Raw genomic sequence first — 56,884 nt, forward strand, 5'->3', positions numbered from 1 at the left:
GCTCGGTCACTTGCTTGACCGCTTCGATCTTGAATTCTTCGGGGTAACGCTGGTTGCTCATGGCACCTCCTAATGGGCCTCATTATGAGGCTTGGAGGTGTCTACGAAACTAGGGGCGATTCAATCTGTCCTTTTCAGCTACCCGCGAATCTCAACTCGAACGTGGTTGTCTTTGCCCGCGCTGCTAGGGACGAAAGGGTCAACAATAAAGTTTTCGATTCGGCGCTCAATAAAAATGAGCGCGAAGCGATGGCGAAAATTGAACGTTCTAAACCTAAGCCATCAGAGTCAAAACGGACACGGGCTTCTCGACCTCCTGTGGCTTCTGATCAGGATCTGGCCGGTGCATTTCACCAAGTGCTCCAGACATTGAAGCCTCCGACCAAGCCGCAGAAGCCTAAGTAGAAGCAAGTGTATGGATAGCTCTGAAGAGAAAATGCTCCACAGGCATATTTTGAGATACAGATGACCAACCGCGACCACTACCTGTACCTGCTAGACCGCTACGGGATCACGCAGGCCAAGAGCGCAACGCTCATTTCCGCGGTGACCCAGCGACCCTGTGCTGCTCGCACGGTTCGCTCCTGGTTGAATGACCCGGATAAGCCAAGCTCCAAGCCGGGAGGCCCTCCCGATTGGGCATTGCAGGGGCTGCTGAAGGCTATTGAGTACATCGAAGCTGCAATGGCCAGCCGGGCAACGGTGCAAGATCAAGCAAGGGTTGGCAAGGCCTGATGCTCAGCCAGAGAACACTCATGAAGCCATGAACTGTATGGGCCCCTGAGTATGCTGAAGCCAGCGCAAATCGGGGCTCGACAGTTTTTATTGGCAAATGATTAGGGCCCAGAGCGGCAATTTGAGGTTTGCGACAGTTTTGAAGCTTTGTCAGAACTGCCTGGAGACCCTGATTTTCGGGGAAGGTTTGCGACAGTTTTTATTGTCTAAAACCACGCTCGAGCGCGGCGCTGCCTTGATTCCTGTCGGCAAATTGCCTTGGCTGCTGGGGAGCGCCGCGTTCTCGCCGGCGTGTCAGGCAAGGAGAAGGCGCATGCTGGCCATTCACGAGGCCTGGAAGGCCGGGCTGTTGCGGCGCGAGCACTGGCTGCGCAACGTGGTTGCCGGGGTGATTGTCGGGGTGCTGGTGTACAGCATCGATGGCCCATTGTTCTTCGGTGCGGCGGAAACCTTCGAGCGGGTGCTCGCGCATATCCACACCGATCCGCGCGCGCTGGTCATCCGACTGCGGCGGGTGCCGTTCATGGATATCACTGGCTTGCAGATACTGGAGGAAGTCATCCAGCAGCTGCAGCGCCGGCAGATCCGCGTGGTGCTCTGCGAGGCCAACGCGCGGGTGCTGAGTAAGCTGGGCAAGGCCGGGATCTTGCAGCTGATTGGCAGCCAGCACTATCACGCCGACTTCTCCACGGCATTAAGCGCTTGCGTCGGCGAACAAGCGGGATAACGATAGAAATGGTCTGTTGAACCTATAGCGTGGACAGCCACTCAACTGGACTACGCTTCCTTTGTCTACTGGACGGGGGGTTCTCCTATGCTGGCGCAACTGCAGCCGGCCCTGAGCGGACTTAAGCTGCCTGTGCGGCTTCGCCTGTGGGACGGTAAGGAACTCGACCTCGGCCCCGAGCCGAGCGTCACTCTGGTACTGCACGACCCGAGTATCGTCGCGCAGCTGAGCAATCCCAGCCTGGATTCGCTCGGCCAGGCCTATGTCGAAGGCAAGCTCGGCCTGGAAGGGCCAATGAGCGAGGTGATCCGCATCGGCGATGCGCTCAGCCTGGCGCTGGGCGATGGTTCGACCTCGGCGCCGACCCGCGAAGGTCACGACAAGAGCACCGACGCCGAAGCGATCTCCTACCACTACGACCTGTCCAACGAGTTCTACGCGCTGTGGCTGGACCGCGAGATGGTCTATTCCTGCGCCTACTACGAGACCGGCAGCGAAGACCTCGAGCAGGCGCAACTGGCCAAGTTGCGCCACCTGTGCCGCAAGCTGCGCCTACAAGCCGGCGACTACCTGCTGGATGTCGGTTGCGGCTGGGGCGGCCTGGCGCGCTTCGCCGCACGTGAATGCGGCGCACGGGTGCTCGGCATCACGCTGAGCAAGGAGCAGCTGGCGCTCGGCCGGCAACGGGTCAAGGACGAGGGCCTGGAGGGCCAGGTCGAGCTGCAGCTGCTCGACTACCGCGACCTGCCGCAGGACGGCCGCTTCGACAAGGTGGTCAGCGTCGGCATGTTCGAGCACGTCGGCCACGTCAATCTGCCGCTGTACTGCCAACGCCTGTTCGGCGCGGTGCGCCCCGGCGGCCTGGTAATGAACCACGGCATCACCTCCAGATACCTCGACGGCCGGCCGGTGGGCCGCGGCGCCGGTGCGTTCATCGACCGCTACGTATTCCCCCACGGCGAACTGCCGCACCTGGCGCGGATGGTTGGTGACCTCAGCGAGGTGGGCCTCGAGGTGGTCGACGTGGAAAGCCTGCGCCTGCACTACGCACGTACCCTGAATTTCTGGAGCCAGCGCCTGGAAGGTCGGCTGGACGAGGCGGCGCGGCTGGTCAGCGAGCAGACCCTGCGCATCTGGCGGCTGTACCTGGCCGGCTGCGCCTACGCGTTCAGCCAGGGCTGGATCAACCTGCACCAGATCCTCGCGCTGAAGCCGCTGCCCGGCGGCGGTCACGAGCTGCCGTGGAGCCGCGCCGACCTGTACCGCTGAAGCCGCTCAGAGAATCGGCGAAATCAATCGGGCGACGCGCATGCCCAGCTGGCGCAGGCGGTTGATCTGTTGGTCGTCCTCTTCGCGCAGCTCGCGCGCCAGGGCGAAGTCGGCCTCCAGCATGTCCTGCACCCGCGCGGCGAAGCCGCTGTCGTGCACCAGCAGCATGATCTCGAAGTTCAGCCGGAACGAGCGGTTATCCAGATTGGCGCTGCCCACCGCGGCGCTGCAGTCGTCGATCAGCAGCACCTTCTGATGCAGGAAGCCCGGCAGGTAGCGGAAGATGCGCACCCCGACGCGCAGCGCCTCGAAGGCGAACAGGCTGGAGGCGGCATAGACCATGCGGTGATCGGGGCGCGCCGGCAGCAGGATGCGCACGTCGACGCCGCGCAGCACTGCCAGGTGCAGGGCGGCGAACACCGCCTCGTCGGGGATGAAGTACGGCGTGGTGATCCACAGGCGCTGGCGCGCGGCATTGATCGCCTCGACGAAGAACAGCGAACAGGTGTCCTGCGGATCGGCGGGGCCGCTGGCGAGCAGCTGGCAGAGCATCTCGCCGTTGCCGAAGTCCTCGGCGAGCAGCAGCGGCGGCAGGCGGCGCGCCGCCCAGTACCAGTCCTCGGCGAATGACTCCTGCAGACAGGTCAGCACCGGCCCACGCAGTTCGACATGGGTGTCGCGCCACGGCGACAGCGGCGGCTTGCCGCCGAGGTACTCGTCGCCGACGTTGTGGCCGCCGAGGAAGCCGATCGTACCGTCGACCACCACCACCTTGCGGTGATTGCGGAAATTCAGCTGGAAGCGATTGATCAGCCCACGTCGGGTGGCGAAGCTGCGCACCTGCACGCCCCCGGCGCGCAGGCGCTCGCCGTAGGCGCGCGGCAGGTCGTGGCTGCCGATGCCGTCGTAGAGCAGGAATACTTCGACCCCGGCGGCGGCGCGCGCCAGCAACAGGTCGGCGAGGCGCCGGCCGAGCGCATCGTCGTGGACGATGAAGAACTGCACCAGCACCACCTGTTTGGCCGCGGCGATGGCAGCGAAGATCGCCTCGAAGGTCGCCTCGCCATTGATCAGCAGGCGCACCTGGTTGTGCGCCAGCGGCGGCATGGAACCCAGGCGCGGCATCGCCAGCAGGTTGCCGGAATCCAGCGAGCGGCGCGCGGCGACCGCTTCGCTGACCCAGTCGCGCCAATCCAGGCCGGCCATCGCCACATGCATCTCACGGTTGGCCTGACGGCGCGCGCGGATGTAGGCGTCGAAGCTGCTGCGGCCGAACACCAGGTAGGGCAGCAGGGTCAGGTAGGGCATGAACAGCAGCGACAGCGCCCAGGCGATCGCGCCTTGCGCGGTGCGCACGGTGAATACCGCGTGCAGCGCGGCGATCACACCGAGGACGTGGGTGAGGGCGATCAGGTAGCCGAACAGGTGGGGGATGCCGAACTCCATGGCGCGATCTGCATGCGAAGACCCCTACAGCCTAACCGAGGCGCCGGCGAATTGCCGGCGGGTTCCACGTGAAACCCCGTTAGCGCGCCATCCACACACCCTTGCTCTGCCGTTCGCAGTAGGGCTTGAGGTAGTTGGCGTCGCTGGCCACGCCGTAGTAGTGGATGTCCTGGCGGTAGGGCAGGTTGGAGACCTGGGCGTTGCGGCATACGCCGAACGAGCCGCCCGGGCACTGGGCGACGAACTCCACCTCGACCTTCTGGCCCTTGAGCTGCGGCTGGCAGAAACCGTCGCGGAACAGTTGCGGCGGAATGCTCTGGTTCTGCTGGCAGACTTTCACGTCCAGGCGGTCGCCCTGGCTGTGCACCACGCAGGCTTCGGCGTGCGCCAGCAGCGGCAGGGCGGTGAAGAGCAGGGCGAGCAAGGGGCGCATGGACGGTCTCCGCAAATCGATGCGCCGCACTCTAGGGCTTTCCCAATCCCCTCGACAAGCGGCAGGATGCGCAGATGCTCACTCAGATTCCTACTCACCTGATCGGCGGCCCGCTCGGCGCCGGCAAGACCAGCCTGCTCCGCCAACTGCTCGCCCAGCGTCCGCCGCACGAGCGCTGGGCCGTGCTGATCAATGAATTCGGCCAGATCGGCCTGGATGCCGCGCTGCTCAGCGAGGCCGCCGCCGGCGTGCAGCTCGCCGAGGTGGCCGGCGGCTGCCTGTGCTGCGTCAACGGCGCGCCGTTCCAGGTCGGCCTGACCCGCCTGTTGCGCCAGGCGCGGCCGCAGCGGCTGTTCATCGAACCGTCCGGCCTCGGCCATCCCGCCGAACTGCTGCGCCAGTTGCGCGCCGCGCCGTGGCAGAGCGTGCTCGCCGTGCAACCGCCGGTGCTGGTGCTGGATGCCGCTGCGCTAGCCAGTGGCGCAGCGTTGCCGGACAGCCAGCAGGCCGCACTCGGCGAGGCGGCGTTGCTGGTGCTGAACAAGGCCGAGAGTCTCGATGCTGCGGCGCGCGCGCAACTGGGGGCGCAGCTACCGGCCATCCCACATTACTGGACCAGTCAGGGCCAGCTGCCGTTTGCCGCACTGCCCGGCCATGCGCTGCACGCCGGCACCCCGGCGCTGGAGCACTTGGCCCAAGGCGCGACGCCGCTGGCGGCGATGTGGCGCGATCCCGCCGAGCCGCTCTGCCAGGTGCAGGCGCTGGCCGACGGCTGGAGCATCGGCTGGCGCTGGCACCCTAGCCAGCAGTTCGAGCTGCCGCGCGTGCAGCAGTGGCTGGCCGCACTGCCCTGGCAGCGCGCCAAGCTGGTTCTGCACAGCGCTGCGGGCTGGTACTCGGCCAATGCGCTGGGCGGCGAAGCGCTGGCCTGGCGCAATAGCGAATGGCGCAAGGATTCGCGCCTAGAGCTGATCTTCAACACCGCCCAGGACGCCGCCGCACTGCAGGCCGGCATGGCCGCCTGCCGGGCCAGTGCCGCTTAGCGCGCGGCGCTGCTCAGCTCGGCGCTGGGGTCGTCGGCGAACACTAGGTTGAAGCAGGCATTGCCGCCCTTGAACTCGAGGCTGTCGCCGTTGCGGTGGCGCAGCAGGTTGCCGTCCCAGGTCAGGTCGGCAGGGGCGATGCCCGGGCCGAAGACGATGAAGTTGTTGAAGCGCCAGCGGTATTCAAGCTGCGCGGCGCCCGGTGTGCTGGCGGCGTCGAAGCGTGCGTTGTGACAGGTCTTGTCGAGGATGTCGTGGCCCCAGCCGCGCTCGAACAGCAGCACGTCGGCGCCCCAGCCAGCATCCAGGCTGTCGTCGCCGCTGCCGCCGTAGATCAGGTCGTTGCCCCAGGCATCGTCGAGCAGGTCCTTGCCGCCGCCGCCGTAGAACTGTGTATTGCCGAAGCCGCACTCGGCGATGTTTGGCCCGTCGTCGCCCTGCAAGGCGCTGTCGCCATGGCTGGGGCAGACCAGTTGGCCGCGTGCGTCGGCGACGATCGCCGGGCGCGAGGCGAGGTCGAGCGGCTGCAACTCGAGCAGCGTGCCGCCACTGGCCATGTCCATCGAGGCGAGTCGCGGCGGCAGCACGCCGCGCTCGATCAGCTGGCGCACGACGTTGCGTAGGTCGTCGACGCTGTGCACCTGCGCGGCGTTGGCTGGCGCCGGCGCGGCCTCGGCGACCGCGGTCACCGGCACGGCAGCCGGCGGTGCCGGCGTGGTCGGGCTGGGCGTGGCCAGCGGGGTGGCGAACGGCGGGCTGTTCAGCGCCGGCGCGTAGCTGCCCTGGAAGCTCTGCACCTGCAGCCCGGTGACCTGTTCGGTGGCGGCGATCAGGCTGCGGAACTGCGCCTTCTCGTCGTTCTGCCAGGCGTAGCCGTACAGGCTGCAGGTCTGCACGCGGCTGAGCTTGACCAGCTCGATGGTGGCCAGCGGCCGGGTCAGGCCGAGTGCGCGCTTGAGCCGGCCGCCCCAGCTCGGATCCGCGCGACGCTGCAGGCGCACTTCGGCGACCGCGTCGGCGACGAAGATGCGGCGGATGTCGGCGTCACTGGCCAGGCTGAGGTTCCAGATGCTGCGGTCATAGCTGGTCAGCAGCAGGTTGGCCGGCTGCGCGCCGGCGCCCAGTTCGATGCGCGGCATACCGCCGTACACGCCGAACAGCTGCAGCGCCTGTTGCGGCGCGCTGGCGCGGCGACTGACGAAGGCCGAGAGCTTGTCCTGCGAGCGGTCGTCCACGCTGTTCGGCAGGGTCGCAGTCTGCCACGCCTGCTGGCGCAGGGCCTGGCAGTCCAGCGCGGGTGCCGGCCAGGCGGCGAAATCGCGGCGGTTGAGGGGCGCTTCCTCGGCCGGCAACTGCGGGATCAGCCACAGGGCCAGCAACAGGGCGCCGGCCAGCGCACTGGCCAGGGCAAGCAGAAGGGTACGCATCGTTCACATCCGTGTGGTTGGCGAAGCGCGCAGCTTAGCAAGGCCGCGGTTTTTCCGCCGCGCGCCGGGCGGCTAAACTGCGCGCCTGACGTTCGAGAGCTCCGCGATGATTCTGCACCCTTGGTCCCACGCCAGTTCCGCCGGTTTCACCCTGCGCGGCTGGCACAGCGAACCCTCCGGCAAGCCGCTGCTGCACTTCCTGCATGGCAACGGCTTCTGTGGCCGCACCTACGAACCCCTGCTCAAGCGCCTGGTCGGCGAGTTCGACCTGTGGCTGTGCGACAGCCAGGGGCATGGCGACAGCGACCACGGCGGCCGTTTCCACGGCTGGAACCGCAGCGCCGAACTGGCCGTGGAGGCCTTCGAGGCCGGGCGCGGGCGCTTCGGCGCGGTGCCGCGTTTCGCCGTCGGGCACAGTTTCGGCGGGGTGCTGAGCAGCCTGATCCTCGGCAAGTGGCCGACGCTGTTCGAGCGGGCGGTGCTGCTCGATCCGGTGCTGTTCAGCCCGACCATGATCGGCGTGATGAGCTTCGCCGAGGTGCTTGGCGTGCACCGCAAGACCAGCATGGCGGCGCGTGCGGCGGCGCGGCGCAGCCGCTGGGCGGATCGTCCGGCAGCCTACGCCGCATTGCACGGGCGCGGCATCTACAAAGGCTGGACCGACGATGCGCTGTGGGCCTTCGTCGATCACGCGTTGGGCGAGGTGGATGGCGGCGTGCAGCTGAAGTGCCGGCCGAGTCGCGAGGCGGAAATCTTCTCCTCGACACCCAAGCGCCTGTGGTCGTCGCTGAACAAGATCGTCACGCCGAGCCTGCTGCTCTACGGCCGCCACACCTATCCGTTCGTGGTCAAGTCGGCGGCGCGCCTCAGCGCCGCCAACGGCCATGTGCGCGCCCACCAGGTCGAGGGCGGGCACTGCTTCATGCAGGAGTTCCCCGAGGACAGCGCGGCGCGGGTCGCCGACTTCCTGCTGCAGCGCAGCTAGGCCCCCAGAACGCAACAACCCGCTGGGCGGCGGGTGCCGCCCAGCGGGTTGTCGTGACCAGCAGCGCGCGCTTAGCGGTCGTGGTGCAGGTAGCTGGCCTGTTTGGGCAGGCGGAAGCTGACCAGGAAGGCGATCGCCAGCATGAACGACACGTACCAGTAGAAGTAATCCTCGTGGCCGATCGACTTCAGCGCCAGGGCGACGTACTCGGCGCTGCCGCCGAACATCGCGTTGGCGATCGCGTAGGACAGGCCGACGCCCAGCGCGCGCACTTCCGGCGGGAACATCTCGGCCTTCACCAGGCCGCTGATCGAGGTGTAGAAGCTGATGATCGCCATCGCCAGGATGATCAGGCAGAACGCCGCGACCGGGCTTTCGATGGTCTTCAGGGTCAGCAGGATCGGCACGGTGCACAGCGCGCCGAGCGCGCCGAACCACTGCATCGAGGCACGCCGGCCGATGCGGTCGGACAGCGCGCCGAACGCCGGCTGCATGACCATGTAGCAGAACAGCGCGAAGGTCATCACCCCGCTGGCGGTCTTGGCGTGCATACCGACGGTGTTGACCAGGTATTTCTGCATGTAGGTGGTGAAGGTGTAGAAGATCAGCGAGCCGCCCGCGGTGTAACCGAGTACGGTGAGGAACGCCGCCTTGTGGTGCTTGAACAGCCCGGCCAGGGTGCCGGCTTCCTTGTTACCGCGGGTCTCGGCGCTGCTGGTTTCCTCCAGCGAGCTGCGCAGGTACAGCGAGACCACCGCCGCCAGGGCGCCGACGACGAACGGGATGCGCCAGCCCCAGGCCTTCAGCTCGGCCTCATCGAGCAGTTGCTGGAGGATCACCACCACCAGCACGGCGAGCAGCTGGCCGCCGATCAGCGTGACGTACTGGAACGAGGAGAAGAAGCCGCGCTTGCCCTTGAGCGCCACTTCGCTCATGTAGGTCGCGGTGGTGCCGTACTCGCCACCCACCGAGAGGCCCTGGAACAGCCGTGCGGCGAGCAGCAGCGCGGGGGCCGCCACGCCGATGCTGGCGTAGGTCGGCAGGCAGGCGATCACCAGTGAGCCGGCGCACATCATCAGCACCGAAATCAGCATTGAGCGCTTGCGCCCGTAGCGGTCGGCGACGCGGCCGAACAGCCAGCCGCCCACCGGCCGCATCAGGAAGCCGGCGGCGAACACCCCGGCGGTATTGAGCAGGGCCACGGTGGGGTCATCGGAGGGGAAGAACGCCGGGGCGAAGTAGATGGCGCAGAAGGCGTAGACGTAGAAGTCGAACCATTCGACCAGGTTGCCGGACGAGGCGCCGACGATGGCGAAGATCCGCTTGCGCTTCTCCGCGGCGGTGTAGAGGGGTTCATGGGCAGTCATGGACGGGCCTCCGCAGGGAGACGGCGGGCAGCGAAGCCGGCGCAGGGCATGGCATACATGGGCGGGTACCTTCTTGTGGTTGTAAGGGTCGCACGGAGGCGGCCGTGGACAGGCTGATGGCAAGACCTGTGCCAGCAGCCGAAGGCCCGGACTAGAGCGGTTCACGCGGGGAATGTGGGTGGCGATGAGCGGAATCTTGCCGATCCGCGCAGGGCTATAGGCGGAAATCCGCCGATCAGAAGAGGGCTAGCCGAGGAACTCGTCGCGGCTCAGGCCGTGGCGCTGCATCTTCTCGTTGAGGGTGCGGCGTGGCAGCTGCAGGGCGTCCATCACTGCCTTGATCTCGCCTTTGTGGCGGCTCAGTGCGGCGCGCAGGCACTGCGCCTCGAAGGCTTCCAGCTGGGCGCTCAGCGACTGCCCGGCGGCCGGCGCTCCGGCGGCCGGCTCGTCGACGCTCTGGCCGAGGCCGAGCACGTGGCGTTCGGCGGCGTTGGCCAGCTCGCGCACGTTGCCCGGCCAGTCATGGCCGAGCAGGCGCGCCAGCGCGTAGGCCGACAACGGCGTGACCTCGCGGCCGAGGCGCTCCGCGGCGGCCTGGGCGAAGTGCTCGAACAGCAGTGGGATGTCCTCGCGGCGCTCGCGCAGCGGCGGCAGGCGCAGCTCGGCGACATTCAGGCGGTACGCCAGGTCCTCGCGAAAGCGCCCGGCGCGGGCTTCCTCGAGCAGGTCCGGCTTGGTCGCGGCGATCACCCGCAGGTCCACTGGGATGCTCTGGTTGGAGCCGAGGCGCTCCAGGCTCTGCTCCTGCAGCACGCGCAGCAGCTTGACCTGCTGGGCCAGCGGCAGGCTCTCGATCTCGTCGAGGAACAGGCTGCCGCCGTCGGCGTGCTCGATCTTGCCGATGCGTTTGCCCTGCGCACCGGTGAACGCGCCGCTCTCGTGGCCGAACAGCTCGTTCTCGAACAGCGCCTCGGGGATCGCCGCGCAGTTCAGCGCCACGAACGGCTTGGCGCCGCGCGGGCCGAAGTCGTGCAGGCAGCGGGCAACCAACTCCTTGCCGCTGCCGGTCTCGCCGCGGATCAGCACGTTGACCGGGGTCGGCGCCAGTTCCATCACCTGGCGGCGCAGCTGCTGCATGGCCGGCGAGAAGCCGAGCAGGCGCGAGTCGATGCGCTGGCGCAGGTCGGCTTCCTCGCGCAGGCGGCGGTTCTCGAGGACCAGGCGGCGCTTGTCGACCGCGCGGCGCAGGCGCTCCAGCAGGGTCTCCGGGCTGAAGGGTTTTTCCAGGAAGTCGTAGGCGCCCTGGCGCATGGCGTCCACCGCCATTGGCACGTCGCCGTGGCCGGTGAGGAGGATCAGCGGCAGGTCGCGGTCGAGCTGCTGCACGCGCTGCAGCAGGCCGAAGCCGTCGAGGCCGGGCATCCGCACGTCGCTCAGCACCACCCCGGGGAAGTCGCGGCCGAGGCGCGCCAGGCCGGCCTCGGCGCTGGCGAACGGCAGCACCTCGAAGCCGGAGAGCTCCAGCCACTGCTGCACGGCGTCGCGGATGCTCGCTTCGTCGTCGATGACCATTACCGCATTCATCTGCTGTCCTCGTCGGGGGCGGCCGGCAGGCTCAGGCTGAAGCAGGCGCCGGCGTCGCGGTTGTGCGCCTCCAGGCGGCCGTCCAGTTCCATCACGATGCCATAGGATACCGCCAGGCCAAGGCCCAGGCCTTCGCCGACTGGCTTGGTGGTGAAGAATGGGTCGAACACCCGCGGCAGGTCCTCGGCGGCGATGCCGCCACCGTTGTCCTGCACGTCCAGCTGCCAGCCGTCGGCGGTGGCGTGCAGGCTCACCTGCAGGCGCCGATCTGACAGGCCGGCCATGGCGTCGAGGGCGTTGCGCAGCAGATTGACCAGCACCTGCTCGAGACGGATCGCGTCGCCGCGCACCCAGGCCGGGCGGGTCAGCTGCAGCTGCAGCTCGACGGCTTCCTGGTGCAGGCGCGCCTCGAGCAGCTGCAGCGCGCGGTCGACCACCAGCGCCAGGTCGAGGCGCTCGCGCAGGCCGCCGGGGCTCTTGCGCGCGAAGGTCTTCAGGTGCCCGGTCAGCGCGCTCATGCGCGCCAGCTGTTCGTCGAGGCGCTGCAGCACGGCGGCGGCCTGCTCGCCGCGGTCCTGCTCGAGGAGCAGGCGCAGGCTGGCCAGCTGCATGCGCTGGGCGGTCAGCGGCTGGTTGATCTCATGGGCCAGGGCCGCCGACATCTGCCCCAGGGCGGCCAGCTTGGCGGCCTGCACCAGGCCGTCCTGGGCAGTGCGCAGCGCGGCGGTGCGCTGCTCGACCAGACGTTCGAGTTCCAGACGGCTGCGCTGGCGCAGGCGTGCCAGGCGCCAGCGCTGGTGCAGGAACAGGCCGAGGAACACCAGCGCCAGCCAGGCGCCGGCGGCGCCCAGCGCGGCGCTGCGCCCGGCCTGCGCGGCCTCGCGCGGTTCGCGCAGCAGGTGCAGGGTCCACTGCTCGCTGGGCAGCGGCAGCGCCTGCCACAGGTAGTCGCGGCGCCCTTCCGGGCCGCGCACCCGCGCCAGCCGGCGCTGCTCGCCGAGCGGCTGCAGGGTCCGGTGGGTGAGCGGCTGCAGCGGTTGCTTGTCGTACTGACGGGTGGCAGCCAGTTCGGCGCGCGCCGCGGCGTCCAGCGGCAACAGCTCGCGGTAGCGCCAGCCCGGGCGGTTGGCGATGAACACCACGCCCTTGGCGTCGCTGACCAGCAGGATGTCCGGGCTGGCGCTCCACTCGCGTTCCAGCTCGGGGAATTCCAGCTTGACCACGATGGCGCCGAGGAAGCCGCCTTGCGCGTCGCGCACCGCGCTGGACAGGAAGTATCCGGGAATCCCGCTGGTCACGCCGACCGCGTAGAAGCGCCCGGTGCCCTGGCTGCGGGTCTCCAGGAAGTACGGGCGGAAGCCGTAGTTGTGCCCGACGTAGCTGTGCGGGCCGCGCCAGTTGCTGGCGGCGATCGCCAGGCCGTTGCGGTCGAGCAGCTCGAGGGTCGAGGAGTGCGCCGCGCCGTTGATGGCTTCCAGCTTGTGATTGATGCGCGCCTGGCTGGCGGCATCAACCGGCGCGGCCAGCGCCTCGCGCAGTTCCGGGTCGAGGGCCAGCACCGCCGGCAGGGTGCGGTAGCGGTCGATCAGGGTGCGCAGGTTGTTGAGGTACAGGCCGAGCTGTTCCTCGGCCTGGTTGGTGCCGCTGTGCAGTGCGCGCTGGCGCGCCTGGTGCTGGGCGAGGCCGGCGCACAGGGCCATGCCGACCAGGATCAGCAGCACGGCGAGGGTCAGGCGCAGCGGGCGCGACGGCAGGCGGCTCATGGCGGATTTCGCTGCAGGGTCGGGCGGCTCACTGGTCGTGATGGCGGCGCCAGTCGGTCAACGACACGACATTGCTGTTCAGCGGCGGATGCTCAAGCACCGGCGCTTGCTCGACGGCGGCCTCGGCGCGCGCGTCGAACGGGTAGGGGGCCAGTTCGATGCCGCCGAGGTGGCGACCGAACAGCACGATGCTGCCGGCATGGCGCTGTTCGCCGGTGACGGTGAACTCGAAACCGTAGACCCGCGCCAGGCGACGGCGGCCGCGCGCATCGGGGAGCAGGGCGACGCGGCGCAGGGCCACCGCGCCGTCGAGCAGCAACACGTCGGCGCGCGTGCAGTGCTGCTTGACCAGCTCCAGGGCGCGCTCGCGCAGGCCGTGGGCGTGCCACAACCAGGCAGCGGCGGCGGCGAGCAGCATCAGGACGGTCATGTCACCCAGGGTCAGCATGGCGGTACCGGTCAAACATCCAAGAGAGCCTCAGCTTACCATCGCCGCGCCGGGTCGATAGCGCGATACTGCCGCTTTGGTCAGCCGGATATCGCCTTATGTCGCCCCCCCCGCACCTGCTCAGCATCCAGTCCCACGTGGTGTTCGGCCACGCCGGCAACAGCGCCGCGGTGTTCCCGCTGCAGCGCATCGGCGTCAACGTCTGGCCGCTGAACACCGTGCAGTTCTCCAACCACACCCAGTACGGTCAGTGGGCCGGCGAGGTGCTCGCCCCGGAACAGATCCCGGCGCTGGTCGAGGGCATTGCGGCGATCGGCGAACTGGGCCGCTGCGACGGCGTGGTGTCCGGCTACCTCGGCAGCGCGGCGCAGGGCCGGGCGATTCTTGCCGGGGTGGCGCGGATCAAGGCGGCCAACCCGCGCGCGCTGTACCTGTGCGACCCGGTGATGGGCCATCCGGAGAAGGGTTGCATCGTCGCCCCGGAAGTCAGCAGCTTCCTGCTCGAGGAGGCCGCGGCGGTAGCGGATTTCCTCTGCCCCAACCAGCTCGAGCTGGACAGCTTCGCCGGCCGCACGCCGCGCTCGCTGGATGACTGCGTGGCGATGGCCGAAGCGCTGCTGGCACGCGGCCCGCGCGCGGTGCTGGTCAAGCACCTGAGCTACCCGGGCAAGGCGCCCGAGGCCTTCGAGATGCTGCTGGTCAGCGCTGGCGAGCGCTGGCTGCTGCGTCGTCCGCTGCTGGCCTTTCCGCGCCAGCCGGTGGGCGTCGGTGACCTGACCTCGGCGCTGTTCCTCGGCCGCGTGCTGCTCGGCGACAGCCTGCTGGCGGCCTTCGAGTTCAGCGCCGCGGCGGTGCATGAGGTGCTGCTGGAGACCCAGGCCTGCGCCAGCTACGAGCTGCAGCTGGTGCGCGCCCAGGACCGCATCGCCCACCCGCGCCTGCGCTTCGCCGCCCAACGCCTGTAAGCACGCCGCCTCTGTAGGAGCGAATTCATTCGCGATCGGTGACCGCACCGAGGCGCTGGTATCGCGAATGAATTCGCTCCTACCGGCTCAGGCCGCCGTCGAGCCCGGCTGCAGCGTCGGCTGCTGGGCGTCCAGGCCGATGCGCGCGAACATCACCCGGGCGATCTCGCGTTCACCCATCACCACCAGGTCGGCGGCGTGCTCACTGAGGTATTCCACCTCGGCGTCGAAGTGCGCGCGGGCGACGATCACCAGCGCCGGGTTGGCCACCCGCGCGTGCAGGGCGATCTGCCCGGCCTCCAGGGCGTTGGGGATGGCGATCAGCAGCCAGCGCGCCTCGGCGACCTTGGCCAGCTCCAGCACGTGGTTGCTGGCGGCGTTGCCGAGCACCACGCTGAAGCCTTCCTCGCGCAGCTCCTGGGCACGCGCGCGGTTATCCTCGATGATCACCAGCGGGATGCCTTCCTCGCTGAGTCGCCGGCTGATGCGGCTGCCGACCCGGCCGTGGCCGATCAGGATGGCGTGGCCGGTCTCGTGGATCAGCGGGAGGTCGTCGTCCTCCAGCGCGCTGCCCGGCGGCGCGTCGGCCGGCACGGTGTTCTCGCGGCGATCCAGCCACGGCTGCAGGCGGTCGATCAGGCTGAAGCACAGCGGGTTGACCAGGATCGACAGGATCGCCCCGGCCAGCACCAGGTCGCGGCCGGCTTCCGGCATCAGGCCGAGGCTGACACCGAGCGCCACCAGGATGAAGGAGAACTCGCCGATCTGCGCCAGGCTGGCGGAGATGGTCAGCGCAGTGCTCAGCGGCTTGCCGAAGGCGCGCACGATGGCCAGCGCGGCGAGCGACTTGCCGAACACGATGATCAGGAAGGTGGCAAACACCGCCAGCGGCTGCTTGAGCAGGATCGACGGGTCGAACAGCATGCCCACCGCGACGAAGAACAGCACCGCGAAGGCATCGCGCACCGCCTGCGAGTCCTCGGCGGCGCGGTGGTTGTGTTCCGACTCGTTGAGCATCATCCCGGCGAAGAACGCGCCGAGGGCGAACGACACGCCGAACACCTGGGCGGCGAAGTAGGCCACGCCCATGGCGATCGCCAGCACCGCGAGGGTGAACAGCTCGCGCGAGCCGCTGCCGGCGGTGCGTTCGAGCAGCCAGGGCAGCAGCCGGCGACCGACCAGCACCATCAGGGCGATGAACAGGCTGACCTTGCCGAGGGTGGTGAGCAGCGGCATCAGCACCCCGGCCTCGGCGCCGCCCTGCGCCTCACCACCGAGCACCCCAGCCAGCGCCGGCAGCAGCACCAGGGTGACGACCATCACCAGGTCCTCGACGATCAGCCAGCCGATGGCGATCTTGCCGCGCCGGCTGTCGAGCAGCTGGCGCTCCTCGAGGGCGCGCAGCAGCACCACGGTACTCGCCACCGACAGTGCCAGGCCGAACACCAGGCCGGCGCCGAAGCTCCAGTCGAGCGCCCAGGCCAGGCCCATGCCGAGCAGGGTGGCGACGGCGATTTGCACCAGCGCGCCGGGGATGGCGATGTTCTTCACCGACATCAGGTCCTTCAGCGAGAAGTGCAGGCCGACGCCGAACATCAGCAGCATCACGCCGATCTCGGAAATCTCGTGGGACAGCTCCTTGTCGGCGACGAAGCCGGGGGTGAACGGGCCGACCAGGATGCCGGCGAGCAGGTAGCCGACCAGCGGCGACAGGCGCAGGCGGGTGGCGACGGCGCCGAGCAGGTAGGCGAGGACGAAGCCGACGGCGATGGTGGCGATCAGGGGCGTGTGATGTGGCATCGAATCTCCCGTTGTGCGATGGACGGGCCCTGCGCTTCAGCCTAGACGGGCTGCCACGACCCTAGTGGAGCGCTGGCGGCGATGAGGGCGCTGGAGGGGAGACAGCGCGGCCGCGCCCGTCGCGCGGGCAGAGCGCATCAAGGTGGCCATTCTAACGCAGCGAACGTGCCAGCTTTTTTATGCAACGCGTTGATTTTCTTACAGGATGTGAGCGGTGGTTCAGCCGTCGGCGCGGATCGTCTGGTAGCGCTGCTCGAGTTCCTGGCGCAGCGCGCGGCGCTGCTGGGCCTGACTGAACCGCCGGCGCTCGTCGGCGCTGTGCGGCTCCAGCGCCGGCACCGGGCTGGGTTTGCCGCTGGCGTCGACCGCGACCATGGTGAAGAAGCAGCTGTTGGTGTGGCGCACCGAGCGCTCCTGGATGTTCTCGGTGACCACCTTGATGCCGATCTCCATCGAGGTGGTGCCGGTGTAGTTGACCGAGGCGAGGAAGGTCACCAGCTCGCCGATGCGGATCGGCTCGCGGAACACCACCTGATCGACCGAGAGGGTCACCACGTAGCTGCCGGCGTAGCGGCTGGCGCAAGCGTAGGCAACCTCGTCGAGGTACTTGAGCAGCGTGCCGCCGTGCACGTTGCCGGAGAAGTTGGCCTTGTCCGGGGTCATCAGGACGGTCATCGACAGCTGCGCGGTTCCGGCTTCCATAGGGTGACTCCTCGGTCAGGGCTGCGGCCTACCTTAACTGTCACGACCGAATCCGGCCATGGCTTGTCGGCAGACCTGTAGGAGCGAATTCATTCGCGAAATTGGTCACTCCGCGCGGCTGGGATCGCGAATGAATTCGCTCCTACAAACAGCGCTCGACGCCGCGTAGCTCTTCGCCCCGGCGCCGGTCACGCATGACTCAGGTACCAGCGCCAGTCCTGCTCGCCGACCTCGGCCATGAACTGCCGGTACTCGCGCCATTTGATCGCCAGGAACACCTTGAGGAACTCCTCGCCCAGCGCCTCGCGGGCCCAACTCGAGCGTTCCAGCGCCTGCAGCGCAGTCAGCCAGTCGGTGGGCAGGAATTCCTTGGCCTGTTCGTAGCCGTTGCCCACGATCGCCGGACCCGGATCAATCTGCTCGCGGATGCCCTGGTGGATGCCGGCGAGCAGCGCCGCGGCCGCGAGATAGGGGTTGGCGTCGGCGCCGCAGATGCGGTGCTCGATGTGCCGGCTGTTGGCCGGGCCACCGGGCACGCGGAACGATACGGTGCGGTTGTTGACCCCCCAGCTCTTCGCCAGCGGCGCGTAGCTGTTGGCCTGGAAGCGGCGGAACGAGTTGGCGTTGGGGCAGAAGATCGCCAGCGAGTCGAGCAGGCTGGCCATCATCCCGCCGATCGAGTGGCGAAGCAGTGGCGTGCCCTGCGGGTCGTCGCTGGCGTACAGGTTGTTGCCCGCCGCGTCGGCCAGGCTGACGTGCAGGTGCAGGCCGCTGCCGGCCTGGTCGCCGAACGGCTTGGCCATGAAGCAGGCCTGCAGCCCGTGCTTGTTGGCCACGCCCTTGACCAGGCGCTTGTAGCGCACGCCTTCGTCGACCGCCTGCAGCGCGTCGAAACGGTGTTCGAGGGTCAGCTCGAGCTGCCCGGGGGCGTACTCGGAGATCGCCGTGCGCACCGGCAGACCCTGCACTGCGCACGCGGCGTAGAGGTCGTCGAGGAACGCCTGCTGCTGCTCCAGCTCGAGCACCCCATAGACCTGCGGCGCCTGCGGGCGCACGCCGTTCATCTGCAACGCCGGCTGCGGTCGTCCGTGGGCGTCGCGCTGCTTGTCGAGCAGGTAGAACTCCAGCTCGACGGCCATCACCGGGTGGTAGCCGTCGGCCTTCAGGCGGTCGATGGCGCGCACCAGCACATGGCGCGGATCGGCCGGGCTGGCCGGCAGGCCTTTCTGCGGGTGCATGCTGACCTGCAGCTGACCGGTCGGCGTGGCGCGCCACGGCTGCAGGGTCAGGCTGCCGGGCAACGGGTAGGTCCAGCAGTCGGCGTCGGCGACTTCCCAGACCAGGCCGCTGTCCTCGACGTCCTCGCCCTGGATGGTCAGCGCGAGGATCGAGCTGGGCAGCGGCCGGCCGTTCTCGTAGATGGCCAGCAGCTCGTCGCGGTGCAGCAGCTTGCCGCGCGGCACGCCGTTGGCGTCGATGAGCATCAGCTCCAGGCTGCGCACCTCGGGGTGGGCGGCGAGGAACTCGCGGGCTTCCTGAATGTCGGCGAATTGCATGGTGGTGGTCCTTGCTTTTCATTCCCCTCTCCCTCTGGGAGAGGGGCTAGGGGTGAGGGTGGATCAGGCGGCGAGGAGTGGAGCTTTCCTCACCCCAACCCTGGCTGCGCGCCCCGCTCCGCAGGGAGAGGGGGCAAGAGCAGTCCGAGTGCGCTTTACAGCCGCGCGCCGGGAATCGCCAGCAGCTCGGTGAGCGCCTCGTCGAGGGTGGCGATCAGCCGGTCGACGTCCGCGGCGCTGGTGTCCGGGCAGCACAGGGTCATGTTGTGGAACGGCGTAATGAGGATGCCGCGGTTGATCAGGTACAGGTGCAGGGCCATCTGCAGCTCGTCGTGGAACGCCGCCTCGGCCTCGGCGCCGGTCTTCGGCGGCTGCGCGCAGAACTGGAACTCGCTGCGCGCGCCCAGTTCGGTCACCGACCAGTGCAGGCCGTGCTTGCCGATCAAGCGGCGGAAGCCGTCGGCCAGGCGCTTGGCCAACGGCAGCATGTGCGCGTAGGCGGCCGGGGTCATCACCTGCTCGAGGTTGGCGCGCATCGCGTGCATGGCCAGCGCGTTGGCTGACAGGGTGGTGCCCATGCCGCTGTGGCCGTGCCCGTGGCTGCCCTCGCTGGCGCGCTGACGGGCCTGCTGCATGGCCTCGGCCATCGCCGCGCTGCAGCCGAAGATGCCGCACGGCACGCCGCCGGCGATCGGCTTGCCGACCACGAAGAAGTCCGGGTCGAGGTCCCACAGCTGGGTGCAGCCGCCGATGTCGGTGGAGATGGTGTGCGTTTCGTCGATGATCAGCAGTGCGCCGTATTTCTGGGTCAGCTCGCGGCACTGCTGCAGGAAGCCCGGCTCGGGCAGCACCATGCCGATGTTGGTCATCGCCGGCTCACAGAGCAGCGCGCAGACGTCGCCCTGGGCCAGCGCGGCTTCCAGGGCGGCGACGTCGTTGAAGGGGATCGAGCGGCTGTACTGGGTCAGGTCGTAGGCCTGGCCGACCAGTCCGGAGCGCGGCACGGTCTGGCCGTCGCGGCAGCGCACCATCACGTCGTCGACCGTGCCGTGGTAGCAGCCGTCGAACACCAGCAGGGTGCTGCGCTGGGTGATCGCCCGCGCCCAGCGCAGCACATAGCGGTTGGAGTCGGTGGCGGTGGCGGTGACCTGCCAGTAGGGCAGGCCGAAGCGCGCGGCGAGCAGCTCGCCGCAGACCACCGCGTCCTCGCCGGGCAGCATGGTGGTCAGGCCGTTGCCGGCCTGCTCGGCAATCGCCTGGGCCACCGGTGCCGGCGAATGGCCGAACATGGTGCCGGTGTCGCCGAGGCAGAAGTCGATGTACTCGTGGCCGTCGACGTCATAGAAGCGTGCGCCGCGGGCGCGTTCGACGAACAGCGGGCAGGGCGTCGACCAGTCGGCCATCCAGTGCATCGGCACGCCGCCGAACAGCGAGTGGCGGGCGCGCTCGGCGAGCGCCACGGATTGCGGATTCTGTTGCAGGAAACGCTGCCGCTCGCGGGCGGTAAAGCTTTCCACGGCCGCTGGGCTGATGCCGCTGGCTGTCATGTTGAACACCTCGTGCAGATTTCCGCACATCCTCTTTTGTGATCACAAATAAGTCAAGAGCTGCCTTGGCGCGGCAGATAGAGTAAATTTTCCCCAGCTTTGTGATCACAGATCGAGGCGGCGGCGGGGAACAGGCGACGCGACGTGCTGTTCAGGCAAGTGAAGCACGCCGCCGCGCCGCTGGCCGGTCCAGCCGCCCGCCGGCGGCTCATCGGCCCGGAGGAATTGCAAAGCGGCTGCCGGCGCGCCTGGCGGCGGTTACCCTGAAGCCCACTGACTGAACCCGGAGCACCCCATGCGCAACTGCTCGCTGACCCTCGCCCAGCTTCCCGCTCCACCGGCCAAGGGGCACTGAACCGATGGCCGACAACCTGCAGGAACAACTCTATCAACGACTGCGCGAGGCCCTGCTGGCCGGCCAGTTCCAACCCGGCGAGCGCCTGAAGATCCGCGACCTGGCCGCCGCCTGGGGCACCAGCCCGATGCCGGTGCGCGCCGCGTTGCAGCGCTTGGTCGCCGAGGGCGCGCTGGAGGGCGAGCCGCAGCGCTCGGTGCGCGTGCCGGCGATGACCGGCGAACGCTTCGAGCAACTGCTGCAGGTGCGCCTGTCGCTCGAAGGCCTGGCGGTGGAAAGCGCCACGCCGCGTCTGGCGGCGGCCGACCTGGCGATCCTCGAAGGCTGCGTCGAGCGCATGGAGCGCGCCCTCGAAGCGCGCGACGTGCAGGCCTACCTGGACGACAACAGCCGCTTCCACCTGACCCTCTACCAAGCCTGCGCCAACCCGGTGCTGCTGCGCCTGATCGAATCGCTGTGGCTGCAGGTTGGGCCGTTCTTCAACCGCCTGTTCACCGAGGCCGACCTGTCGCTGCGCCTAAACGATTTCCACGACGACACCCTGACCGCCCTGCGCGCCGGCGACGCCAAGGCCGCCCGCGCGGCGATGGAGCAGGACCTCACCTACTTCGGGCGGTATCTGCTCAATCTGCTCGGCTTGGAGGCGCGCCCCGGCTAGCCGGGCAGCGGTCTCTTGCCGCTTAGCCGAGCCGTCTAGGGCGCCTCCCGCAGGGCGCTGAACGACCGCGCGGCGGACTGTTTCAGCATATTGCCGTGTCTGCTGCGCGGCGCCGGCCCGGTGTTAACCTGCCAGAGGCCGGCGCGGCGGGCGCCGTTGCCTTTTTTTCCTGAGCGGCTCCTGGGGAGCCAAGCGAGAACCAAACCCGAGCGCGGGCCTGGATGCGCCCGTTCGCCTGTACGAGGAGTTCACCGCCATGCATGCCATCAGTTTCATCCAGGACTTGGCGGTGATCATGCTGGTTGCCGGGATGGTCACCATCCTCTTCCATCGCTTCAAGCAGCCGGTGGTGCTCGGCTACATCCTCGCCGGCTTCATCATCGGCCCGCACACCCCGCCGTTCGGCCTGATCCACGACGAGCAGACGATCAAGACCCTCGCCGAGCTGGGGGTGATCTTCCTGATGTTCTGCCTGGGCCTGGAGTTTTCGCTGCGCAAGCTGTTCAAGGTCGGTGCCACGGCATTCGTTGCCGCGTTCCTGGAGATCGGCCTGATGATCTGGGTCGGCTGGGAGATTGGCCAGTTCTTCGGCTGGAGCAACATGGATTCGCTGTTCCTCGGCGGCATTCTGGCGATCAGCTCGACGACCATCATCATCAAGGCGCTCGGCGACCTGAAGATGAAGAACGAGCGCTTCGCCCAGCTGATCTTCGGCGTGCTGATCGTCGAGGACATCCTCGGCATCGGCATCATCGCGCTGCTCTCCGGCATCGCGGTAAGCGGCACGGTGGAAACCGGCGAGGTGTTCTCCACGGTCGGCAAGCTCAGCCTGTTCATGATCGTCGCGCTGGTCGTCGGCATCCTGCTGGTGCCGCGCCTGCTTGCCTACGTGGCGCAGTTCGAGAGCAACGAGATGCTGCTGATCACCGTGCTCGGGCTGTGCTTCGGCTTCTGCCTGCTGGTGGTCAAGCTCGAGTACAGCATGGTGCTCGGCGCCTTCCTGATTGGCGCGATCATGGCCGAGTCGCGCCAGCTGGTGCAGATCGAGCGGCTGGTTGAGCCGGTGCGCGACCTGTTCAGCGCGATCTTCTTCGTCGCCATCGGCCTGCTGATCGAGCCGCAGGTGCTGGTCGAGTACGCCTGGCCGATCGCGGTGATCACCCTCGCGGTGATCGTCGGCAAGGTGATCTCCTGCAGCCTCGGCGCGTTCCTCGCCGGCAACGACGGGCGCACCTCGCTGCGCGTCGGCATGGGCCTGTCACAGATCGGCGAGTTCTCCTTCATCATCGCCGCGCTGGGCATGACCCTGCAGGTCACCAGCACCTTCCTGTATCCGGTGGCGGTCGCTGTGTCGGCGATCACCACGCTGTCCACGCCGTACCTGATCCGCGTCGCCGACCCGCTGTCGCAGCGCCTCGCCGGCTGGATACCGGAGCGCGTGGCGCGGGTGTTCGGTCTGTACGGCGACTGGTTGCGCAGCATCCAGCCGCAGGGGCAGAACGTCATGCTGGCGGCGATGATCCGTAAGATCGTCCTGCAGATCGGCATCAACCTGGCCCTGGTGGTGGCGATCTTCCTCGCCAGCGCCTGGTTCGCCGGCACCCTGGCCGCTTACCTGGCGCCCTGGGTGGCCCAGGAGAACCTGCAGAAGGGCCTGATCTGGGGCGGCGCGCTGCTGGTCTCGCTACCGTTCCTGATCGCCGCGTACCGCAAGCTCAAGGCGCTGTCGATGCTCCTCGCCGAGCTCGGCGTGCGTCCGGAGAAGGCCGGCCGGCATACCGTGCGGGTGCGCCGGGTGGTCGCCGAATTGATCCCGCTGCTGTCGCTGGCCGGCATCCTGCTGCTGCTGATGGGCCTGTCGGCGAGCATCCTGCCGACCCTCGAGCTGCTGGTGGTCATCGCCCTGCTCGCCGCCGCGGTGATCGCCCTGCTGTGGCGCTGGTTCATCCGCGTGCACACGCGCATGCAGGTGGCGCTGATGGAAACCCTCGAGCACGGCCAGGAGCCCAACGGCCATTGAGCCGCGGCGCCGCCATGCGCCGGCGGGATGGCGCGCATCGCGAATGAATTCGCGCCTACCAAGCTGCGGCGAACTCAGCTTTCCAGCCACACGTCGCGGCACCAGTGCCACACCGAGTCCCACACCTCGTCGGTCAGCTCGCCCTCGTCGCCATCCCACAGCAGCACCTGGCCTTCGACGTCGACCACGTAGTAGTTGCGCCCGTCCTGGCAGAGCGGCACCAGGTCGCGCGGCACGCCGAGGTCCCAGGCCACCGAGGTGACTTCCGGCAGGTAGGTGTGCGATTGCGGGTCGGCGGCGGTGACCGGCTCGAGGCGGCCGTACACCACGTCGCTGACCTTGAGGAGGAATTCGCGCAGCTCGAAGGGCAGGTGGATGAGGATCTGCTCCTGGATTTCCACCAGGGTCTCCTCGTCCGGCAGCTCCAGCGGCACCGGCACCGGTTCGTTGAGTTCACGCAGTTGTTCGATGACTTCTTCCATGGCGATGGGACCTTGAGCGATGGGATGCGCTTTATACAGTAGCGCGCGGGACGGGGAAATTTTCCGCGCCGGCGACTTAGCGCCGAAGCTGCTGTCGGCGGCCCTGGCTAGCACCAAGCGTTGCAGCCGCCCGGCGGGGTGCTGGCTAAAATTTGAGCAGGCAAGCAGCGGTTCCTCTGGAGGTGCAACATGCGCATGGCAACGACGGTGCAGCGCAGCCTGGCAAGCGCGAAGTGCGAATTCGACGTGGTGGTCCACCCCCATTCGATGACCAGCCTGGAGTCGGCGCGAGTGGCGGCGGTGCCGGCCGAGCGGATGGCCAAGTCGGTGATCCTCGACGATCGCCACGGGCATTTCCTGATGGCCGTGGTGCCGGCCAGCCAGCATCTGGACATGAGCCGGGTGCGGCACAGCGGGGCGGACTGGCAGTTGAGCAGCGAGGCGGCGGTGGCCAGCCTGTTCCACGACTGCGAGGTCGGCGCGGTGCCCGCGCTCGGCGAGCCGTACGGCATGAAGATGCTGGTCGACCCGCAGCTGACCCGCCAGCAGGACATCTACCTGGAGGCCGGCGACCACGAGCACCTGCTGCACCTGCGCATGGACGACTACCTCAAGCTGGTGCCGCATGCCGAGGTGCGCGAGCTGTGCCACTGAGCGGGCAAAAAAGAACCCGGGCAAGCCCGGGTTCCTTTTAACGCTGTGCGGCTCAGCCGTTCTGGCGGATACCGGCGACCAGCCACGGCTGGTTGTCGCCGTTGACCCGCTCCATGCGCCAGCTTTCGCTGAACGCTTCGCCCTGGTCGAAGCGCGAGGTCTTCGCCACGCCGTTGAAGGTCAGGGTGGCGACGGTCTTGTCGGCCAGCTCGTCGATCCCGTCCAGCTGCACCTGCAGGTCGTCGATGTAGGTCGACTGGAAGCCGTCGCCGAGGTCAGCGCGTTCCTGCTTGAGGAAGCTGAGCATCGACGGGGTGACGAATTCGGCGATCTTGTCCATCTCCGCGGCGTCCCAGTGCTGCTGCAGGGCGAGGAAGTGGCTGCGCCCGGCCTCGATGAAGCGTTGCTCGTCGAACCAGGCCGGCGCGTTGAGGGTCACCGGTGCGGCGCTCGGCGCGGCGCCACCGAAGATGTTCGGCTGCTGCTGCGGCATCTCGCGCTGCTGGAACGGATGACCACCGGCTGCCGCCGGGCGGCCCTGCTGCTGAGCGGCGGCCTTGCGCGCGGCGATGAAGCGGAAGATCACGAAGGCGATCAGCGCGAGGATCAGGAAGTCGAAGAACTGGAAGCCCTGGAAGCCGTCGCCCATGAACATCGAGGCGAGCAGGCCACCGGCGGCGATGCCGGCCAGCGGGCCGAGCCAGCGCGAGGCACCGCTCGCCGCGGCGGCGGGTTTGCCGGCGGCTGCAGGGGCGGCGGCCGGGGTTTGCGGCTGCGCCTGGCGGGTCTGGTGGGTGGGCGCTGCGCCGAACGACTTGCCGCCGCCCATGCGTTTGGCGGCGTTGGCGTCGAGAGCCAGCGTCATGCTGACGCACAGGGCCAGGGCGATGCTGAGGAAACGTTGCATGGTGGGATGTCCCGTTGTTATGGATTGCACGCGCGTCATGCTGCCGCCTCCAGGCGGGCTTGGCCAGCCGCAGAGTGTTTCGGGATTTATGCCGCGAGTCTGTATCCGGGCAACTGTACCTGGCCGCCCGTGCCTAGCCGGCCGCACCGATCTGCGTTACACCTGTGCCACGCCTGCCGAGAGGAGCCGCGCCGTGTACATTCCTTCCGCCTTTGCCCAGACCGATCTGCCAAGCCTGCACGCGCTGATCGAGGCGACGCCGTTGGCGACCCTGGTCAGCCACGATGTGCAGGGCCTGCAGGCCAGCCATCTACCCCTGCTGCTGGTGCGCGAGGAAGGCGAGTTCGGCACCCTGTACGGCCACTTCGCCCGCGCCAACCCGCAATGGCGCAGCCTGGCGGGGCAGGAGGCGCTGCTGCTGTTCCAGGGCGCCGAGGCCTACGTCAGCCCGAGCTTCTATCCGAGCAAGGCGCAGCACGGCAAGGTGGTGCCGACCTGGAACTACCAGGCGGTGCACGCCTACGGCACGGTGGAGACCTTCGACGACCGCGAGCGCCTGCTGGCGCTGGTCAGCCGCCTCAGCGCGCACCACGAGCAGAGTCGCGCGCAACCCTGGGCGGTGAGCGACGCGCCGGCTGACTATATCGACAGCATGCTGCGCGCGATCATCGGCTTCGCCGTGCCGATCCGTCGCCTCGAGGGCAGCTGGAAACTCAGCCAGAACAAGAGCGCCGCCGACCACACCGGGGTGCGCGCCGGCCTGGCCGCCTCGCCGCGCGAATGCGAGCGGCGCCTGGCGCAGCAGATGGATGACGCCTGATCAGCGCCAGGCCAGCAGCGCCACACCGGCGCCGACCAGGCCGATGCCGCACCACTGGCGCAGCTCCAGGCGCTCACCGAGCAGGCTCACGCCGAGCAGCGCGACCAGCACCACGCTGAGCTTGTCGACCGGCGCCACCAGCGAGGCCGGGCCGAGCTTCAGGGCGCGGAAGTAGCACAGCCAGGAGGCGCCGGTGGCCAGCCCGGAGAGCAGCAGGAACAGGTAGCTCTTCGCCGAGATGCTCGCCAGCGCCTGGTACTGCCCGGTCAGCCGCAGCAGCAGGGCCAGGCTGAGCAGCACCACGGCGGTGCGCAGCAGGGTGGCGAAGTCGGGATTCACCTCGGCGACGCCGACCTTGGCGCAGATCGCCGTCAGCGCGGCGAACAGCGCCGAGAGCAGCGCCCAGAAGGTCCACGAATTCAGCAGGTCGGTGCTCATCGGCCGTTCCCTCAGCGTCGGCATCCTCAGTGGCGCAACAGCTGGCGCAGCGGCGCGCGCTGCAGCTGGCGGTGCAGATGGGCGCGCAGCAGCGCCGGCGGCTCGTGCGGGTGGCGCAGCCAGTGCACGAAGCTGCGCAGGTACACGGCGGTGAGCAGGCTTTCCTCGACCACCCGCGCCAGGTGATGGTTGTCGCGCCGCGCCGCCTCGCGCCACCACTGCACAGTGCGGCTGATGCGCAGCAGGCCAAGCACCTGCAGGTGCAGGTGGGCGGGCTCGAACTTGTACAGCAGCATCTGCGCGGTCACCGCCGGGTACTCCTCCAAGGCGGCGAGCCAGGCCAGCAGCAGCTCTTCCAGACGCTGCCCGGGGTCCTGTTCGAGCAAGGCCGGCTCGGCGGCGTGGCGCAGCAGAGCCTGATCGGCGCGGTCGAACCAGGCTTCCACCAGGTCGTCCTTCTGCGGGTAATGCGCGGCGATGGCGTCCAGGCCGACCCCCAGTTCGGCGGCCACCGCGTGCAGCTGCAGGCGTTCCCAGCCGCACTGCGCGGCCAGGTTGAGGGCGGTGTCGAGGATTTGCGCGGCGCTGGGGGATTCGGACATGGCCCACCTCCGCCCCTCAGTATGGCGGCGCTGGGCGGGTGGGACGGGACAGGCGACCGATGGCCGCCGGTGACTTACAGCGCTTCGAGCTTGGCGTAGGCGAGCATCAGCCACTTGCTGCCTTCGTTCTCGAACTTCACCTGCACCCGCGCGTGGGCGCCGGAGCCTTCGAAGTTGAGGATCACCCCTTCGCCGAACAGCGCATGGCGCACCGCCTGGCCGAGGTTGAAGCCGGTGTCCGGTACTTCGGCGTTGGCGAACAGGCTGGCGTTGCGGCTGGTGTTGCCCAGCGCGGTCGGCCGGCTGACGCTGCCGGACAGGCGCACCTCCTGCATCAGCGCCGGGGGGATTTCGCGGACGAAGCGCGACACCTTGTTGTAGGTCTCGCTGCCGTACAGCCGGCGGGTTTCCGCGTAGCTGATCACCAGGTGCTGCATGGCGCGGGTCACGCCGACGTAGGCCAGGCGGCGTTCCTCTTCCAGGCGGCCGGGTTCTTCCAGGCTCATCTTGTGCGGAAACAGCCCCTCTTCCAGGCCGACCAGGAACACCATGGGGAATTCCAGGCCCTTGGCGCTGTGCAGGGTCATCATCTGGATGCAGTCTTCCTCGGGGCCGGCCTGGGTGTCGCCGGCCTCCAGCGAGGCGTGGCCGAGGAAGGCCTGCAGCGGAGTCAGGTCTTCCTCGCTCTCCTCGTGCTCGAAGGCGCGCGCGGCGCTGACCAGTTCCTCGAGGTTTTCCACCCGCGCCTGGCCTTTCTCGCCTTTCTCTTCCTTGTGGTAGGTGATCAGCCCGGTCTGCTCGATGACCATCTGCGTCATCAGGTGCAGCGACAGGCTTTCCACCTTGAGCGCCAGCTCGTCAACCAGCTGCACGAAGGCATTCAGCGCGCTGGCCGCGCGGCCGTTGACCAGCTTGTTGCCGACCGCCTGGTGCAGCGCGCTCCACAGCGACAGGTTGTGCTCGCGGGCCAGCTCGCGCAGGGTCTCGACGGTCTTCTCGCCGATGCCGCGCGGCGGCAGGTTGATGATCCGCTCCAGCGCCGCGTCGTTGTCGCGGCCGTCGAGCAGGCGCAGGTAGGCCACCGCATTCTTGATCTCGGCACGCTCGAAGAAGCGCTGGCCGCCGTAGATGCGGTAGGGAATCTTCTCGCGCAGCAGGGCTTCTTCGAGCACCCGCGACTGGGCGTTGGAGCGGTACAGGATGGCGATTTCGCGGCGCGCCAGGCCCTTGCGCAGCGCGCTCTCGATGCTCTCGACCACGTAGCGCGCTTCGTCGTGCTCGTTGAACGCGGCGTACAGGGCGATCGGCTCGCCGTCGCCGTCCTCGGTCCACAGCTCCTTGCCCAGGCGCCCCTGGTTGTTGGCGATCAGCGCGTTGGCGGCCTTGAGGATGCCGGCGGTGGAGCGGTAATTCTGCTCCAGGCGGATCAGCTCGCAGTCGGGGAAGTCGCTGGAGAACTGCTGGATGTTCTCGATCTTGGCGCCGCGCCAGCCGTAGATCGACTGGTCGTCATCGCCGACCACCATCAGGCTGTCGCCGCCCTTGGCCAGGTGCTGCAGCCAGGCGTACTGCACGGCGTTGGTGTCCTGGAACTCGTCGACCAGGATGTGCCGGAAGCGCCGCCGGTAGTGCTCGAGCAGGCTCGGGTGGTCGCGCCACAGGTCGAGCGCGCGCAGCAGCAGCTCGGAGAAGTCGATCACCCCGGTGCGCGCGCAGGCCGCTTCGTAGGCCTCGTAGATGCTGCGCATGGTGGCAAGGAACAGGTCGCCGCTGGCCTGGATGTGCTGCGGACGCAGGCCCTCGTCCTTCTGCCCGTTGATGAACCACTGCGCCTGGCGCGCCGGCCAGCGCTGCTCGTCGAGGCCGAGGTCGCGGATCACCCGCTTGACCAGGCGCTGCTGATCGTCGGAATCGAGGATCTGGAAGTTCTGGCTGAGCCCGGCTTCCTGCCAGTGCGCGCGCAGCAGGCGGTGGGCCAGGCCGTGGAAGGTGCCGACCCACATGCCGGCCGGGTTCTGACCGAGCAACTGCTCGATGCGATGGCGCATCTCGGCGGCGGCCTTGTTGGTGAAGGTCACCGCCAGCAGGCTGTGCGGCGAGGCCTTCTCGATCTGGATCAGGAAGGCGATGCGGTGCACCAGCACGCGGGTCTTGCCCGAGCCGGCGCCGGCCAGCACCAGCTGGCGGCCCAGCGGTGCGGCGACGGCGCGGCATTGGGCATCATTGAGGGAAGCGAGGAGCAGTTCGGGATCGTTCAGCATCGCGGCATTCTAGGGGGTGGGGCGGGGCGGGGCAAACCGCGCCGGCCAGCGGTGGCAGACGCTTCGCTCAACTAAAGATTGGTGCGGTGAATGTTGCGCCCATTTGAGTATTGGGGCATGCGAGCGGCTCGGTTATGCTCCCGCTCTCCCCTAGGCCGAACTATTACAAGAACAGCGCCTATGAACGTTTCTTCGAAGCCCGTGCGCAACGGGCTGTCAGTGGACGCCGATCGCGAAATCCGCCAGCAGTTTGCCGCGGAGCTCGCCGTCGAACGCACGCGCCTGCTCTACCAGGGCTCGCGCATTCCCACCCTGTTCATGTTGCTCAGCGGTCTGGCCAGTGCGGTGCTCATGTGGAATGAGCGGCAGAGTGTGTGGCTGTCCGGCTGGCTGCTGACCCTGGTGCTGCTCGCGGTGCTGCGCCTGATTCAGGTGTCGGCCTTCAACCTCGCCTTGCCGAGCCGGCAGAGCAAGCCGCACTGGCGACGCATGTTCCTGCTCGGCGCCGCGGCGTCCGGGCTGACCCTGGCCGCCGGCGCCATCGCCTTGGTGCCCGCCGATGCCTTCATCCAGCAGGCCATGGTGTTCGGTCTGATTGCCGCGGCGATCCTCTCCGCCAGCGTCGCCTATGCGATCAGCCTGCCGGCCTTCCTCAGCTTCGCCCTGCCGTGCCTGCTACCCTCGGTCAGCTACTTGCTGGGCAGCGGCCACGAGATGCTGCGTGGCTGGGGCCTGCTCGCCGCGATCCTGCTGGTGGCGCTGATGGTGGTGGCGCTGCAGGTCAATCGCCTGGTGCAGCGCAGCCTGCTGCAGCGCTTCCACAACCTGGCGCTGATCCAGCACCTCGAGCAGGCCAAGCTGCAGTCCGACGGCCTCAACCTCGAGCTGGCCCACGAGATCGAACAGCGCCGCCGTGCCGAGCGCGAGCTGCGCCAGGCGCATGACGAGCTGGAGCAGCGCGTGGTGCAGCGCACCCGCGAGCGCGACGCCGCCGGCCACGCGCTGAGTGAGAGCGAGGAGCGCCTGGGCCTGGCTCTGGAAGCCAGCGAGCTGGGGCTGTGGGACTGGGACCTGGTCACCGACGAGGTGCACCACTCGCACCTGCAGGAAATCTTTGGCATCGACCCGCAGGAAGTGACGGGGGTGCTCAGCCATCTCAAGCCGCGCCTGCACCCCGACGATCTGCCGGCACTGCGCCGTGCGCTGGTCGAGCACATGAAGGGCCTCACCGACGGCTACCAGATCGAGTACCGCGTGCGGCATGCCGACGGCCACTGGGTGTGGGTCGAGGACCGCGGCCGCGGCGTCGACCGCGATGCCGAGGGCAGGGTGGTGCGCATGCTCGGCACCCGTCGCGACATCAGCCACTGGAAGAACCGCGAGGAAGAACAGCGCCTGTCGGCGATGGTCTTCGAGGCCGCGCACGAAGGCATCGTGGTGCTGGACACCGACTACCAGGTGCTGGCGGTCAACCGCGCGTTCAGCCAACTGACCGGTTTCCGTGCCGAGGACCTGGTCGGCCGGCTGGTCAACGACATCGTCGGCGATCGCGAAAGCCGCCAGCGCTACTCGCAGATTCGCCAGGAGTTCGAGGTCAGCGGCAGCTGGCAGGGCGAGCTGATCTCCAGTCGCAAGAACGGCGAACTTTATCCGCAGTGGCTGCAGCTCAACGCGGTGCGCGACCGCCAGGGCCAGGTCATTCACATCGTCGGCTTCTTCGCCGACCTCAGTGCGCGGCGCGAGGCCGAGGAACGCCTGCGCTACCTGTCGCAGTACGACGACCTCACCGGCCTGGCCAATCGCTCGCTGTTCAAGGAACGCCTGCACCAAGCCGGCGAACGCGCGCGGCAGAGCGGCCGCAGCCTGGCGCTGCTGCACATCGACCTGGACCGCTTCAAGCTGCTCAACGACAGCCTCGGCCATGAAGTCGCCGACCAGCTGCTGCGCCAGATGAGCCGCCGGCTGACCCAGGCGGTGCCAGAAGCGGACACCATCGCGCGGCTGTCCGGCGACGAATTCGCCGTGCTGCTGGATTCCTACGTCAGCCTGTCGAGCCTGGCGCGCACCGCCAGCCGTCTGCTCGCCAAGCTGCGCGTGCCGATGAGCGTCGGCGGCCACGAGCTGGTGGTCAGCGCCTCGCTGGGCATCAGCCTGCTGCCGGAAAACGCGCGTGAGATTTCCACCCTGGTCAGTCAGGCTGGCATGGCCATGCAACACGCCAAGCACCTCGGCGGCAACACCTTCCAGTTCTTCACCGACAACCTGCAGGCCTGCACGGTCGAGCGCCTGCAACTGGAAAACCAGCTGCGCAAAGGCATCGAGCAGGGCCAGCTGGAGGTGTTCTATCAGCCCAAGCTGTGTCTCGCCGACGACAGCATCAATTCGGCGGAAGCGCTGGTGCGCTGGCGCCGTCCGGAGCAGGGCCTGGTGTCGCCCGGCGACTTCATCGGCCTGGCCGAGGAGACCGGGCTGATCGGCGCGATCGGCGAGTTCGTGCTGCGCAAGGCCTGCCAGCAGGCGCGCGACTGGCAACGCCAGGGACTGGCCGATCTGCGCGTGTCGGTGAACATCTCGGTGCACCAGCTGCGCAAGGGCAACCTCACCAGCCTGGTGCGCCAGGTGCTGGATGAAACCGGCCTGCCGGCGCGCCTGCTCGAGCTGGAGCTGACCGAGAGCCAGCTGCTCGACAATGTCGAAAACGTCATCACCACCTTCCGCCAGCTGCGCGAACTGGGGGTCAAGCTGGCGATCGACGACTTCGGCACCGGCTACTCCTCGCTGAGTTACCTGAAGCGCTTCCCGGTCGACTACGTGAAGATCGACCAGACCTTCATCCGCGACCTCTCGGTGGGCGGCGAGGATGCGGCGATCACCCGGGCGATCATCGCCATGGCCCACAGCCTGGAGCTCAAGGTGGTCGCCGAGGGCGTGGAAACCCAGGCGCAGATGGACTTCCTCAAGTCGCAGCAGTGCGACGAAGTGCAGGGCTACCTGATCAGCCGGCCGGTCGAGGCGCAGGTCTTCGTCGAACTGCTCAAGGAGCAGGCCGCCACGCTCTGGCGGTAACAGTCCGCCGCGCGCGGTGACGTTGCCGCGCGTTTCGCCCAATCAAAGATGGCTGTGCGCTGGTGGGCCTTCACCCCATGCTCGGCGGGGTCGCGGTGCGCCACCGCGCTGTCGCTGGATTGGTCGGAGAAGGATTCCCTGTATGGCAAAAAAGCCTGACCTGAGTATCGCAATGCGCCTGCTGCTCGCGGCGCAGGGTGCCGCGCCGCTGGCCCTGAAAGTGCCTGTGGTCCTGCAGCTCGGCCCACAGCGCGCGGCGCAGCTGGCGCCGCATATGGCGGCCGCGCAACTGCGCGAGCTGATCGTCGCCCTGCCCATCGAGTTTCTCGCCCAGGCCGTGGTGCACCTCGATCCGCGGCGCATTCTCGAGGCCTACCTCAGCCTGCCCGACAGCCTGCACCTCGAGGTCGCCCGCCAGCTGTGCGTCGACCGCGAATTCGCTACCGCCGCACGCTATGCCGAATGCCTGTCGGCCAAGCAGGTCAAGGTGCTGATCTTCGGCCTCAACTCGCCGGAAAACGTCCTGCAGATCGCCCGCCACATTCGCGACATGGACCTGATTGTGCAGGCGCTGCGCACCTTCTCCAGCGGCTATCTGGGCAAGCTCACCGAAGCGGCCATCGCCGACGGCAATCCTGCGGTGGCTGTGCGCGTACTGAGCGGTTTACCGCTTCAGCGGCAGGCGGATGTGTGTGAGGAATTGCGGAACACCACGCTAAAGTTGCTGTATCCGGAGCTGTTAAGAGCAAGCAACAACGCCCTCGGAACGCATTTTTCGTTACGACTTAAAGAGGCAACAGATACTCTTGGCTGAGTAGCAAGATCGTTTCCGAATTATTCAGCCAAATACAATAGTTTTAAGGATTTACCATCGAATTCGTAGTAACGAGTTCGATCCTTGCGCGGAATCGGTTCATTGTTTAATCCAAGCTCCGGATCGGCAGCAATGCCACTGATAATTATTAATCGGCTATTTTCCTGAAATATCGCATCAAATGCACTTGTGCCATCTTCGCTTAGGATCAGGTAGGCGTTTGGTAGCCCCGTCACGGCGCGCCCGGATTTGGCATCAAGTATCTCGCCGCAGATAGCGCCTCCCCCACAGCCGCTAGTGAGAACTATATAGTGACCTGCAAAATTCGCCGGTTGCTTTGCCGCCTGCTCCCGAAGATCCGACTGCGCATCATCGCTCTGCCTTCCTGCGGCCGCGGCGTTGCTCGTATCGTCGAAAATTGCTAGGACTTTGTAGTCATCGAAGCGTGGTTCTGCGGCAGAGCAGAGCAGTGCAGGGAGCAGGGCTCCAAGAAGAATTAGCTTTTGCAGGATTGATTTACTTGCCATTTCTTTTGGACTCGTTGAGTGCGCAGACCATTTCATCCGGCAAAATATGCGCGGAGTTTAAACCGTCGCCAGCGTAGTACGACTGACCTTCATAGCTGGCAGTACGGGGTAGAAAGATTTTCTTTCCTCCTTCTCTTGCGATTTTTCCGTCTTTATCCCGTTTCAGGGTAGGGCTGATACTTCTTCCTTTCCGGACCCCTGCGGATGCAAATTCCATTGCCCAAGCGTATATCGCATCCTCAACACTGCCTTCACCTTCAAGGAAGTTGATCAATGCTTTGCGCTTAATTTTTATTAAGTATTCTTCGAAGATTTTATCTTGCGTCGCCTCGTCAAATTTTATTGAGGTGTCAAGGTTCAAGTGCTTTATTGCGGCAGCCAGCGTGTCCGGAATTAATTGATACCTGCCAATGGCAAACATTTCCCGAGCGGCTTGCTTTTCCTGCACTTGCGAAATCGTCAGGGAGGTTAAATTGGTCTTATAAAAAGATCGCAGCGGTGCCGGCGTCGTACGGTTGTACGCTGAGTAATCGTTCTTTGACTCTACCTTTCCGAGCAGGTCTGCAAATTTGCTGCGAGCCCAGCCGCTTTTTCCTCGTTGGGCATTGAAGGTGTTGAGCAGCGCGAGCGGATGGAAGTGATTCGTCGGTCCGCCAGGTAATCCAGCTTCTGCCCACCACGACAGATGCTTGATTCGTTTCTTTTCTTCCGCCCACTGCACGTTAGATTGTCCCGGAGCTCCACTCATGATCGGCTCGAGCGCTTCCCACCGTTCAGGGCTCCAACCCCACTCGCTTTCATAGCGCACGATCAGGCGCGAAATCGCTTGTGCGCTCCAGGGCTTTTCCAGCGACGTGCGGATTTCCGCAGGGGCGAGCTGTTTATCGCGATTGCTATCGATGATCTGTCGCAAGCGCTGGTAAATCGGGCTGAGGCTGGCTCGTTCGATTTGCGCGCGGTAGGTGCTTCGCTCGGCGGCACTCAACTGACCGCAGGCGTCGAGTTGCAGAGCCAGATGGTCGATTGGTTGGCAGGTCTCCTCCAGGCAGTCGAAGCCTTCCCATTCCCAGGGGCTGTGGCGGGTGGTGATCAGCTCTTGTTCGGCCAGCCAGCCATTGATGGGTTGGCCGGCTTGGTCGACCAGCAGGTTGTCCAGGCGCCACCAGCGGACAACGCGCGGTTCGCGACTGCCGGGGACGTTGTAGCTGACCTGCTGCTTGTGAGTGGCCGGCAAGCTGTCCAGATAGCTGATCGGCAGGGTGAGATCGACGCCAATGGTTGCGCCGCGCATACAGATATCCGGGGTTGTGCCCTCCCGGTGGGGGATCAGCTGGCTGGCGCCCTTGTGGATTTTCAGCAGGGTTTTCTGACTGTCCGGCAGCAGGGCTGCCAGTTGGCGGCACTGGTTGATGAACGCGGGGACGTCATCGCAGCTGAAGGTTTCCAGATGCAGCAGCGGCGCCGCGCGGCCCTGGTTGTGGTTCCGGTAGTGGCCGAGATGGCCGACCAGCTCGCCCGCCTTGATCGGTTGCGGTTTTGCCAGCACGTGCACGCGGTTAAGCGTGGGAGTCGTCAGCTGCGGTCGCAGCGAGGCGAAGTGCACATAGCCGCGCAGGTGATTGGCGCTGCCGGGCGTCAGCGGGGTGTGTTCCTGGCCGCTGACGATGCGCTCGAGCTGGCGATAGTCACCCATGCCGGGAGCCAGCGTGAGGGTCGCTTCGGCGGGTAGCACGCCGGTTACCGGGGCGACTGATTTGGCGCTTTGGCGCACGTTCAGGCCCTGTCCCGGCAGCAGCGTCGGGTCATGATCGTTGGCACGCGCGCCGACCAGGTAGACGTCCGCCTCGGCGCTGCGCTCCAGTTCGCCGATGAATACCCAGCCGCTGCAGCTGGCCTGTGCGGGGAACAGCTGGCCGTCGATGACTTGCAGCAGGCGGCGCCAGTTGGCGTTGCCGGGGGCCGTCTCGCCCACCCGCACGGTGCAGCCTTTCGGCAACAGGGCGATCTTGCGCGAGTGCTCGACGTGGCCGGGCGCGGCGGCGCGCACGAACAGCCCGCGAAAGGCATCGCGGGCCTTGTCCGGCTGGATGCGGTAGTGCACCGGACCGAGGAAGGCCGCGGGTGCGGCCGCACCGGGTTGCTGGTAGCCGGCCCAGTCCTGAAGGTGCATGTAGAGGCTGTAGAAGGTCAGCTCGGGGATGCGCGTGCAGAGCTTGTCCTGCGGTACCGGCATTTCCAGGCGATGGCGGACCAGCACGAAACCGGTCGAGTAGGTCGCCGTGCCTGTTTCGTACTGGCTGGTGGGGTAGCGCTCATCGATGCGGTAGGCGATCACTTCGCCGTCGGCGATGCAGTGCACGCTGCTTTGCTCGAGCAGGCCCGCGGTTCCGTCGTCGAAATGCACGCCACCGTGCCAGAGGCCGTTGTCGGCCAGCGGATAGGCACCGCCATGGGCGCCCGCCAAGGCGCGGTAGTAGAGCAGCGGGTCGCTGACTGCTTGTGGGAGGGCGCCGGGGCTCGCGCCCTTGGCCTTGAAGGGGAACGCCCAGCGTTCGATTTTCGCGAGTTTGTCCATGCGTGGCGGTCCAGTCCGTTGGCGAGCAGTCACGAGGAAAAATTGAGCATGCGCGGGGGCGGCTCGTCGGCCGCTGGCGGCTGACTGGCCGGCGCCGGCGCGGGACGCTCGCCGGCCATGGCGCTGTCGCCGATGCCGGGGCGTAGCGGCGCCTTGATCGCGAGGCCGGCACCGCTGCCGGGGCTGCCGCCGGAGTTGAGCTTGAGCAGGGCGCCGACCAGGGTGATGCCGCTGGCGTCTAGCTTGATGAAGGTGCCGCCGACCTTCAGGGTCAGTTCGCTGCCGGCATCGAGGACCAGCTTCTGCCCGGCCTTCAGGTGGATTTCCTGGCCGGCGTCGACGAACTGGCCGGCACCCAGCTTGAGGTGCTGGCTGCCGCTGACGGCGAGGTGGTCGTCGGCGCGCAGCTCGACCTTGCGATCGCCGTGGGTGGTGCGGTGTTCTTCGGCCTGCAGTTCGGTGTAGCTGTTGGCTTGCACCGTGTCGTGGCGCTCATGGCCGACGCGAATCTTCTGGTCGTGCTCGATGTTCTCGTCCCAGTCGCGCTGCGCGTGCAGGTAGATCTGCTCCTGGCCCTGGCGGTCCTCGATGCGCAGTTCGTTGTAACCGCCGCCGCCGGGCGAACTCAGCGTCTTGAACACGCTGCGAGTCTTGTGCGCAGGCAGTTCGTAAGGCGGTACGTGCTCGGCGTGGTACAGGCAGCCGCTGATCAGCGGCTGATCCGGATCGCCCTCAAGGAAGCTGACCAGCACCTCCATGCCGACCCGCGGAATCGCCACGCCGCCATAGCGGTCGCCGGCCCAGGACGAGGACACGCGCAGCCAGCAACTGGTCTGGTCATCCGCGCGGCCGTGGCGGTCCCAGTGGAACTGCACCTTGACCCGGCCGTGGGCGTCGCAGTGGATTTCCTCACCGGCCGGACCGCTGACCACCGCGGTCTGGCTGCCCAGCACGCGTGGTTTCGGATGCGCCAGTGCCGGGCGGAACGGCACGTCCCAGGGCGCGGCGCGGAAGTGGTTGCGATAGCCCTGCTGGAAACCGTCCTGGGCACTGACCTGGCTGGGGATCGCCTCTTCCAGCACCTGCGGCTGCTTACCTTCATGCAGCACTTCGTGGAGCAGCCACAACTGGTTCCAGGCGGCGCGCGGGTGAGCGTCGAGTTGCAGAAAATGACCGCTGCGCAGCAGCGGCTGATCGCTGTCGCCTTCGGCCAACTGGTAATCCGCGCGATGGCGTTCCAGGGCACGACGGGCCAAGTGTTTGCCGCGGGCGCGGTCAGTGAAGCGCGCAGGGTAGTCGTAGTCCTCCAGGTCCGGTTGCAGGTTGGCGCTGGCGGCGCTTTCCATCAGCAGGCGCGGTTGCAGGAAGTCGTAGTCGCGGCGGCTGACGCGGTTGCTGCGGATCGCCAGGCGCAGGCCGAAGCGCTTGATCACCGGCTGGTCGGCGACCAGGCCGCTGTCCTGCTGGTAGCGGTCCGGCACCAGCTTGGGGAACACCGTCTGGTCGTCGCCGAACACCAGCAGGTGGGCGTCTGCCTGATGCTGGAAGTGGTAATGAATGCCTTCCTCTTCGCACAGGCGCTGGAGGAAGTGCAGGTCGGATTCGTCGTACTGCACGCAGTACTCGCGGGCCGGGTAGGCCGTGCCGAGTTGGAAGCGGTAGGCGTCGGCGAAGATGCCGTGCTCTTCGAGCAGTTTGGCGAGGATCTGCGGCACGCTCAGGCGCTGGAAGATGCGCTGGTTGCTGCGATGCGCGAGGTAGGCCAGTTGGGGCTCGAGGCGCAGCTGGTAACGGGTCAGGCGGCGGCCGCTCTCGCCCTGGGCAATCTGCTGGATCAGGCCGTGGATGCCGCTGCCGTCGGCCGACAGGGCGAGGAAGGCCGGCTGGTGCAGCCAGGCTTGCAGGTCCAGGTCGGCGCGTTCGCTGACCAGTTCGATGTCGAAGCGGAACGGGCTGTTGAGCGCTTCGCGGCCGTGGAAGGCGAGTACCTGCAAATCGTGCTCGCGGCCGGGCAGCCGCAGGCTGAATTGCGCTTGGTTGGCGGGAGAGAACATCCGTGTTCCTCGAGGGTGGCGGGGAGCAACCTCGGCCGGACGGGCCGACCGAGGTCATGACGGCTTAGGCGCTGATCGGCGAGCGCCAGTCGTCGGAGCCGGAAGTGCCGGAGATCTCGTGGGTCCAGACGATCTTGCGGTAGGTGAAGTAGACGTCTTCCAGGTGGGTGAAGTGCGCCTGGTTGGGGTCCTGGCAGTTGGGCATGCGCGACTGCACGTCGACGATCACCGCGTCTTCCAGCTGGATGGTGAAGTAGTGCTCCTGGGTGCCGGTGGCCGAGGTGCGGTACCACTGCAGGGTGCACTTGTTCAGGCGTTCGCCGGAGGTGAGGGCGTTGAAGATCAGCGGCGACGACTTGTCGAACACCTTGCTGATCATCAGCGGCTTGTGCACGCGCTGGCCGGTCGGCTGGCCGGACTGCGGGTCACGCGGGATGATCACCTGGTGGTTGAAGGCCTGGACCAGGATCTGGTCTTCGTGGCCTTCCTGGAAGATGTTGCCGACCGAGTCTTCGGTGAAGGTGCCGGCGGTGATCAGGCCTTGCTTGGTGCCTTCGAGGGCCAGGTACGCGGGTGTTGGCATGGGTGCTCTCCTTGCGGGGGTTCATGGACCTTCTGGTCCGGAGCCGAAGCGTTAACAAGGAGCGTGCCAGTCAATTTTATTGCAGGAATATCAATGCGTTAGCTGTTTTGTTAGACGGCCTGGCGGCGGCCAACTGCGCCAGCGTTGGCGCAGTGCGCGGGCAAGCGTTGCGCAATTACTCGTGCCAAGCGCGGCCATGCCGCTCGAGCAGGCCGTGGGCCTGCTCCGGGCCGCTGGAGCCGGCCGGGTAGGGGCGCGGGCTCTGATAGTACTCGTGCCAGCCGCGCAGGATCGGGTCGATCCAGCTCCACGCCGCCTCGACTTCGTCGCGGCGCATGAACAGCGTCGAGTCGCCCTCGATCACGTCGAGCAGCAGGCGCTCGTAGGCGTCCCAGCGGCGCTTCTGCTGGAAGGCCTGGGCCAGGTTGAGGTCGAGTTCCACCGGCTCCAGGCGCATGCCCTTGCCCGGCGCCTTGGCCATCAGTTGCAGGCTGATGCGTTCTTCCGGCTGCAGGCGGATCAGCAGGCAGTTGGCTTCGCCGCCATTGAACAGTCGATGCGGCACTGGCTTGAACTGGATGACGATCTCCGAGCTCTTCTTTGCCAGGCGCTTACCGGTGCGCAGGTAGAACGGCACGCCGGCCCAGCGCCAGTTGTCGATCTCGGCATGCAGGGCGACGAAGGTTTCCGTGTCGCTGTCGTTGTCGACGTTCTTCTCGAAGTAGTAGGCCGGTACTTCCTGGCCGCCGATCTTGCCGGCGACGTACTGGCCACGCACCGTGGTGTCCTGCACGTCGAGGCCGTGGATCGGCTTGAGCGCCTGCAGCACCTTGAGCTTCTCGTCGCGCACCGCTTCGGCGTCGAAGCGCACCGGCGCCTCCATGGCGACCAGGCAGAGCAGCTGCAGCAGGTGGTTCTGCAGCATGTCGCGCATCGCCCCGGAGCGGTCGTAGTAGGCGCCACGGTTCTCCACGCCGAGGGTTTCGCACACGCTGATCTGCACGTGGTCGATGTGCCCGGCGCGCCAGATCGGCTCGAACAGCGCGTTGGCGAAGCGCAGCGCCATGAGGTTCTGCACGGTTTCCTTGCCCAGGTAGTGGTCGATGCGGAACACCCGCGACTCATCGAACACCGCGCCGATCGCCGCGTTGATCGCCTTCGCCGAATCCAGCGAGTGGCCGATCGGTTTCTCCAGCACGATGCGCGACAACGGGCCGGCCAGGCCGGCGGTCGCCAGGTGCGCGGCGATGTCCTCGAACAGGTCCGGTGCGGTGGCCAGGTAGTACACCTGCACTCGCTCGTGGCTATCCAGGCGCTTGGCCAGACGGCCGAAGTCGGCGCTCTGCGAGACGTCCATGGCGAAGTAGTCGAGGCGCTCGGCGAAGCTCTGCCAGGTCGCCGTGTCGAAATCGGCGCGGGCCACCTGGGCGCGGCACCGGCGTTCGGCCAGGGACTGGTAGTCGGCACGGCTGAGCGGTTGGCGGGCGAGGGCGAGGATGCGTGTCTGCGCCGCCAGGCGGCCGTCACGGTGCAGGTGATAGAGCGCTGGCAGCAGCTTGTGCAAGGCCAGGTCGCCGGTACCACCGAAGACCAGCATGTCGCAGGGAACGGTCAAAACACTCTCCGGACAGGGTTTAGCTGAGCGCCGGGCGCACTTATGTAGTATAACTACAAGCGCACTACAACCCGGCAAGTGCCGATCATAACCGAGTCCGTGTCGCATGGAGCCTCATTCGGTCTGTCCGTCACCCTTGATTGAGAGTCTGCCTTCGTGAATCTGTTGCAGCACATCGCCCAGTCGCGTCACCTGTTACGCAAATCGGAACTCAAGGTTGCCGATCATGTGCTGCTCGATCCGGCCGCCGTGATGCACAGTTCGATGGCCGATCTGGCGCATAACGTCGGCATCAGCGAGCCGACCATCGTGCGCTTCTGTCGTGCCATCGGCTGCAGCGGCTTCCAGGACCTCAAGCTGAAGCTGGCGCAGAGCCTGGCCGCCGGCGCGAGCTTCGGCCAGTTTGCGATCAACGAGAACGATTCGGTCGCCGACTTCAGCCTGAAGATCTTCGACACCACCCTGCACACGCTGATCGAGGTGCGCGAGAAGCTCGACCCCGAGGCGCTGCAGCGCGCCATCGGCGCCTGTGCCCAGGCGCAGCGCATCGAGTTCTACGGCTTCGGTGCCTCCGGGGCGGTGGCCGCCGACGCGCAGCACAAGTTCTTCCGCCTGCTGCTGACCGCGGCGGCCTACTCCGACCCGCACATGCAGGCGATGTCGGCGGTGACCCTCAAGCCGACCGACGTGGCGGTGTGCATCTCGCAGTCCGGGCGTTCCAAGGACCTGCTGATCACCGCCAACCTGGTGCGCGAAGCCGGCGCCACGCTGATCACCCTGTGCCCGAGCCAGACCCCGTTGGCCGACTTGGCCACCGTCAACCTGGCCATCGACGTGCAGGAAGACACCGAGATCTACACCCCGCTGACCTCGCGCATCGCCCACCTGGTGGTCATCGATGTGCTGGCGATGGGCGTGGCCATGGCCCGCGGGCCGACCCTGGTCAACCACCTGAAGAGCGTCAAGCGCAGTCTGCGCAGCCTGCGCCTGTCGCCGAAGACGGTGAAGGTCGTCGAAGACTGACACCGCGGATTCATCCGCCTGCCGTCAAAGCGTCATCTCGGCCGCCCATGCTGAGGCTCCCCCGCCCTTGCACCTGGGAGAGCCGAGATGAACCGCCAGACCAGCGAATCGAACAGCGCCAGCAAGACCCGTCGCCAGCAGGAAGACCTGCGCCGCATGGCGTTCCGCCGCGCCATCGAGGCCTACGCCGAGCAGCGCCAGTTGCAGCACGAACTGGCCGCCTACCCGGAGCTGGTGGCCGCCGACTACCTTATTGCAGCGCACTCGCGCTTCCGGCGAAGCGCGCAGCCAGCGCGTTGATCGCCGAACGTTCCTCGCGGATGAAGCTGTGGAAGGCCGCGGCAACCGGCGACAGGCGCTTGCCGCGGCCATAGACCACGCACCAGCTGCGCTGCAGCGGCAGCTCTTCCACCGGCAGCTCGCGCAGCACGCCGAGCGCCAGCTCCTGGCGCACCGCATGACGCGGCAGCAGCGCCACGCCGAGCCCGGCCAACACACCTTCCACCTGCGCCTCGCTGGAGCCGACTTCCATGGTCTGGGCGAAGTGCGCGCGTTTCTGGTGGGCGTATTCCTCGCAGGCCTTGCGCGTGCCGGAGCCGGTCTCGCGGATCAGCAGCGGATAGGCGCCGAGGTCGGCCAGGCGCAAGGTGTCGCGCTGGCACAGTGGATGCTCCGGCGGCGCCACGGCGACAATCGGGTTGGTGAGGAAAGGGAAGAATTCCAGCGACAGCTCGCTCGGCACCTGCGACATGATCAGCAGGTCGTCGCGGTTCACCGACAGGCGGCGCACCGCCTGGGCGTGGTTGACCACGGTGAGCTGCAGGCTGACCTCCGGGTGCTGCTGGCGGAAGGCGGCGAACAGGTGCGGCACGAAGTACTTGGCGCTCGACTCGATGGCTAGGTTGAGCTGGCCCTGCAGCGAACCCTGCAGATCGGAGAGCTGCATGTCGAGGCTTTCCAGGCGGCCGAAGATGTCGGCGCTGGCCTTGAGCAGCGCCTCGGCGGCGTCGGTGAGGTACAGCTTCTTGCCGACGTACTCGAACAACGGCTGGCCGACCAGCTCCTCGAGCTGGCGAATCTGCAGGCTGACCGCCGGCTGGGTGAGCGACATTTCTTCTGCGGCGCGACTGTAGGAGCGGCTGTCGCACACCGCGCGAAACACCTGCATTTGGCGCAATGTCATGCGCATCAATGACTTACGCATTCGATCACCGTTCTTGCGGTTGCTGAAGTCTCAACTATAAGTTGTAGCTAATAGCTAACCCAACAAATATTGATTTTAGTTAATCCGCTCACGGCGCTACGGTTAAGGCGTGATCGGGCGTTGCGCTGCGATCCCGCGTCGAGCGGTCCACCGACCGCTTGCCCGTTCATCAGGCTGAGGGAAACCTGCCGTGATCAAGAAAATCCTGATCGCCAACCGCGGCGAGATTGCCGTCCGTATCGTGCGCGCTTGCGCCGAGATGGGCATCCGCTCGGTGGCCATCTACTCCGAGGCGGACCGCCACGCGCTGCACGTCAAGCGTGCCGACGAGGCGCACAGCATCGGCGCCGAACCGCTGGCCGGCTACCTGAACCCGCGCAAGCTGGTGAACCTCGCGGTGGAGACCGGCTGCGACGCGCTGCACCCGGGCTACGGCTTCCTCTCCGAAAACGCTGAGCTCGCCGACATCTGCGCCGAGCGCGGCATCAAGTTCATCGGCCCATCGGCGGAAGTGATTCGCCGTATGGGCGACAAGACCGAAGCGCGACGCAGCATGATCGCCGCCGGCGTTCCGGTCACTCCAGGCACCGAAGGCAACGTCGCCGACATCGCCGAAGCGCTGCGCGAAGGCGAGCGGATCGGCTACCCGGTGATGCTCAAGGCCACCTCCGGCGGCGGCGGTCGCGGCATTCGTCGCTGCAACAGCGCCGAGGAGCTGGAACAGAATTTCCCGCGGGTGATCTCCGAGGCGACCAAAGCCTTCGGCAGCGCCGAGGTGTTCCTCGAGAAGTGCATCGTCAACCCGAAGCACATCGAGGCCCAGGTGCTCGCCGACAGCTTCGGCAACACCGTGCACCTGTTCGAGCGTGACTGCTCGATCCAGCGCCGCAACCAGAAGCTCATCGAGATCGCCCCCAGCCCACAGCTGACCCCCGAACAGCGCGCCTACATCGGCGACCTGTCGGTGCGCGCGGCCAAGGCGGTCGGCTACGAGAACGCCGGTACCGTGGAGTTCCTCCTCGCCGAGGGCGAGGTGTACTTCATGGAGATGAACACCCGGGTGCAGGTGGAACACACCATCACCGAGGAAATCACCGGCATCGATATCGTCCGCGAACAGATCCGCATCGCCAGCGGCCTGCCGCTGTCGGTCAAGCAGGAAGACATCCAGTATCGCGGCTTCGCCCTGCAGTTCCGCATCAACGCCGAGGACCCGAAGAACAACTTCCTGCCCTCGTTCGGCAAGATCACCCGTTACTACGCACCCGGCGGCCCCGGCGTGCGCACCGACACGGCGATCTACACCGGCTACACCATTCCGCCGTACTACGACTCGATGTGCCTGAAGCTGATCGTCTGGGCGCTGACCTGGGAAGAGGCGATGGACCGCGGTCTGCGTGCGCTCGACGACATGCGCGTGCAGGGGGTGAAGACCACTGCCGCTTACTACCAGGAAATCCTGCGTAACCCGGAGTTCCGCAGCGGCCAGTTCAACACCAGTTTCGTTGAGGCCCACCCGGAACTGACCAACTATTCGATCAAGCGCAAACCCGACGAGCTGGCCCTGGCCATCGCCGCCGCCATTGCCGCCCACGCCGGCCTGTAAGGGGAGAATTCTGATGAGCAATACTCTTAACCAGAAAAGAATCACGGTCACCGATACCATCCTGCGCGATGCCCACCAGTCGCTGCTGGCCACCCGCATGCGCACCGAGGACATGCTGCCGATCTGCCCGAAGCTCGACCAGGTCGGCTACTGGTCGCTGGAAGTGTGGGGCGGCGCGACCTTCGACGCCTGCGTGCGCTTCCTCAAGGAAGATCCGTGGGAGCGCCTGCGCAAGCTGAAAGCCGCGCTGCCGAACACCCGCCTGCAGATGCTCCTGCGCGGCCAGAACCTGCTCGGCTACCGCCACTACAGCGACGACGTGGTGCGCGCCTTCGTCGCCAAGGCGGCGGTCAACGGCATCGACGTGTTCCGCATCTTCGACGCGATGAACGACGTGCGTAACCTGCGCGTCTCCATCGAGGCGGTGAAGGCCGCCGGCAAGCACGCCCAGGGCACCATCGCCTACACCACCAGCCCGGTGCACACCATCGACGCCTTCGTCGCCCAGGGTCGGGCGATGGCCGACATGGGTGTCGACTCGATCGCCATCAAGGACATGGCCGGCCTGCTCACCCCGCACGCCACCGGCGAGCTGGTCAAGGCGCTGAAAGACAACCTGTCGCTCGACGTGGTGGTGCACTCGCACGACACCGCCGGCGTGGCCAGCATGTGCCAGCTGAAGGGCATCGAGAACGGCGCCGATCGCATCGACACCGCCATCTCCAGCATGGCCTGGGGCACCAGCCACCCGGGCACCGAGTCGATGGTCGCCGCGCTGCGCGGCACGCCGTATGACACCGGCCTCGACCTCGAGCTGCTGCAGGAGATCGGTCTGTACTTCTACGCGGTGCGCAAGAAGTACCACCAGTTCGAGAGCGCCTTCACCGGCGTCGACACCCGCGTGCAGGTGAACCAGGTGCCGGGCGGGATGATTTCCAACCTCGCCAACCAGCTCAAAGAGCAGGGCGCGCTGAACCGCATGGACGAAGTGATGGCGGAGATCCCACGGGTACGCGCCGATCTCGGCTTCCCGCCGCTGGTCACCCCGACTTCGCAGATCGTCGGCACCCAGGCGTTCTTCAACGTGCTGGCCGGCGAGCGCTACAAGACCATCACCAACGAGGTGAAGCTGTACCTGCAGGGCCGCTACGGCAAGGCGCCGGGCGAGGTCAGCGAGCAGCTGCGCCGCCAGGCGATCGGCAGCGAGGAAATCATCGACGTGCGCCCGGCCGACCTGCTCAAGCCGGAGCTGGCCAAGCTGCGCGGCGAGATCGGCGCGCTGGCCAAGTCCGAAGAAGACGTGCTGACCTACGCGATGTTCCCGGACATCGGCCGCAAGTTCCTCGAGGAGCGTGAAGCCGGCACCCTGAAACCGGAAGAGCTGCTGCCGATCCCCGACGGCAACGGCGTGGCCAAGGCCGGCGGCGAAGGCGTGCCGACCGAGTTCGTCATCGACGTGCACGGCGAGACCTACCGCGTCGACATCACCGGTGTTGGCCTCAAGGGCGAAGGCAAACGGCACTTCTACCTGTCGATCGACGGCATGCCGGAAGAGGTGGTGTTCGAGCCGCTCAACGAGTTCGTCGGTGGCGGCGGCAGCAAGCGCAAGCAGGCCAGCGCGCCGGGCGACGTCAGCACCACCATGCCGGGCAACATCGTCGACGTACTGGTTAAGGAAGGCGACACGGTGAAAGCCGGTCAGGCCGTGCTGATCACCGAAGCGATGAAGATGGAAACCGAAGTGCAGGCGCCGATCGCCGGCACCGTGAAAGCGGTGCACGTGGCCAAGGGCGACCGCGTCAACCCGGGCGAAGTGCTGATCGAAATCGCCTGACCGGGCAACGAGCAAGTCCCATTGGGGGAGCCGCAAGGCTCCCCTTTTTTATGGGCAGGGGTTTGCCGGGGGACCCTTGCTGCGGCGATCCAGGGATGCACCGGTGCTGCATCGTTCGCGAATGAATTCGCTCCTACAGGGTGGCACGGGCGTTGGTGCGCAAATGTAGGATGGGTTGAGGTGCGTAGCGCCGATACCCATCAAGATGTTGTCGATGGGTATCGCTGCGCTCAACCTAGGCGGCCCACCCATCCTACGGTGTTGCTGTAGGAGCGAATTCATTCGCGAGGGCGGGTCGCTAACGGCTTACGCCAGCCCGGAGGCCGACTCAGAACGCCAGTTGCCAGCTGGCCAGCAGCGCGTGGTTCTGCGCGTTCTCGCCGAGCTCGCCGCTGTAGCCGAGGCCGACCTGCTGGGTGGCGCTGAGGCGGAAGTCGGCGCCGACGCCGAGCAGCAGGCTGTTGCGATCCAGCGCGCTGCCTTCGACGCTGAACGCGCTGCCGCCGCTGAGGAAGGCCTGGCGGGTGCGACTGTCGACGTCGCCGAAGGTGTGGCGCCAGGCGAGGTTCAGGCGCGGGGTGAAGGCGATGCCGTTGCCGAGCGTATCCAGCCGCGCCAGGCGCAGGCCGAAGGTCGAACTCAGGTTGTCCTGTTCCTGCGCGTCGACGCGCAGCGCGGCGGCGCCGCCCTGTTCGGCGTAGGCGTCGCGGCTGTAGCGCTGGTAGCCGAGGTTGGCGAACGGCTCGAGGCTGAGGTTGCCGCTGCCCAGGGCGTAGCCCAGTTCGGCGAAGGCCTGCTGGCTGTCGGCGTCGTAGTCGCCCTTGAGGCGTTCGCTGAAGCCGCCGAAGGCCACCTGGCGTTTGCTCTCGCCGTCATGCCGGCTGTACGCCGCGCCCAGGCGCAGGGCCAGCGCACCGCTCTGGCGCAGGGCGTAGATACCCAAGTGCAGGCTGTCGAGGCTGCCGTCGAAGCCGCTGCCGGCCTGCAGCTCGCTGTGCGAGTAGCCGCCGAGCACACCGAGGCGCCAGGCCTCGTCGAGCGCCCAGTCGCTGCCGAGCAGCGCGCCGCCGGTGTTCTGGTCGAGGTCGCTGCTGCCGTCGGCGCCTTCGGCGCTGCCGTGGCTGCCCAGCCCCTGCAGCCACAGGCGGCCCTGGGCCTGTGAATCGTTGAGGTGGCGCACACCGTCCGGCATGCCGGTGGCGGCGAGCAGCGGCGCCTCGCCGCCGAGCAGCGCGGTCTGCAGACCGGCGCCGGTGGACGGCGATTGCAGCGCGGCGAGCATGCTGCCGCCGACCTGCGCGCTGCTGCCGAGCACCGCGCTGGCCAGACTGGCGTTGGCGCTCGCCGCCAGTTGTTCGAGGGCGTTGCCGGCAGCGCTCAGGTTGCTGCCGACCAGCGCACCGTACAGCGGGCTGTCGCTGCCCAGCGCGCTGAGGCTGCTGCCGACCTGGCGGCCGTTGGCGCTGTTGGCGGCGTCGCTGAACTGCACCTGGTTGCGGGTCAGCTGCAGCTCGACGCTGTTCGCCGAGTAGCTCAGCGTCGGGGTGAGGAAGGCCAGGTCGCTGCGCACCGTGGCGAACTCGCCGCTGATCCCGCCGGCCGCCTGCAGCACGCGGTACTGGCTCTGCCAGGGGTACTCGCCGGGTGTGGCGTTGATCTGCAGCTGCGCGCCGCCGAGCTGCGCCTGGCCGCCGACCTGGATCGGTGCCTGAGCGCCGCTCGGGCTGACCGCGAAGCCCAGCGTGGCGCCGCTGGCCAGGTTCAGGTCGCCGCCGATGCGCCCGCTGCCGGCGTAGCGTGCGCCGCTGGCGACCTGCAGGTCGCCGAGCAGGCGGCCGTTGTTGATCAGCGTGGCGCCGCTGTAGACCTCGCCGCCTTCGCTGAAGTCGTCGAGGCTGCCGAGCTGCCAGCTGCCGCTGCGCACCTCCAGGCGTTCGAAGCCCAGGCTGTTGGCGAAGCTGCCGCCGTGGCTGTCGTCGAGCTGCACAACGTCACGGCCGCTGCCGCCGTTGACGCTGCCGATGAAGCGACTGCCGCTGCCGAGCACCAGCAGGTCGTCGCCACTGCCCAGATCCACCGCCAGGCCATTGCGGCCTTCGATGGTCCCGGCGTTGAACAGTTGATCGTTGCCGGCGCCCATCTGCACCGCGGCGGCCGCGGTGCTGCTGCCCAACTGGTCGACGCGCACCGTCTGGCTGCCGCCCTGGATCAGGCCGCCGGCGCGGTTGATCAGGCTGTCGGCGAAGTCGCCGACCAGGCCGATCGCCGCCTTGTCGGCGCCGATGATGCTGCCGGCGTTGTCGATGCTCGCCGCGCCGCCCACCGCGCTGGCGGTGCCGCGGCCGGCGGCCAGGACGGTGCCGTTGGCGCCGTCGTCGATGAGGATGCCGGCGCTCTGGCCGAAGATTGCCGCGCCGGCATGGTTGGTGATGCTGCCGCCGCCGGCGGCGATGCCTTCGGCGCCGTTGGGCATGTTGCCGGAATCGACACCACCGGCGCCGAGGCCCTCGATGCGCCCGTAGTTGACGATGGTGGCCATGCCGTCGATGTCGACGCCGTCGCCATCGCCGTTGTTCACTGTGGTGCTGTGGTCACGGAAGTGGTCGTAGACGTTGCCGGCGCCGGCGTAGCGGCCGCTGATCAGGCCGTAGTTGGTCACCGTGCCGGTGCCGTCGCTGCCGACCCCGGAGCCGTTGCGGCCGATGATCACGCCGTCCTCGTTGTTGGTCACGGTCAGGCCGACTGCCGAGCTCACCGCGTGGCGGGGGCCTTCGATGGTCCCCCAGTTGTTGAGGGTGAAGGCGTAGTCGGAGTCGATGGCGTCGGCGGCGCTCGGCGCCTTGGCGCCGTTGTCGGCGGTGGCGCAGCTGGCCAGGTAGTCCGGGCACTTGGTGTTGACCAGGCCGTTGCTGACGATGCGCCCGTAGTTGTTGATTGTGGTGTTGCTGCCCGGGCGCAGTGCGTCGTCGTTGTTCGACTGGATCAGCGCGTTGGCATTGCTCGCCGAGCCGTTGTTGATCACCTTGCTGCCGCTGCCGTCCGCACCTTTCAGGTCGACGGCCTGGCCGCCGGCGGTGCCGCTGCCGGTGACGATGATCGAGCCGTTGTTGTTGAGGATCAGCGAGGAGTTCGACTTGTTCAGGCGGATCGCGTCGTTGAACGCGGTGCTGATGCTGCCGTCGTTGTTGATGACGATGCTCGCGCCGTCCTTGTTGTTGTCGATCGCGCGGGCCTTGTCGCCAGTGTTGCTGTTGCCGAGGCTGCCGGCGTTGGTGATGGTCACCGTGCCGCTGGTGGCGGTGATGTCGATGCTCGGCGCGTTGCTGCCGACCGTCAGGCTCGCGCCGGCGCCGATGCTGCCGCTGTCGCCGTTGGCCAGGGTCTTGGCGCTGCTGTCGCTGGCGCCGGGGGCGACGCTGAAACTGGCCGCCAGGGCCGGGCCGGCGAGGGCGGCCTGCAGGGCGAGGACCAAAGGAAGCGGGCGGAACAGACGGGTCGGGCTGGGCATGAGTCGGCGCTCTGGTTAGAAAGCGGCCGACTATGCCGAGCCTCGGTTACAGCTTGGTGAAAGCCGTTGGCCATCATCGGGCGAGGATGGCCGGCGGCGGTTACTGACCGCTCTTGATCTTGGTCCAGGCGCGGGTGCGCAGGCGTTCGGCTTTCTGCGGCAGCGGTGCGGTGGCGTACAGGGTCTTCAGCTGCGCATCGGTGGGGCTGAGGTCGCGGTTGTCGCGGATCGCCGTCGCCACCAGGGTCATGCCGTCCTTGTTAGGGTTGGGGTAGCCGAGGAAGTCGCTGACCGGGGCGATCACCTTGGGGTCGAGCAGGTGATTGAGGAACTCGTGGGCCTCGGCGACGTTCTGCGCGTTCTTCGGAATCGCGAAGCTGTCGAACCAGATCGGCGCGCCTTCCTTGGGCAGGCGCCAGTCGACCACCACGCCGTTGCCGGCTTCCTTGGCGCGGTTGGCGAACTGGTAGAAGCTGCCGGAATAGCCGATCGCCACGCAGATGTCGCCGTTGGCGATGTCGGTCATGTACTTGGCCGAGTTGAAGTAGGCCACGTAGGGGCGGACCTTCTGCATCAGCGCCACCGCCTTGTCGTAGTCCTCGGCCTTCTCGCTGTTCGGCGGCAGGCCCAGGTAGCTGAGGGCGATCGGCAGGATCTCCGACGGCGAGTCGAGCATTGCCACGCCGCACTGCTTGAGCTTGCTGATGTTCTCTTCCTTGAAGATCAGCTCCCAGCTGTCCACCGGCGCGCTGTCGCCGAGCGCCGCCTTGACCTTGGCCGGGTTGAAGCCGATCAGCACGGTGCCGTACAGGTAGGGCACGCCGTACTGGTTGCCGGGGTCGTTGCTGGCGAAGATGGCCAGCAGCTTCGGGTCGAGGTGCTGCCAGTTCGGCAGCTTGCTCTTGTCGAGCTTCTCCAGCGCGCCGGTGGCGATGGCGCGGGTGAGGAACACGTTGGACGGCACCACCAGGTCGTAGCCGGAATTGCCGGTGAGCAGCTTGGCTTCCATGCTCTCGTTGGTGTCGAAGGTGTCCCAGGTCAGCTTGATCCCGGACTGCTGGGCGAAGTCCTTGGGCAGGCTCGGCAGGATGTAGTCGGCCCAGTTGTACACGCGCAGTTCGCGCGCCTCGGCCGCCGTCGCGCCGGCGACCAGCGTGACGCCGCACAGCGCCGCGCCGACCAGATGCTTGATGCTCTTCATAGGGTTCTCCGTGAATGTGAAGGGCGCATCAGGCGCCCTCGAAGCCTTCCAGTACGTTCACTGCGTTGATACCGATTTCCGCCACCGCGTAGCCGCCCTCCATGACGAACAGGGTCGGCAGGCCGAGGCGGGCGATGCGCGCGCCCATGCGCAGGTAGTCGGGGCTGTCGAGCTGGAACTGCGAGATCGGGTCGTCCTTGAAGGTGTCGACGCCGAGCGACACCACCAGCACCTCGGCGCCGTGCTCGGCGATGCGCTGGCAGGCCGTGTCGAGCGCCGCGCTCCACAGCTCCCAGCCACTGCCGGCGCTGAGTGGCAGGTTGAGGTTGCAGCCTTCGCCGGCGCCGCTGCCGGTCTCGTCGGCATAGCCGAGGAAGAACGGGAACTCGGCGCGTGGGTCGCCGTGGATCGAGGTGAACAGTACGTCGCCGCGCTCGTAGAAGATCGACTGGGTGCCGTTGCCGTGGTGGTAGTCGACATCGAGGATCGCCACCCGGCCGACGCCCTGGTCGCGGAACGCCTGGGCGGCGATCGCCGCGTTGTTCAGGTAGCAGTAGCCGCCCATCAGGTCGGCGGCGGCGTGGTGGCCCGGCGGCCGGCAAAGGGCGAAGGCGCTGCGGGCGCCGGCGGCGAGCGCCTGCTGGCCACTCAGGGCGACCTGCGCCGAGCTGTAGGCGGCGCGCCAGGTGCCGGCGGTGATCGGCGCACCGGCGTCGAAGCTGTAATAGCCGAACTGGCCGTGCAGGTTGTCCGGGCGCACGCTGCGCAGGGTGCGTGCCGGCCAGGTGAACGGCAGCATGTCGCTGTCGTGGCCGAGCGCCGCCCAGCGCGCCCAGGCGCCCTCGAAGAAGCTCAGGTAGTCGGCGCTGTGAATGCGCTCGATCGGCGCGCGACCGAAGTCGCTGGGCGCGCGCACCTCGCCGAGCTGCTGGTCGCGGACCCGCTGCAGCACGTGGTCGGCGCGCGAGGGCATCTCGAAGCAGGGTTTCAGTTCGCCGTCGATCAGCTCGCAGCGGCCGTGGTGCAGACGGTGATCGTCGCTGTAGAAGGTCAGCATGGTGAATTCTCCTTGTGGCCTGCGGTGATTGTTGGCAGGCGCGTGGGCAAGGGAAAACATGCGGAGTGGCCAAAAGGGGATCGATATGGCCAATTTCTGTGGCCGGGACGATGAACCCCGCGGCCTTCGGCCATAAGCCTAGCTTCAGGCGCGGAATCGGCTCGGCGACACTCCGCTCCAGCGCTGGAAGGCATGCCGGAACGCGGCGGTTTCGCTGTAGCCCATGGCTTCGGCGATGCGCTGGATCGGCAGGTGCTCTTCCTCGAGCAGGTGTCGCGCACGGGCATAGCGCAGCTCGTCGAGCAGCGCCTGGTAGCTGCTGCCGGCGTCGTGCAGGTGGCGGCGCAGGGTGCGCGGCGAACAGCGCATCTGCCGGGCCAGCGCCTCGAGGCCGGGCGCCGCCGGCAATTGTGCGGCGAGCAACTGGCGCGCACGGGTGACCCAGGCCTGGCGGCTGACGAACTCGCCGTTGAGCTGCCGGCAGCGCTCGCGCATGTCGCGGTGGGTGACCGGATCGGCCAGCGGCAACGGCTGGTCGAGCCAGGCGGCGGCGAAGCCGAAGGCGTTGTGCGCGGCGCCGAACTGCCGGGCGCAGGGGAAGCTGGCGGCGTACTCGGCCTGGTAGTCCGGCGCGGCATGCCGGAAGCGCACGCCGTGCAGCGGCAGCGGCTGGCCGAGCAGGTCGTCACAGACCAGCTTCATCGAGGCCAGGCAGTACTCGAGGTTGAACACTTCCAGCGCCGCCACGTCGCGGTAGCCCTCGGCCTGCAGCCAGACGGTCGCGCCGTCGACCTGCAGGCTCAGCTCGAAGTAGGTGCCGAGCAGTGCCGGGTAGTCCAGCGCCAGGCGCAGCGCGTCACCCAGGGTGGCAGCCGAGAGCAGGGTGTAACCGAGCAACCCATAGGACGACACGTGCATGTGCCGGCCGAGCAGCAGGCCGAGGTCGCGGCGCACCGCCAGGGCGTTGGCGCACACTTGGGTTTCCTGCGCGGTGCTGATGCGCAGGTCGGCGCGCTGCAGGTCGGTCAGGGCAATGCCACTGCCGGCGAGCAGGCGTTCTGCATCAGGTTCGCCGCACTGGCTGAGGGTCTTGAGGATCAGCGAAACGCCGTTCAGGGTGGTCAGACGCGAGTGCAGCATGGCGGGCTTCGGCAGTAACGGGTACTCCGAAGCGAGGCAAGAACTGTGCCTCGCCGGACGCTAGCGCGCCGGGCTGATGCGCAGGCGCGGCCACAGTTGCGGCCACTGCTCGACCCAGCAGCAGTGGTGATCGAAGTCGGCGAACACTTCGCTGCTCGCCGCGTTGGGGCGCGGCAGGTCGGCGACGAACGCCGCGCCGAGCGCCGCCGGCATCACCGTGTCGGCGCCGCCGAGCAGGTGGCGCTGCGGCACGCTGGCCAGCGCCGCCAGTTGATCGTGCGGATTGAGCGAGGCGCGCAGCGGCTGCACGCGGTGGTAGGCGGTCCAGGCGGCATGATCGAGATTGCCGGCGACGCTGATCACCTGCGCCACATCGGTGCGCCGCGCAGCGAGCAGCAACGCCAGGGCGGCGCCGCCCGAGTAACCGACCAGCACCAGCTGCTCGGCGCCGGCGCGCTGCTTGAGCTGGCTCAGCGCCTGGTCGAGGCTGGCGACCACCTCGGCGGCGAAGCGCGCCTCGGTCCAGTAGCGCTGGCTGCACGGCGCGCGGTCGGCGTCCAGGTACTGGCAGGGCCGGCCGAGGTACGCCGCATTGCCGTCCGGCTGGGCCAGCGCCAGGCGCAGGGCCAGCGGATCGATCGGCGTTGGGTCCTGCGACGGCTGCCGCGAGGTGCGCCAGGAGAAGCCGTCACCCTCGATATAAACGGTCAGCGGCGCGCCGGCGACGAAGCCATCGGGGGCATAGCTCTGCAGGCGAAACGGCGTGCCGGCCAGCGGCGCGCCGCGCCAGCTGTGCGCGGCGGCCAGCTGGGCCGCCTGTTGGCGGCGCAGCTCGGGGCTCGGCACGCTGGCGCAGGCGCCGAGCAGCACGGCGAGGCCGAGCACCAGGCCGGCGCGGCGCCACGTCATGGCTGATAGGTGCGCATGAATTCCTCGAACTTGCCGCCGCTGCCGAGCGGCAGGCGCTCGGCGAAATAGCGGAACTCGATGTGAAACGGATGGCCGAGGGCGTCGCAAATGATCTCGGCGATTGCCGCTTCCTCGCTGGCCGTAAGCGGCCGTTCGACCACCAGACGCGCCTCGATGGCCTCGGCGGCATGTTGCACCAGCTGCGACTGCTGCACCGGAGCGACCTCGCGGTGGAGGTGGAAGTCGAGGAGCGGCCAGCGCCGACTGCCATCCGGGTAGAGGACCATGTTGCGCGTGCGGCCGAGGACGCGCCGCAGCGTCGGCAAGTGACGCCCGCAGGAGCAGGGCGGGCCGACTTCGGCGTGGTCGCCGACGGCGTAGCGGACCAGCGGGGTGGCGAGGTTATGCAGGTCGGTAATCACCACCTTGCCGCTCTCACCGGGCCGGCAGGGTTGGCCTTCGTCGTTGAGCACCTCGACGATCAGGTTTTCTGCCATCAGGTGATAAAGGCCACTGTGCGGGCACTGCACGGCGATCACCCCGAATTCCTGCGAGCTGTAGCAATCGACGATCTCCACGCCGAGCACCTCACGGGCGGCGTTGCGCAACTCGTTGCTCAGCGTTTCGCCGATGGTGCGTACCTCGCGCAGTCCTGCCAGGCCGCCGCCGTGCTGACGGAAGTGGCGCACCAGGTCGGCCAGCGCGGCGGGGTAGATCAGCAGGTAGTGCGGGTCGAGTTCGGCCAGCTCACCGGCCAGGGTCACCGTGTCCACGCTGATGGAGAAAGCATGGGCCGGGCCGCTCGGGCCAAGCAGGCTGGCCGGTGGCCCCCAGTTGTCCTGCTGGATGCGCTCTTGCGGCAGGCCGGCGCGGATGATGGCCAGACGGCCGTTGACGTCGCGCTGCCACCAACGATGCTCGCGCATGGTGTAGGCCAACCAGAACAGTTGGTTGAGTGCGCTGCGCCATACGGTCACCGGCACGCCGCTGGAGCCGGACGTGCTCGTCTCGCCGACCGGCAGGTGGCTGCGCGGGACCTGCGCGCAGCGCAGCGCGGCGCCGGCAGCTTGCAGCTCACGGCGGTCGATGGGCGGCAAGTGGGCGAGGGTGGCGAGGGTCAGCGGTGCAGCAGGATCAAGTCCGGCATCGAGCAGACGCTGGCGGTGCCACGGCGAATGCGCCACCAGGTGCTGATTGAGCAGCGCCAGCTGGCGCTCCTGGCCGCTGACCAGGGCCGCCAGCGGTGCGCGCTCGAGCGCCTCAAGCTGCTCGAGCAGGGCGGCCAGCGGCAGCGGGCTGTTGGCTGGCAACGCTGGCCAGGCCATGCCGGGCAGCAGGGCGGGTACGCTCATCGGTGGACACCTGTGAGAAAAGCGGCCGGCCGCATGGGCCAGCCGCAGAAATTTGGGTAAACGGTTGCGGCGGATTGTCTCCGCCGCGACCGAAAACGCAATGGCCACGAGCGAAGTCGTGGCCATTGCGGGGTTGGCGTGGCTTAGAAGGCCCAGCGCGCCTTGATCGACGCACCCTGGTTGAGGAAGTCGCTGCGCGACTCGGCGTCGTAGCGCAGGCTGACCTCGGTGCCATCGCTCAGCTCGTGGGTCAGACCCAGGCCAGCGCGACCCAGCCACGGGCTCGGATCGAGACCGCGAGTGGTGAAGGCCGCGCTCGGGCTGCCGGCGTAGGCCGACGTGATCGACGATTGCTCATTGATCAGGTCGTAGCCGACCCCCAGGTTGGCGCTCAGCACGGTGTGCTCGCTCAGGCCGACGCTCAGCTTGCCGTCGGTGCTGAGGATCAGCTCTTCGGCATCGTTGCTGTCGACGTCGAGGTTCAGCGCACCCGCGCCGGTCTCGTGGTACGACTCCTCGCCGATCCAGGTGTAGTCGACGCGGGCCGACGGCTGGAAGGTCAGGGTGTCGCTGAAGTCCAGGCTGTGCCCGATACCCAGGCCGGCATGCACGTTGGTGCTGGAGTAGTCGGCCTTGGCGGTGGCATCCGCGAACGGCATATGACGCTTGCCGTCGTTGTTGTTACGCCCGCCGTCGAGCTGGAAGTTCAGCTCGGTGTTCGGCGCCAGGTTGTAGCTGCCGTAGCCGATCAGCTGGAAGGTATCGACCTGCATGTCCTGCGGGGCGACCTGCGAGTCGCTGTCGACGTTGGTATTGGCATAGGCGAAGGCCACGCCCAGGCGAGTGCGCTCGTTGATCGCGGCGTCGCTACCGATGGCCAGACCATAGGTATTGGCGTCGAAGCCGCTCACCCCGTTGCGGTCGTCCTGGTCAGCCCAGGAACCGAACGGCTTGAGCCACAGGTGCTGATCGTCGAGCGCTGCGTCACCGGAAGACAGACCGCTGTTGCTGGCCTGGCGCGCCTGGACCACACGGTTGATGCCCGACAGCGCGCTGTTGGTGGCGCTGTTGCTGGCGCCAACGATGGTCGGCAGGGTCTGAGTGACCGCGTCGTTGACCTGTTGCTCGGTTTGCAGGCCGACGAAGTGGCTGGCCAGCTCGCCTTCCGGATCATCGGCGAACACCTGATCGAGTACGCGCGCGGCGCCAGCGGCCGGGGTGTTGCCCAGGTTGCGGGTGATGGTCTCGACTTGCGGTAGCGCGGCGCTCAGGGTCAGGTCAACGGTGTTGCCGTCCTTGACCGCGCCGAAGTTGAACAGCAACGAGTTGTCGGTGACCGCGAAGGTGCCGTCGCTCTGCAGCGTGCCGGCACTGAGCACGTTCTGCAGGCGGTCGACGCTGAAGCGGTAGTCGGTTGGGCTGACGTTCACCCCGATTTGTGCGTTGCTGGCCAGGCTGGCAGTGCCGTCGACCACCAGCTTGCCGAAACTGTTGTCGCCGGTGACGCCGATGTTCAGCTTGCCGCCGGCCGCCTGGAAGTAGTTGCCATGGACAGTGCCGGTGACGCCCGAGGCCAGGTTGATGGTGCCTTGGTTGTGCAGACCGTTCGTGACGCTGATGCCGTCGAGCAGGTTGGGGTACTCCGAGTCGCCGTGGTCGATGTGCTGACCGGCGCCGAAGTTGAGGCTGGCGCCTTGTTCCACGGTGAAGCTGTTGACCGCGATGGCGTTCTCGTTGGCGAATCTGGCGCCGTTCTTCAGGTACAGATCCGAGCCTGCGGCCTGCACGTCGCCGACCAGGCGCGCATTGCCGAACAGGTTGA

Annotated in this window: 44 protein-coding genes and 1 pseudogene (1 of these 45 cut by a window edge); 16 read left to right on the forward strand and 29 right to left on the reverse strand. The window is 67.4% G+C overall.

The window, feature by feature from the left end; genetic code table 11:
* Positions 1-465: 465 nt before the first annotated feature.
* The 3 genes and pseudogenes from JQX08_RS21875 to cfaB all read left to right on the forward strand — a co-directional run bounded on the left by JQX08_RS21875 (position 466) and on the right by cfaB (position 2,731).
* Positions 466-735, forward strand: a complete 270-nt coding sequence (locus JQX08_RS21875; protein ID WP_205350579.1) for a hypothetical protein — start codon at positions 466-468, stop codon at positions 733-735.
* 397 nt (positions 736-1,132) lie between these two features.
* Positions 1,133-1,462: pseudogene (locus JQX08_RS22310) on the forward strand (sodium-independent anion transporter); the annotation flags it as partial.
* A gap of 87 nt (positions 1,463-1,549) precedes the next feature.
* Complete coding sequence (cfaB, locus tag JQX08_RS21885) at positions 1,550-2,731, forward strand: C17 cyclopropane fatty acid synthase CfaB (RefSeq protein WP_205350581.1); 1,182 nt, start codon at positions 1,550-1,552, stop codon at positions 2,729-2,731.
* A gap of 6 nt (positions 2,732-2,737) precedes the next feature.
* On the opposite strand, the gene cls is transcribed toward cfaB, so the two are convergent.
* A complete protein-coding gene (gene cls, locus JQX08_RS21890; RefSeq protein ID WP_205350582.1) occupies positions 2,738-4,177 on the reverse strand; it encodes a cardiolipin synthase in 1,440 nt (479 codons plus the stop codon).
* 79 nt (positions 4,178-4,256) lie between these two features.
* The gene (locus JQX08_RS21895) at positions 4,257-4,610 is read right to left on the reverse strand and encodes an NADH:ubiquinone oxidoreductase (RefSeq protein ID WP_205350583.1); all 354 of its coding nucleotides are present in this window, start codon (positions 4,608-4,610) and stop codon (positions 4,257-4,259) included.
* Between the two features lie 74 nt (positions 4,611-4,684).
* Here JQX08_RS21895 and JQX08_RS21900 point away from each other — a divergent pair, with 74 nt between their 5' ends.
* Positions 4,685-5,653: a CobW family GTP-binding protein gene (locus JQX08_RS21900; protein WP_205350584.1), complete on the forward strand. Its 969-nt coding sequence runs from the start codon at positions 4,685-4,687 to the stop codon at positions 5,651-5,653.
* Here the strand turns inward: JQX08_RS21900 and JQX08_RS21905 are convergent.
* Positions 5,650-7,080, reverse strand: a complete 1,431-nt coding sequence (locus tag JQX08_RS21905; RefSeq protein ID WP_205350585.1) for a calcium-binding protein — start codon at positions 7,078-7,080, stop codon at positions 5,650-5,652. The two genes, JQX08_RS21900 and JQX08_RS21905, sit on opposite strands and share 4 nt — an antisense overlap.
* Before the next feature lie 106 nt (positions 7,081-7,186).
* Here JQX08_RS21905 and JQX08_RS21910 point away from each other — a divergent pair, with 106 nt between their 5' ends.
* Positions 7,187-8,065 carry an alpha/beta fold hydrolase gene (locus JQX08_RS21910; RefSeq protein ID WP_205350586.1) on the forward strand — a complete coding sequence of 293 codons (879 nt, stop codon included), beginning with the start codon at positions 7,187-7,189 and terminating at the stop codon, positions 8,063-8,065.
* A 71-nt stretch (positions 8,066-8,136) separates the two neighbouring features.
* Here JQX08_RS21910 and JQX08_RS21915 read toward each other — a convergent pair whose 3' ends face one another.
* The 4 genes from JQX08_RS21915 to JQX08_RS21930 form a co-directional block, all read right to left on the reverse strand.
* Positions 8,137-9,432: an MFS family transporter gene (locus JQX08_RS21915; RefSeq protein WP_205350587.1), complete on the reverse strand. Its 1,296-nt coding sequence runs from the start codon at positions 9,430-9,432 to the stop codon at positions 8,137-8,139.
* 246 nt (positions 9,433-9,678) lie between these two features.
* A complete protein-coding gene (locus JQX08_RS21920) occupies positions 9,679-11,016 on the reverse strand; it encodes a sigma-54-dependent transcriptional regulator (protein ID WP_205350588.1) in 1,338 nt (445 codons plus the stop codon).
* Complete coding sequence (locus JQX08_RS21925; RefSeq protein ID WP_205350589.1) at positions 11,013-12,779, reverse strand: ATP-binding protein; 1,767 nt, start codon at positions 12,777-12,779, stop codon at positions 11,013-11,015. The genes JQX08_RS21920 and JQX08_RS21925 overlap by 4 nt, the downstream gene beginning before the upstream one ends.
* A 28-nt stretch (positions 12,780-12,807) precedes the next feature.
* Positions 12,808-13,227 carry a DUF3301 domain-containing protein gene (locus JQX08_RS21930; RefSeq protein ID WP_205350590.1) on the reverse strand — a complete coding sequence of 140 codons (420 nt, stop codon included), beginning with the start codon at positions 13,225-13,227 and terminating at the stop codon, positions 12,808-12,810.
* A 98-nt stretch (positions 13,228-13,325) separates the two neighbouring features.
* On the opposite strand from JQX08_RS21930, the gene pdxY reads away from it, so the two are divergent.
* Positions 13,326-14,192 (forward strand): pyridoxal kinase PdxY, encoded by an 867-nt coding sequence (gene pdxY / locus JQX08_RS21935; RefSeq protein ID WP_205350591.1) that lies wholly within the window; start codon positions 13,326-13,328, stop codon positions 14,190-14,192.
* A gap of 87 nt (positions 14,193-14,279) precedes the next feature.
* Here pdxY and ybaL read toward each other — a convergent pair whose 3' ends face one another.
* The 4 genes from ybaL to JQX08_RS21955 form a co-directional block, all read right to left on the reverse strand.
* Positions 14,280-15,992, reverse strand: a complete 1,713-nt coding sequence (gene ybaL / locus JQX08_RS21940; protein ID WP_205350592.1) for a YbaL family putative K(+) efflux transporter — start codon at positions 15,990-15,992, stop codon at positions 14,280-14,282.
* A 219-nt stretch (positions 15,993-16,211) separates the two neighbouring features.
* Entirely contained in the window at positions 16,212-16,694 is a 483-nt protein-coding gene (locus JQX08_RS21945) for an acyl-CoA thioesterase (RefSeq protein WP_205350593.1), read from the reverse strand.
* A gap of 188 nt (positions 16,695-16,882) precedes the next feature.
* Positions 16,883-18,250: a glutamine synthetase family protein gene (locus JQX08_RS21950; RefSeq protein WP_205350594.1), complete on the reverse strand. Its 1,368-nt coding sequence runs from the start codon at positions 18,248-18,250 to the stop codon at positions 16,883-16,885.
* A 155-nt stretch (positions 18,251-18,405) separates the two neighbouring features.
* Positions 18,406-19,797: an aspartate aminotransferase family protein gene (locus tag JQX08_RS21955; protein WP_205350595.1), complete on the reverse strand. Its 1,392-nt coding sequence runs from the start codon at positions 19,795-19,797 to the stop codon at positions 18,406-18,408.
* Between the two features lie 359 nt (positions 19,798-20,156).
* Between JQX08_RS21955 and JQX08_RS21960 the strand changes: the two genes are divergently transcribed.
* Together JQX08_RS21960 and JQX08_RS21965 are read left to right on the forward strand one after the other, a co-directional pair.
* A complete protein-coding gene (locus JQX08_RS21960; RefSeq protein ID WP_205350596.1) occupies positions 20,157-20,810 on the forward strand; it encodes a GntR family transcriptional regulator in 654 nt (217 codons plus the stop codon).
* Between the two features lie 256 nt (positions 20,811-21,066).
* Positions 21,067-22,830 carry a cation:proton antiporter gene (locus JQX08_RS21965; protein WP_205350597.1) on the forward strand — a complete coding sequence of 588 codons (1,764 nt, stop codon included), beginning with the start codon at positions 21,067-21,069 and terminating at the stop codon, positions 22,828-22,830.
* Between the two features lie 74 nt (positions 22,831-22,904).
* Here JQX08_RS21965 and JQX08_RS21970 read toward each other — a convergent pair whose 3' ends face one another.
* Positions 22,905-23,312 (reverse strand): SMI1/KNR4 family protein, encoded by a 408-nt coding sequence (locus tag JQX08_RS21970; RefSeq protein ID WP_205350598.1) that lies wholly within the window; start codon positions 23,310-23,312, stop codon positions 22,905-22,907.
* Positions 23,313-23,501: 189 nt separating this feature from the next.
* Between JQX08_RS21970 and JQX08_RS21975 the strand changes: the two genes are divergently transcribed.
* A complete protein-coding gene (locus JQX08_RS21975; RefSeq protein WP_205350599.1) occupies positions 23,502-23,966 on the forward strand; it encodes an aminoacyl-tRNA deacylase in 465 nt (154 codons plus the stop codon).
* 52 nt (positions 23,967-24,018) lie between these two features.
* Here JQX08_RS21975 and JQX08_RS21980 read toward each other — a convergent pair whose 3' ends face one another.
* Positions 24,019-24,873: a Tim44 domain-containing protein gene (locus JQX08_RS21980; protein WP_205350600.1), complete on the reverse strand. Its 855-nt coding sequence runs from the start codon at positions 24,871-24,873 to the stop codon at positions 24,019-24,021.
* 193 nt (positions 24,874-25,066) lie between these two features.
* On the opposite strand from JQX08_RS21980, the gene JQX08_RS21985 reads away from it, so the two are divergent.
* Positions 25,067-25,693, forward strand: coding sequence for an FMN-binding negative transcriptional regulator (locus tag JQX08_RS21985; RefSeq protein ID WP_205350601.1), 627 nt, complete (start codon positions 25,067-25,069; stop codon positions 25,691-25,693).
* On the opposite strand, the gene JQX08_RS21990 is transcribed toward JQX08_RS21985, so the two are convergent.
* The 3 genes from JQX08_RS21990 to uvrD all read right to left on the reverse strand — a co-directional run bounded on the left by JQX08_RS21990 (position 25,694) and on the right by uvrD (position 28,994).
* Positions 25,694-26,131 carry an EamA family transporter gene (locus JQX08_RS21990; RefSeq protein WP_205350602.1) on the reverse strand — a complete coding sequence of 146 codons (438 nt, stop codon included), beginning with the start codon at positions 26,129-26,131 and terminating at the stop codon, positions 25,694-25,696.
* A gap of 26 nt (positions 26,132-26,157) precedes the next feature.
* Positions 26,158-26,733 (reverse strand): TetR/AcrR family transcriptional regulator, encoded by a 576-nt coding sequence (locus tag JQX08_RS21995; protein WP_205350603.1) that lies wholly within the window; start codon positions 26,731-26,733, stop codon positions 26,158-26,160.
* Between the two features lie 74 nt (positions 26,734-26,807).
* Entirely contained in the window at positions 26,808-28,994 is a 2,187-nt protein-coding gene (uvrD, locus tag JQX08_RS22000; RefSeq protein WP_205350604.1) for a DNA helicase II, read from the reverse strand.
* A 180-nt stretch (positions 28,995-29,174) separates the two neighbouring features.
* Here uvrD and JQX08_RS22005 point away from each other — a divergent pair, with 180 nt between their 5' ends.
* Positions 29,175-32,060 (forward strand): putative bifunctional diguanylate cyclase/phosphodiesterase, encoded by a 2,886-nt coding sequence (locus JQX08_RS22005; RefSeq protein ID WP_205350605.1) that lies wholly within the window; start codon positions 29,175-29,177, stop codon positions 32,058-32,060.
* Positions 32,061-32,202: 142 nt separating this feature from the next.
* Positions 32,203-32,874 carry a hypothetical protein gene (locus tag JQX08_RS22010; protein WP_205350606.1) on the forward strand — a complete coding sequence of 224 codons (672 nt, stop codon included), beginning with the start codon at positions 32,203-32,205 and terminating at the stop codon, positions 32,872-32,874.
* A gap of 20 nt (positions 32,875-32,894) precedes the next feature.
* On the opposite strand, the gene JQX08_RS22015 is transcribed toward JQX08_RS22010, so the two are convergent.
* From JQX08_RS22015 to zwf, 5 genes are all read right to left on the reverse strand, one after another.
* Positions 32,895-33,401: a hypothetical protein gene (locus tag JQX08_RS22015; RefSeq protein ID WP_205350607.1), complete on the reverse strand. Its 507-nt coding sequence runs from the start codon at positions 33,399-33,401 to the stop codon at positions 32,895-32,897.
* Positions 33,391-35,976 (reverse strand): hypothetical protein, encoded by a 2,586-nt coding sequence (locus tag JQX08_RS22020; RefSeq protein ID WP_205350608.1) that lies wholly within the window; start codon positions 35,974-35,976, stop codon positions 33,391-33,393. Before JQX08_RS22020 ends, JQX08_RS22015 begins: the two co-directional genes overlap by 11 nt.
* A gap of 29 nt (positions 35,977-36,005) precedes the next feature.
* The gene (locus JQX08_RS22025; protein ID WP_205350609.1) at positions 36,006-38,030 is read right to left on the reverse strand and encodes a type VI secretion system Vgr family protein; all 2,025 of its coding nucleotides are present in this window, start codon (positions 38,028-38,030) and stop codon (positions 36,006-36,008) included.
* A 64-nt stretch (positions 38,031-38,094) separates the two neighbouring features.
* A complete protein-coding gene (locus JQX08_RS22030; RefSeq protein WP_205350610.1) occupies positions 38,095-38,613 on the reverse strand; it encodes an Hcp family type VI secretion system effector in 519 nt (172 codons plus the stop codon).
* Positions 38,614-38,788: 175 nt separating this feature from the next.
* Positions 38,789-40,210 (reverse strand): glucose-6-phosphate dehydrogenase, encoded by a 1,422-nt coding sequence (gene zwf, locus JQX08_RS22035; RefSeq protein ID WP_239482329.1) that lies wholly within the window; start codon positions 40,208-40,210, stop codon positions 38,789-38,791.
* Between the two features lie 174 nt (positions 40,211-40,384).
* On the opposite strand from zwf, the gene hexR reads away from it, so the two are divergent.
* A complete protein-coding gene (gene hexR, locus JQX08_RS22040; protein WP_205350612.1) occupies positions 40,385-41,251 on the forward strand; it encodes a transcriptional regulator HexR in 867 nt (288 codons plus the stop codon).
* Between the two features lie 87 nt (positions 41,252-41,338).
* Complete coding sequence (locus JQX08_RS22045; RefSeq protein ID WP_205350613.1) at positions 41,339-41,551, forward strand: PA3496 family putative envelope integrity protein; 213 nt, start codon at positions 41,339-41,341, stop codon at positions 41,549-41,551.
* Here the strand turns inward: JQX08_RS22045 and JQX08_RS22050 are convergent.
* On the reverse strand, positions 41,502-42,455 hold the full coding sequence (locus tag JQX08_RS22050) for a LysR family transcriptional regulator (protein WP_283246554.1): 954 nt from the start codon (positions 42,453-42,455) through the stop codon (positions 41,502-41,504). The two genes, JQX08_RS22045 and JQX08_RS22050, sit on opposite strands and share 50 nt — an antisense overlap.
* Positions 42,456-42,645: 190 nt before the next feature.
* Between JQX08_RS22050 and JQX08_RS22055 the strand changes: the two genes are divergently transcribed.
* Together JQX08_RS22055 and oadA are read left to right on the forward strand one after the other, a co-directional pair.
* Entirely contained in the window at positions 42,646-44,061 is a 1,416-nt protein-coding gene (locus tag JQX08_RS22055; protein ID WP_205350614.1) for an acetyl-CoA carboxylase biotin carboxylase subunit, read from the forward strand.
* A gap of 13 nt (positions 44,062-44,074) precedes the next feature.
* On the forward strand, positions 44,075-45,895 hold the full coding sequence (gene oadA, locus JQX08_RS22060) for a sodium-extruding oxaloacetate decarboxylase subunit alpha (protein WP_205350615.1): 1,821 nt from the start codon (positions 44,075-44,077) through the stop codon (positions 45,893-45,895).
* Between the two features lie 328 nt (positions 45,896-46,223).
* Here oadA and JQX08_RS22065 read toward each other — a convergent pair whose 3' ends face one another.
* The 7 genes from JQX08_RS22065 to JQX08_RS22095 form a co-directional block, all read right to left on the reverse strand.
* Positions 46,224-49,403 carry an autotransporter family protein gene (locus tag JQX08_RS22065; RefSeq protein WP_205350616.1) on the reverse strand — a complete coding sequence of 1,060 codons (3,180 nt, stop codon included), beginning with the start codon at positions 49,401-49,403 and terminating at the stop codon, positions 46,224-46,226.
* Positions 49,404-49,503: 100 nt separating this feature from the next.
* Positions 49,504-50,604 (reverse strand): polyamine ABC transporter substrate-binding protein, encoded by a 1,101-nt coding sequence (locus JQX08_RS22070; protein ID WP_205350617.1) that lies wholly within the window; start codon positions 50,602-50,604, stop codon positions 49,504-49,506.
* 28 nt (positions 50,605-50,632) lie between these two features.
* Positions 50,633-51,661 carry a histone deacetylase family protein gene (locus tag JQX08_RS22075; protein WP_205350618.1) on the reverse strand — a complete coding sequence of 343 codons (1,029 nt, stop codon included), beginning with the start codon at positions 51,659-51,661 and terminating at the stop codon, positions 50,633-50,635.
* A 144-nt stretch (positions 51,662-51,805) separates the two neighbouring features.
* Positions 51,806-52,801 (reverse strand): AraC family transcriptional regulator, encoded by a 996-nt coding sequence (locus JQX08_RS22080; RefSeq protein ID WP_205350619.1) that lies wholly within the window; start codon positions 52,799-52,801, stop codon positions 51,806-51,808.
* Between the two features lie 60 nt (positions 52,802-52,861).
* Positions 52,862-53,710: a dienelactone hydrolase family protein gene (locus tag JQX08_RS22085; RefSeq protein ID WP_239482327.1), complete on the reverse strand. Its 849-nt coding sequence runs from the start codon at positions 53,708-53,710 to the stop codon at positions 52,862-52,864.
* Positions 53,707-55,062, reverse strand: a complete 1,356-nt coding sequence (locus tag JQX08_RS22090) for a phenylacetate--CoA ligase family protein (protein WP_205350620.1) — start codon at positions 55,060-55,062, stop codon at positions 53,707-53,709. Before JQX08_RS22090 ends, JQX08_RS22085 begins: the two co-directional genes overlap by 4 nt.
* A gap of 143 nt (positions 55,063-55,205) precedes the next feature.
* Positions 55,206-56,884 carry the final stretch of an autotransporter domain-containing protein gene (locus JQX08_RS22095; RefSeq protein WP_205350632.1) on the reverse strand. It continues 2,044 nt past the right edge of the window, so the window shows 1,679 of its 3,723 coding nt (coding positions 2,045-3,723); its start codon lies beyond the right edge, outside the window — the gene reads right to left on this strand; its stop codon occupies positions 55,206-55,208.

The sequence above is a fragment of the Zestomonas insulae genome, assembly GCF_016901015.1.
Classification (GTDB): domain Bacteria; phylum Pseudomonadota; class Gammaproteobacteria; order Pseudomonadales; family Pseudomonadaceae; genus Aquipseudomonas; species Aquipseudomonas insulae.

What these genes read in the sequence shown, in the direction of transcription:
- JQX08_RS21875 (WP_205350579.1), top strand. Translation starts at nt 466, where the DNA reads ATGACCAACCGCGACCACTACCTGTACCTGCTAGACCGCTACGGGATC.
- cfaB (WP_205350581.1), top strand. Translation starts at nt 1,550, where the DNA reads ATGCTGGCGCAACTGCAGCCGGCCCTGAGCGGACTTAAGCTGCCTGTG.
- cls (WP_205350582.1), bottom strand. Translation starts at nt 4,177, where the DNA reads ATGGAGTTCGGCATCCCCCACCTGTTCGGCTACCTGATCGCCCTCACC.
- JQX08_RS21895 (WP_205350583.1), bottom strand. Translation starts at nt 4,610, where the DNA reads ATGCGCCCCTTGCTCGCCCTGCTCTTCACCGCCCTGCCGCTGCTGGCG.
- JQX08_RS21900 (WP_205350584.1), top strand. Translation starts at nt 4,685, where the DNA reads ATGCTCACTCAGATTCCTACTCACCTGATCGGCGGCCCGCTCGGCGCC.
- JQX08_RS21905 (WP_205350585.1), bottom strand. Translation starts at nt 7,080, where the DNA reads ATGCGTACCCTTCTGCTTGCCCTGGCCAGTGCGCTGGCCGGCGCCCTG.
- JQX08_RS21910 (WP_205350586.1), top strand. Translation starts at nt 7,187, where the DNA reads ATGATTCTGCACCCTTGGTCCCACGCCAGTTCCGCCGGTTTCACCCTG.
- JQX08_RS21915 (WP_205350587.1), bottom strand. Translation starts at nt 9,432, where the DNA reads ATGACTGCCCATGAACCCCTCTACACCGCCGCGGAGAAGCGCAAGCGG.
- JQX08_RS21920 (WP_205350588.1), bottom strand. Translation starts at nt 11,016, where the DNA reads ATGAATGCGGTAATGGTCATCGACGACGAAGCGAGCATCCGCGACGCC.
- JQX08_RS21925 (WP_205350589.1), bottom strand. Translation starts at nt 12,779, where the DNA reads ATGAGCCGCCTGCCGTCGCGCCCGCTGCGCCTGACCCTCGCCGTGCTG.
- JQX08_RS21930 (WP_205350590.1), bottom strand. Translation starts at nt 13,227, where the DNA reads ATGCTGACCCTGGGTGACATGACCGTCCTGATGCTGCTCGCCGCCGCC.
- pdxY (WP_205350591.1), top strand. Translation starts at nt 13,326, where the DNA reads ATGTCGCCCCCCCCGCACCTGCTCAGCATCCAGTCCCACGTGGTGTTC.
- ybaL (WP_205350592.1), bottom strand. Translation starts at nt 15,992, where the DNA reads ATGCCACATCACACGCCCCTGATCGCCACCATCGCCGTCGGCTTCGTC.
- JQX08_RS21945 (WP_205350593.1), bottom strand. Translation starts at nt 16,694, where the DNA reads ATGGAAGCCGGAACCGCGCAGCTGTCGATGACCGTCCTGATGACCCCG.
- JQX08_RS21950 (WP_205350594.1), bottom strand. Translation starts at nt 18,250, where the DNA reads ATGCAATTCGCCGACATTCAGGAAGCCCGCGAGTTCCTCGCCGCCCAC.
- JQX08_RS21955 (WP_205350595.1), bottom strand. Translation starts at nt 19,797, where the DNA reads ATGACAGCCAGCGGCATCAGCCCAGCGGCCGTGGAAAGCTTTACCGCC.
- JQX08_RS21960 (WP_205350596.1), top strand. Translation starts at nt 20,157, where the DNA reads ATGGCCGACAACCTGCAGGAACAACTCTATCAACGACTGCGCGAGGCC.
- JQX08_RS21965 (WP_205350597.1), top strand. Translation starts at nt 21,067, where the DNA reads ATGCATGCCATCAGTTTCATCCAGGACTTGGCGGTGATCATGCTGGTT.
- JQX08_RS21970 (WP_205350598.1), bottom strand. Translation starts at nt 23,312, where the DNA reads ATGGAAGAAGTCATCGAACAACTGCGTGAACTCAACGAACCGGTGCCG.
- JQX08_RS21975 (WP_205350599.1), top strand. Translation starts at nt 23,502, where the DNA reads ATGCGCATGGCAACGACGGTGCAGCGCAGCCTGGCAAGCGCGAAGTGC.
- JQX08_RS21980 (WP_205350600.1), bottom strand. Translation starts at nt 24,873, where the DNA reads ATGCAACGTTTCCTCAGCATCGCCCTGGCCCTGTGCGTCAGCATGACG.
- JQX08_RS21990 (WP_205350602.1), bottom strand. Translation starts at nt 26,131, where the DNA reads ATGAGCACCGACCTGCTGAATTCGTGGACCTTCTGGGCGCTGCTCTCG.
- JQX08_RS21995 (WP_205350603.1), bottom strand. Translation starts at nt 26,733, where the DNA reads ATGTCCGAATCCCCCAGCGCCGCGCAAATCCTCGACACCGCCCTCAAC.
- uvrD (WP_205350604.1), bottom strand. Translation starts at nt 28,994, where the DNA reads ATGCTGAACGATCCCGAACTGCTCCTCGCTTCCCTCAATGATGCCCAA.
- JQX08_RS22005 (WP_205350605.1), top strand. Translation starts at nt 29,175, where the DNA reads ATGAACGTTTCTTCGAAGCCCGTGCGCAACGGGCTGTCAGTGGACGCC.
- JQX08_RS22010 (WP_205350606.1), top strand. Translation starts at nt 32,203, where the DNA reads ATGGCAAAAAAGCCTGACCTGAGTATCGCAATGCGCCTGCTGCTCGCG.
- JQX08_RS22015 (WP_205350607.1), bottom strand. Translation starts at nt 33,401, where the DNA reads ATGGCAAGTAAATCAATCCTGCAAAAGCTAATTCTTCTTGGAGCCCTG.
- JQX08_RS22020 (WP_205350608.1), bottom strand. Translation starts at nt 35,976, where the DNA reads ATGGACAAACTCGCGAAAATCGAACGCTGGGCGTTCCCCTTCAAGGCC.
- JQX08_RS22025 (WP_205350609.1), bottom strand. Translation starts at nt 38,030, where the DNA reads ATGTTCTCTCCCGCCAACCAAGCGCAATTCAGCCTGCGGCTGCCCGGC.
- JQX08_RS22030 (WP_205350610.1), bottom strand. Translation starts at nt 38,613, where the DNA reads ATGCCAACACCCGCGTACCTGGCCCTCGAAGGCACCAAGCAAGGCCTG.
- zwf (WP_239482329.1), bottom strand. Translation starts at nt 40,210, where the DNA reads ATGCTGGTCTTCGGTGGTACCGGCGACCTGGCCTTGCACAAGCTGCTG.
- JQX08_RS22045 (WP_205350613.1), top strand. Translation starts at nt 41,339, where the DNA reads ATGAACCGCCAGACCAGCGAATCGAACAGCGCCAGCAAGACCCGTCGC.
- JQX08_RS22050 (WP_283246554.1), bottom strand. Translation starts at nt 42,455, where the DNA reads ATGCGTAAGTCATTGATGCGCATGACATTGCGCCAAATGCAGGTGTTT.
- oadA (WP_205350615.1), top strand. Translation starts at nt 44,075, where the DNA reads ATGAGCAATACTCTTAACCAGAAAAGAATCACGGTCACCGATACCATC.
- JQX08_RS22065 (WP_205350616.1), bottom strand. Translation starts at nt 49,403, where the DNA reads ATGCCCAGCCCGACCCGTCTGTTCCGCCCGCTTCCTTTGGTCCTCGCC.
- JQX08_RS22070 (WP_205350617.1), bottom strand. Translation starts at nt 50,604, where the DNA reads ATGAAGAGCATCAAGCATCTGGTCGGCGCGGCGCTGTGCGGCGTCACG.
- JQX08_RS22075 (WP_205350618.1), bottom strand. Translation starts at nt 51,661, where the DNA reads ATGCTGACCTTCTACAGCGACGATCACCGTCTGCACCACGGCCGCTGC.
- JQX08_RS22080 (WP_205350619.1), bottom strand. Translation starts at nt 52,801, where the DNA reads ATGCTGCACTCGCGTCTGACCACCCTGAACGGCGTTTCGCTGATCCTC.
- JQX08_RS22085 (WP_239482327.1), bottom strand. Translation starts at nt 53,710, where the DNA reads ATGACGTGGCGCCGCGCCGGCCTGGTGCTCGGCCTCGCCGTGCTGCTC.
- JQX08_RS22090 (WP_205350620.1), bottom strand. Translation starts at nt 55,062, where the DNA reads ATGAGCGTACCCGCCCTGCTGCCCGGCATGGCCTGGCCAGCGTTGCCA.